The organism is Candidatus Magnetaquicoccus inordinatus, assembly GCF_004217665.1.
Lineage (GTDB): Bacteria > Pseudomonadota > Magnetococcia > Magnetococcales > Magnetaquicoccaceae > Magnetaquicoccus > Magnetaquicoccus inordinatus.
On sequence record NZ_RXIU01000008.1, the window covers coordinates 1 to 44671 of the forward strand.

The following is a 44671-nucleotide window of genomic DNA, read 5'->3' on the forward strand; positions in this document are numbered from 1 at the left end:
TCTCAACCCAACGATTGGCGTTGCAAATGCCATAACGCTGACGGTCTTAGGATAGCTCGAGAGATCCCTCTTTTTGAGGAGATGGTCGTTGATGGCATTGACATTGGCCGCAATTGCCAAGATTCCACCGGTGCTGTGAGTGATGATTAGCACATTTTTATAACCATTAACCTTTAGCTTCCTCAGATGATCCATAAAACGGAAGATATGATCAGGAACTCGAGTGGATGTATCCAGGCTGTTGTACTCAAAGCAACTGAAGTCAAAGAAAGAAACCGGTTCTAGAATTCTCATCAGATGGCCATCACCGTTGCCACCAAACGCCTCACGGCAACTGCTGTGCCAGCCATGCACCGCAACGATGGCAGTTTGGTACACACGATATTTTGGAATAGCACTCAAGCCATCGCTTGCGACGCACCCGGCGGTAACATTCGTAGGCTGCGCAATGATGAAGAGGATGGCAGCAATACCCGCAATCACACGACGTAACACAGAACCCTTCCTCCATTCCGTCTATTGCTTGAGGAACCGTTTACCAAATAAAAAATTGTGATAACTTCGATATGTTTTTTCATAAATCGATGACCAGCGCATCCATTTCCATCCTCTTCACTATCACAGGACTTTATTTCCTCTACCCACTCACCGATCAAGCACAGCAATGAACCGTCCAGCATCTCCAGTCCCGTATCTACCTCAAACGCCACCCGCCCGTCCGACGCGACAGTACACCACGCATGAAAACCTCTCGCTCGCCACCGGTGCGCCAGTTATGTCGCCGATGTACCACTCAAACGCCTCTTGTCCAGTCAACGCGACGAGGAAACAACGACAGCATGTTCAGCCACATCGTTACCCACATCTCAGACGCTCATCTCCTTCTGGCACTGTATGGCCAAGGCGAAGTCATGAACCCTCTGTAACCCTATCCAAAGAGTTTTCGGTCCCGGAAAGCCATCCCCTTTTCGCCCGATGAAACCGCCAAATCCAGCAATGACCCGAATCATTTCGTTCAAGGTGGGTGGTTGATTCTGGACGATCTTGCGCCTTGCCACGACACAAGCTGCTTTCCATTCCTCGTCATCAAAAACTACGCTACACGGCAGCTCCGGACACTCCTTGCCCAGTGTAGTCAGGAACAAAATGCGCCAAGCGATGATCATGTACAGAGCAATGGCTGCCTCTATTCTCTCTATCATGCTCAAGCTGTAACTTTTCGATTTTACATCCGTCTTTCAGAATCCTGAAAAAAATTTCTACTTGCCATCTGACCATGTACCACTGGAGAATCTCCTCGGCCTGTTCTGCCGTTTCAACATGAACGCCGGACAACAACAGCCACTCAATGGGATCCTCTCCGGCGGGTGGCGTTTCCTCAGATGCCAAAAGAGCCGTGATTTCCACAGGGGCAAATTTTTTCCCTGTCCGTCTTGGCGGATTCAAGACAACCCGTGCAACCCGTAACGTTTGCACCACATGACGCTTTTTGCGTCCCCTGGCGGGTGCCAAGTCAAATTCAACGTGACTGATTTCAGGGGCATTTTCCACAACGGTCTTCAGTTTCTGACCATCAATGGTATTTCGATCATCACGGAACCTGATCAACCAATCAGCCGCCAGTTCATCACGCCGAAGAAACTCCTCCCGTTCGAAGAAGATGTCGTAAATATCACCCTCCCGGTCAGCGAGGTAAATCAACCGTGTTTCCGGCATCTTTTTCTGACGTTCACTGGTCCTCTGGTACCCTCCAGCCAACGGATGCTTTCTTTCCCCCCTATTGGAGCATTTGAGGAAACACGACTTTTGCCAAGGCTGCCAGGTTCTCTTGAGTACATCCAGGCATCAAATACACCAAGAGATAACCGGTCTTGAGTCACTGCCAGGGTCGGGTGAAGATAAAGCCCTTTCCGTGCCTCGTAGTTGAGGGGACCGAGACCCTCAATGTCATTCTTGCCTGTGTAGTCCAACTCGGTGGTGTCCTGGATGCAAAGCACGACAGACTGCTGTCGCATCCGTTCCTCCGTACTGGCATAGTGCGGTTCCAGGATTTTTTGCGCATCCACCTTCTCGTTGCTCAACAATCGATAGGCCGCCTTGATTTCTCGATATCCGCCGCAGGCGACAGGAATGCTGGCAGATGGGTTGCTGCCCAATTTTTCCAGCAAACGGCGGGCTCTTCGGTTAAGACGCTGGTCACCCAAATCGATGTCTTGAAGCTCTTCTGTCAAAGAAACCATGGTTAAATCCTCATTTTTGAATGAACTTAACCACGATGCTACACTCGACTACATATTATCGCAACCAAGAACGGGTGTCGTCTCATTCAGCTCATATCAGCAAACTGCTAATGATGGATAGATTTACGTGCTCCCCCGCTTCGCTTGGTTTGCAGAGATGTGGGTAACGATGTGATGTTCAGCCGGGTGTACCACCAGCAAGTAAAATGCCTTTTGTCGGTGTTCCACGCCACTGAAAACAACGATAACGAATACAGCATAACCAGTGCCGGTGATTTTATCAGAAGAAACAAACCGATGTAAAACAAAAAAAAACAGTGATCCAAAAAAACCGGACTCCGTTTCAACTCCCGCCACCCTACCAACATCCAGCCGACGAAAAGCTGTTGACTCCATTCCAACTCCCGTCACCCAAGGAGGCCGAACTGCAAAATTTGCATGTTGTGGATAAGTCAAACAAGATGCCAATTTCATTCAAAATAGTGAAGTCTAAAAACCTGTTGACCTTCAAGGCCGAAGTCAACAGGTTTCGGAGAATATGGCGGCGTGGAGAAGAGAAGGGGCGGTTTCCGGGGAAACAGTCGCAAAAACCAGCCGACCACCCCACAAAGCCACCCGCGCTAACCTTTGGAAACATTGGCGTTTTTTATCACAAAAAAGCCGCCTTTGCGGGCGGCCATTTTGTGAAGAACGACTTTCAAAACTTAAATGGTGGAGCAAGTTTCCGAACGTCGAACTTTTTCTCCACCACTTTGCTGCAGCGCAGCAGGAGAACGTTTCGACGCCATCTTGGTTAGCCAAGTGATGTGCGGTTTTGAATCAACTTAATATTCAATGACTTCCAAGAAGCCGTCGAAATTTCGGCAGATCCTCACGACACACCTTCGGACTCTCTTCCGATAGTCACTTGAGTACCAAGATTGACTTCGGAATTCTCTATTGCAGATTTTGCATATAAAAGAGAGAATGCGGATTCTTCGCCACCTTTACGACGGGTCCGCCAGCACGCTCTCCAACGTCGGTGCGTCCAGGATTCGGAGGCTCCAATTTTCCAAAGTGGCTAGCTCAGCATCGGCAATTTTCTGGCTGGCCCATGGTGGTAGATCGCCGAAGCGATGTTGAAGGAGACGGGTCAGAACGGCTGCCTCACCCTCATGACGGCCTTTGCGCTCACCTGCCAGTTCGCCATCCATCCTCTCTTGCAGAAACAACGGTCGCAACACATCATTTTCCATCACATTGAACGTAAGAGCCATTTTTTCAGCCTCCCTTTTGACTTCTGTTTCCAACCGACGCAACCGAGACAGAATCACCAGCTTTGTCAATGCATCCGCTCTGGCCTTGTCCGGCAACTCACTGATTCGATATAAAATTTCTCGAATGGTTTCATTCTGGTCACTCATCCGGCAGAGAATGGCCAGGATGTTTTCCTCCAAGTGAGGACTGGCCATCAACTCCCGACAGTCAATGTCGCGAATATCGACAAGGTCATATTGAAACGATAGCCGCTCCTCCTCGATCCCCACCTGCTGATTCCATCTTGTATCCCCGACATAAAGCAACTTCTGGCGAAGTATCTTATCTGGATACTGTTGCCGTATGAACGTGTGGTACATCAGCATCCGCCAATCCATCTCCTCGGGTTTGCTGTTCAATTCCACATGGACTATTGAGCCATCCTCCATCAGAAAAACCAAATCAGGCACCCGTTTCTGGGTTGACGCAAACTCAACTGGTAAGATTGCGACAGCCTGCTGCCCAACCAGCACATGCAGCAGTCGCTGCGGTGGCTGTTTGAACAGATCCTTGAAGGTGGTATCGTACTGCGACCTGTTTTTATCTTTATCTTCCACTATGTTCCCAGTCAAATTCAGATATCGCGCAGGCCAGAGATAGCCATCTTGATCAGTCAAACACGCTCGAGCAGGACACTCCCGCCAACACGGTCGTTGCCAAAATCGATGCGCAGGTCAAAATCTGACAACGCCCTCTGGTCATCATGGTAAAAAGCCAGACGTCAGGAGCAGTGTATCCGGTTGATACGCGGAATGCCACTCGAATTCCGCACAGGCTTCACCCACAAGCATCCCATTCCTGAAATTTATGGAAGTGCGACGGAGCAGAACGATGCCACAAATGGGATGGCAAATCTCCCTGACCCGGAACCTATAACGGCGTCATGACAGAGGAGGCACAACACAGCAGGAACCCGGTCAAAACAGCGTCCGATGAACAAAATCACCCTCTGAACATGAAATAGACCGCCCCCATCAAACATAAACCAGCCCAGACAAAATCCAGTTTGACTGCATTTCCCATGTAGAATACAGAGAAGGGCACAAAAACAACCAGAGCAATCACTTCCTGTATTATTTTCAGTTGCGGCAAGGTAAGAGATCCAAACCCGATCCGATTAGCCGGAACTTGCAGCAGGTACTCAAAAAGGGCCACTCCCCAACTGATTACCGCAGCAATCAACCAGTAGCGATCTTCCAAATGCTTCAGATGCGCATACCAAGCAAACGTCATAAAGACGTTGGACAAGGTAAGCAGAATAACTGTTTGCAAAACTGGTGACATTTACACAGACACTCCATTCACCAAGCCAGAATAATCAGGTATCCGGCACTGAGCAGACTCGCGAATTGTATACATATTTCAGAAACCAAAGCACAACATACCAACAACAAAAAAGCAAACAGACAAACACCAGTACACTAAAAAGTTGATGACTATGTTACATCCGTTTCTTTAACAATCAATTTTGCAATTTCTTCATTGAGTTTCTGCCTGAACGCTTGAAATGCCTTGCGAACATCTTCCCAATCATCTGCCTCAATCAGTCCGTATAACCGCAAGGCTTGTGTTGCAACACGCACCGCACTCACCTCGGATAGGCGTGATCTCATCCACAAAGCCTCCTGCAGTGCGGATTCACTGTTCTGTAACTCAACAGCTCGGCTTAGGCTTTCCATGTGTTGTGAAAACTCAAACAAAAATATTGGCAACTGATCCGGCACTGTCTGCTGACTTTCTTCTGTTGTCGGCATCGTGACAATACGGTGTTCATCTGTCTCATGCGCACCATCAGTCAGCAATTCGGCTTCTGCAACAGACCGCATCGCACCCGATTCCCCAGGTACACCCACACAATGTTCCCCAATGGGAACAACAATGGTGACCTCCGTCCATCCGTCATCGGAAGAGTTCATCTGGATTGTGCCGCCCATTGTTTCCACAATAAGCTTGGCGGAATAGGTACCCAGTCCTGTTCCAGATGACTTGCCAGACGTGGCATATTTCTCAAAGAAGCTGCCTCGGATCTCCTTTGGCACAGCACCCTGGTTGCGGATCCTGACCACTCCTCTATCCTCTTGCCCTTCCATATCGATGGTCACGACCCCTCCTTCGGGGGATGCCTCAAGGGCATTCTTGATCAAATTGGCCAGCATGGAGTAACAAAGCACCTCTTCTCCACGGATGAAGAACGAGTTGCTTGCCACAACAGGCTTACCTTGAATCCTTGTCTCCAGAATCAGTCGATTGCCAGCAATCAATGCCGTTGCATCATTCCTGACACTCTGAATAATCGGCAGCAAATCGATCTCCACCACATCCAGTTGGTAGATACCTTGTTCCATACGATACAGGCCCAGCGAAAGGTTGATCATGTGCAAAACAGTTACACCCGACTTGCGTATCGTCTTGACATGCTTTTCCTGTTCGGCAGAGAGGGTGGTACTCAGGAGAAGGTCTGCAAAACCAATGACACCGTTCAATGGGGATTTCATATCGTGACGAGTGATCAGTTCGACATCCTGCTTTAATTTTTCTGCCTCGATGAGTGCCCTGTACTGGCGCTCCAGAGTCTCGTTTGCCTGAAGTAAATTTTCCTTGTATTCATTGAGCTGTCGTTCCGACTCGACCAATTGGCGGACAAGTTCTACCAGCAACTGGTCATTGATTCGTCTCTCTGCCAACTTTGCCCGTTGTTCAACCAACAATAGTAGAACCCGGTCAAGCAGGGGATCCGCCCGATTGGCGCAGTCCATCAACAGGGTGTGCAGTTCAAGCACGCGCCATCTCCAGAAGAACACCATCAATCCCCACATCCTCCAAATTAATCAAAATCTGGATTGTCTTGGCAATATCTTCCCGTTTGCACAGAATGGAACCATGTTGAGAAGCGATGATACGGGGATTGAGTACCTGCACTGCCGCAAGGGCGAAACGCAAAGCGGCATTGGAGGGCATCACCTGCCGATGGAACTGAACAATCCCGAAAAAGGGACACGAAGAACCGACTGTCTGACAAACCATCTTGCAGTCTGACGGAACAGCTTGATTGCATGCATGACAGCGGCGATCCACCTCCATGAAGAGTTGCCAGCCAGAACAGTGTGAGAGACTGCCAAAAAGATCACTGGAAAAAAGAATGCCCGTTTTTTCGTCATAGGTCATAAAACTTCCCGCCGCATGGGCGTAGGGCGTTGGAATAAAACGAACTCTTCGCCCTGATTTCAACACCAATTGCAGAGCCATTTTATCAATGCAATGCAGTTCCGACCGGCAACCGTAGTGACTGATAAATGGATTGTTCTCACCCTTGGAGATCACTTTCAGATCTGCACGACCAATCATCTCTTCCAGATTGGGAAGACTGCCACACAGATCAGGATCATAATGGTGGTAAACAAGATGGGAAATCGATCCAGGCGATACACCTGCCTGTAATATCTTCCGCATGACCGTACTGAAATCCGGGCGACTGCCTCCATCAATGAGAACAGTTTCATCCCCATCAACAATCAAGTACGGATTGCACGAAAACCCACCCCCGGCATCATTATAACCGACCCAATATACCCCATCAGCCAATGGGATTGGACGATCATGAGACACTTTTTCGCCAATCATATCTTTCATAAAATTATTACCAAAGAACGGACAATAACATGTAAACATCACCAATTTCGGACAACGATACCAGAACCTTACTGCATAAAACGACCAGTACCAGCAAGTCTTTCCACCTCAAAGCACCCCTTCATGGAAACCGAATAGCAGGGGTGAGCATCTCACGGGCACCCTCGGCCTCGTGCCGGTTGCCTGCCCGTTGTTCCAACCATTCACTGGCCCGCTGCTGTCCTTTCGCGATCTGGGAACGGGTCATCTCTTTGGCAACTGTCTCACGCCATCGTTTGGCCAACCGATCCCTGTTGGAGGCGGCCAGATTGAGCCACATATAGGCGGTAACATAGTCTTTTGGCACTCCATACCCAAGAAAGTACATGGCTCCCAGGTTTCTTTGCGCTACGGTATGACCTTGTTCTCCGGCCTTGAGCCACCAATGGACAGCCAGTTTATCATCCTTGGCCACTCCCCGGCCCATTTGGTAACGGTCAGCAAGCTCCTCTTGGGCTTCGGCAATACCCTGTTGAGCCGCCTGTCGACACCAGAACAACGCCTGCTTGGGATCCTTGGCGGTACCGATTCCCTTCTCCAGCATGACACAGATAACGGATATTGGGCTGTTTTCTCCCCCTGCGCGGCCGCCTTTTGCCACCACAGCACCGCTTTCTGATCACTTTTCTCACATCCGGTGCCATGATAATGCATATGGCCCAACCTGGTCTGTGCTCCTCCATGACCTTGTTCCGCAGCCTTCAGGTACCAGGAGCAGGCCAACGCACCATTTTTGGCAACCCCGTTGCCTGCAATATGGCGATTGGCCAATTCAAACTGGGCCTTGGCATAACCTTTGTTGGCGGAGCGATCAATCCATAGCAGCGCCAAACGATCATTGTTTGGAATAGTGCGCGTCAATGAATACATCATGCCCAGAATATACTGATAAACGGGATCACCTTCCTCAGCGAGTTTGTGCAAGGGGCCGAAGCTGCTCTCTTCCGCATGGCCAGCCGACGAGGGAACCACCCAAACGACGGACAGAACAAACACTGCCAGGCAACGCTGAAACAAAAAACGCGGCATCTCCCATTCAGTGCCCAAACACATTTACTGATGCGGCGACCGTTTCAGATTGCAGAAAGGCCAACTCGATACGTGTCAATAAATACAAGACCTCCCGTCCCAGATCTACCACATCGTTGTATACCGTCTCGGATGCACGGAAATTTTTCTTCCGCAAAAGACGAACCGTCTCTTCTGCCTTGGCATGGAATTGATGGTGCTTTTCGTCCAACTCTTTAATGATCTTGATGATCGTTTCATCCTGACTCTTGACATCCTTGATCCAAACACCCACAACACAGGATTCTGATGTCGACAATACGGCATCTTTTCCCCAGTGTTGGAACGCCCGCAACAGTTGCCTTGACCAGCGCAAATGCATCAATCTTGCATAACTCACATCCAGGACACCTCTTTTTTCAACATCCCCGTGTTCCGGGATATGTATATTGAACAAACGATGGATGAGACTCTTGACCGGATGTGCCGAAAAATCGCTCAATGGTTTATGTTCCAGATAATCCAGCTCCGCCTCGGTCACAAGATAGACGATATCACGGCTCAAACTGCGCAGTTGATTCATCTCTGCTTCGAGATTCTTCTGTTGGTCCGTAAAGATCAAGGCGACGAGACGATCGGCCGTATGGTGAAACGCCTCGTGAACCCTCACCAACTGTCGCACTGAATCCAGGTGATACAGCTCCCTGATGCCATCACCATGAAGCCAGAGTCCCAGATCACAATCATTGCTGGTGCCCAGGTGAATCGTCTTCCGATGTTGCTGAACCATCTCCTCCAATTCAGCTTCCCAAAGCACATGAGCAACACGAGCGGCACAGAAGTCAACTTGTTTCATGATATATTCCTGACCAATATGTAACCACACATCATCCTGTTTGATTCGACAGCATCCAGCAAGCAAACCCCTGTCCCAGCCAAGCATCAATCCGTTTCCGCCCTGGCCTGTTCCGAGAAAAACATTGAATAATCATGATCGTGCTGATTCACATGGTTCAAAAGCCACTCCAACAACCATCTGCGGATCTGGTGTACCGAGTCAGGATCCATGGCAATGATTGCCCTGTTATACTCATTCAACTCCACAATGATCTCATCATGCCTCTCCTTGTGCTGGTCTGCCCTGGGATAGCCGTGGTGGCGAAGGTATGCCAATTCTGCACTGAAATGAATTTTTGTGTAGGTAACGAGTTCAGCGAAAATTTCAGACATTGCCAGCCACTCGCTTTGATCAGGGGGCAGATCCGCCGCTATGGCAGTTCCAAGAATTTCATCGATGTCTACCACCATATTGAGCAAATTTCTGTGGGCCTCATCGAAGGCCGGCACACCCACATTCACCAGTCTTTCGAACAATTTTTTATGAAATTCTGATCTCATGTTGCCTCTGGTTTCGGGAACTGTATTGACAACGGTTGCCAGGATTGGATGATCACACTCTGCTTCGGCAAGTAAATGATACTCTTTCAGCTTGTCGAGCAAACTCCTGCGTCTGACAGGCTTGGTCAGAAAATCGGTGCAATATCCTTCAAAAAAAGCCTTCACAGCCACTTCCGGCGCATCACATGCAGTCACCATGATAATGACAGACTCTTTGTTGCCAACTCTGCCAAAGGAACGCTCCTCGACACGAATGGCCTGCAAAGCACTCAACCCGTCCATTATGGGCATCATGACATCCAACAGAATCAAGTCGAACGGCGCTCCTTCAGACAGAGCTTCTCTTGCCCAGGTCAATGCCTCTTTGCCATTCGTTGCCACGCTGCACTCGCCATAAGAGCGAAGCAGTTGACTCAAAAGTACTCTGTTCTCCAACACATCGTCCACGATCAAAATTTTCACCTTTATAACTCCTTCGCTTTATTACTAAAGCCGACATCCCTGCCAAATCGATGAGCAACTCAGTCAGTCGATTTATCCTTACCGGCATGCCTACTGATCAGTTCTGCGGATATAGCCATAATATCACGTATTTGCAAACCTTTTGATCCTGTTTTCACCACTCGGCTCAAGGTAACGGCCCGACGACTGTAGCGGTAGAAATTGTTCCAGAAATCAGCCGGAAGATACAATTGTCCGCTTGCATCAAAGGAAAACAGGTAGGCTTCTCCCAGATCAATCTGAAAAACCATGCGCAGATCCTTGATGGTGTCAGGCTGAAGCACAAATTCCTCACCGGGCCGTTTGGCTGTGTGTCCCAACAACGAAGCCACTGAAAAAACAATTCCTCCTTCCGCATGGCGATCAAAAAGAATGGTATTTTGTGATTTGCCTTTTGGAGGCACCAGTTTCAGGTACGGTGCATGACGCAGGCGATCGATGGCGACCAGCTCTTGAGCATAGGGCTCCAATCCTGGTTTCGTGCGTGGCCGAGAGGAAACAGACGGCGATACCTTCTCCGCAGTGTGAGCCGCCACGCCTTCTGCAGGCAAGGCCGCAGAAACAGCTTTGGAAACCAGCTCCTCCGACGCCGGTTTGCTCGCATCCGGAATCGCTTTGCTCGCCTTGCTGTCCAGAGCAGACGATACCTGTTTCTCCATTTTCTGAGCTGGTGGCTCCTGAAGAACAGAATCGGGAGCAATTGTCGGATCGGACTTCGTGGCTGTTTTTTCTGGCAATCTTTCTGCCTGGGGCGAAACGGGCGACAACGGACCGGGTGCCGAAAGAGGTGGGGTGGATTGGGCAACGGGAGCAGCCGGTTCGGGCACTTTTTCTGCGGGAGATTTGGGCCAATTCAGATAAAGCAGGACACAGATACCTGCGGCCATGGCTGCTCCGACCACCAGCCAAGGTCTCCTGCGACGGACGGGTTCTTCATTCGCCTGGGGCTCCTCTTTCCATTCATCAGGCAACAATTCTGCGGACTCTGGAAGAGAGGATGTCTCGGCCAATTGGTCCCATTCCATACTGTCTAACACCAACCGTATGGGTTCTTCTGTCGGAACTTCCAAGTCTTGGGAGGCTTCTGGAATCAACTCTTCCGGCACTCCTGGCTGTTCAGACTGTGCCGACTCGTCGGTTGGAACCATTTCCAGACCAGCAAGGAGGAATGGCTCTTCCTCCTGTTCCTCTCCATCTGCAGGCTGTGTTGCGGAAAGCGGTTCCTCAACGGGTATACCCCGGAGTTCTTCGTCCGATTCCACGGCCCCGCTTTGCAGTTCAAGGATCGCTTCCTGGCGAAATTTTTCTTCCAGTTCACCCAAGCGACCTTCTTCAAAAACATCTTGTTCCGCAGGCACCGACCCGGTCCCAACCATCTCTTCTGGAACAGGCAGATGCTGGACCTGATGGGCTGACAATTGCGTGAGGGCAGCCAAAAGATCTGGCTGCAATACGGTGGCAAGCAACAGGTGCAACGATTTGCCGACAAACTGCTCGCCGATTTCCAAATCCTCGCCCAGTTTTGGCACGATATCGACTATGGTCCCGACAGTCGATACAGTCTCCTTCAGGTGATTAAAAGAGTCCCGTTTGGCACTCCAGGTGCCTGCCAGTGGCACCTCCAGACGATAGAACTGGAGCTGCTGAACCAGGGCTTCTGCCACCTCCCTGGGATAGTGCCGCAGGTCAAAGGAAACGGGAACGGGTTGTGACCAGGCTGTAAGCTTTTCTTCAATATCACCAATTACATCATCAATCCTGACTTCGTTGCTGGCAGAGACATCACCAAACAGACCTTGCAGCCTGCTCATCCCTCTTTCCAGGGAAGCAATCGTCACGGTGTCGAGTAGCGCCTGATCTTCCAGGAGGCCTTCCAGCAGGCGCTCAAGGGCCTGACTTAAACGAACCACACCGTCCAGATCATGAAATCCGGCCGTACCACGGATTCCTCGGCAGGTTCTCAGGAATGCCTCCAGTACGGGCGTCCTCGCGCTCGGCTCCCTGGTCGACAACTTGCGGACATCATCCAGCCCTTGCAAAATCCGGCGCTGCGACTCCTGTACGAACAATTCCAGGATGGTGGGTTCCGACATGAAACGTCTCCTCGATTGGATGCTCGACCGACAACCCCTCAATCCGGCATGTCAGGATCATTCAATGGTAAAATACCGGTCGAATTTCATATCCAACAATTTTTGTCTAACAGATGAGCTACAGTTGATAATTCTTGCAGGTTCCCCATGCTGTCCGCGAATATGCTGATTCAGCAGCAAAAGAGTTCCGAAGGCTGCCTTGCCAACATGATAAGTATCCTGAAAATCAAGCACAAAAATTGACTTCTTGGACCTGCTTCGGTAAATATTGGCAAAATCGTTGCGGCAATTGTAGTCAAACATCCTGGCGATGCGGACTGTGACAACATCCTGCCCTGTGTGGCCCTTTTCGACAGTAACGACAAACTGATGGTCCGTATCGACCACACGATCATGAAAGAAGGAGATGTCAATTCCCGGCACTTGCAACTGGGACAGCTCTTTCATAACTTCTTTTTTACAGTTGCACAATACTATCCCGCCATCATTTTCCGCTTCCAGCAATAGCAACATGGCAATGCCTGACGAGGCGACATGCACGACATTTGTAAAATCTAAACGGTACAGCCGTCCACTGGCCTTTCCTTCTTGCATGCTGTAGAATTCCGTCCAAATATCGGCACTGAATTTACCTCTAAAATGGGCTATTGTTTCTCGTTCTGTGTGATGGATATGTTTCAAACCGCTTCTTGATTGATCAATCAATTGCGGAAAAATGCTTGTTTCCTCAACAGAAACAATGGAAAGGCCAGCATCGGTCACTCTGGCTACTTTCACCTTTTCTTCCACTTTCTGACCATTCAACTCAAGCGTTAAAATACCTTTCTTGCCAACTGGAATTGAATGAGAAGTCAAACTCAGGACAAGAAAAACAGCATGTTCGTTGATATCCAGGGCGTTGCCCGGATGCCCCTCAAACTCCATAGGCAATCCACAAAACACCCTTTCCTTGCTTCTGCGATTGAATGATGCGGTATCTGACATCTCACACTCATCCTTCTTCGTCAGGAATCAATTTTAACTTGCGCATTTTTTCCAACAATAACTGTCGAGTGACCGGCTTGGTCAAATAATCTGAACACCCACCCTTGAAGTAGGCCTCCATGGCTTGCAGGGAGGAGTCCATGCCGGTCACCATGATGATGGGAATCTCCTTGGCTGTCGGCTGGACCCGTTTTTCGGCAGCCCGCATCCGACCCAGTGTCTTCTGACCATCCATGACAGGCATGATAATATCCAGAAAGACGATGTCATAAGGCTCTCCATCCTCCAGATCGGTGACGAACAGTTCAAGGGCGGCCTTGCCGTCACTGGTCATGTCGCACTGACCAAAAGATTTCAAATAATCCCTGAGCAGTTTGCGATTGTGAAGTTCATCGTCTGCAATCAATATTTTCACTGCTATTGCTCCTTGTTGCTCAACAAAAGAATCACCTTATCGACCTGTTGTGCCAGATTCTTGCTTATGTTGGCAGCACTGTCCCATTCACCCATCTCCACCTGTCCGCTCAGACGGACAGCCTGCGCACTGACCCTGGAAGCACCGATATGTCCTGCCAAATCCCTGAACCAATGAATGGCGCGCATGACCCCACCGGCGTCCTCCCTGTCCAATCCTCTTTGCAACTGTTCAAGTCGCCCTCCGGCTTCTTGTACAAATTGATCTTGCAACCGGGCCAACGCCTCCTGGTCCATCTCGTTGGGGGTCAGAGTCACTGCCGCACGAACCGGTTTCGATCTGGCAAACGGAGCAACCGCTGCCACCAATTGTTGTACCCGATAGGGTTTCAGCAAAAAACCGTTCATGCCAACGGAAAAGCAGCGATCCCGCTCGTTCATCATACCCATGGCGGTGACGGCCACGATGGGAATCTGCGGATTGCCGACCTCCTCCGGAGTTCCTTCACGGATGCGCACGGTGGTCTCAAAACCGTCCATCTCCGGCATCTGCAAATCCATTAGAATGAGGTCGAACGCTTCAACCCGCAAGATGGCCAGTGCCTCCAAACCATTGGCAGCCGTACGAACCCGATGCCCCTGTTTCTGCAAAAGGAGACTGGCCAGCCTTTGATTCTCAGTCAAATCATCGACCAGCAAGATGCGCAGCGACTTCTCGCCCCCTTCCTGCACCATCGGCCGAGGGTTGGGTGAATGATCGTCGGCAGGTACCGCCGCGTTGTCCCTCGAAAAAATTCTCAGCAGTTTGGCGGCACTCACCGGCTTTTTGACAATGAGTGGCGCCGGAAAAAAACCTGACGGATCCAGTGTCAAGACCGATGAACGGGCTGACATCATCAATATCGCCGGTACGGAGCCACTCGCACCGGCAGCGATCGGCAGTTCACCCGTTTGCAGGATCACCTCATCTACCATGACCCAATCAAAAGGGTGGTCCCGGGTTTGTGCCAATTCACTCAGCATGGCCTGCATGTCTGCCACCAGGACGATCTGAGCACCATGCCCCGTCAATATCTCCTCCAGGATGGCCCGACCGGTAGTATGGCCATCTGCAACCAGCACTCTTGTTCCTGACAGTACCTTTCGATCAGCGGCTTCCCATTTGCGCCGACGCTTCAAACCTCCCGTTCGTTCCCTGGCTCCGGGTTGATCGTCCACACCCAACTCCAAGGAGAAATAAAAACAACTCCCTTGACCTGACTGGCTGGTCAGGAGCAGTTGTCCACCCATCAAACGCACCAGATGACGGGAAATGGCCAGTCCCAGGCCGGTCCCCCCATGTTTGCGTGCCACCGAGCCATCGGCCTGGATAAAATTCTCAAAAATTTTTTCCTGATCCCCCCTGGATATGCCAACACCCGTATCCGTTACTGAAAATTGCAACTTGACCACCTTGCTGGAACTCTCTTCTGATTGAAATCGCTTTACTGCCAGCACAACCTCACCAGCCTGGGTAAACTTGATGGCATTGTTGATCAGGTTGACCAGAATCTGCTTCAAACGCAGCGCATCTCCCAGCAGATAGGGCGACAGATCCTGGGCAACACGACAGTACAGTTCCAATCCTTTCTGATGCGCTTTCACTGCCATCAGGTTGCACACATCATCCAGCAGACGCACCAGATCAAAGGCTGCACACTCCAAGATGAAATGTCCCGCCTCTATCTTGGAAAGGTCAAGAATACCGTTGATCAGATCCTGCAAGGAGAGGGAGGAGCTGTTGATGATGGCAAGGTTTTCTTTGATCTCACTGCCGGACATCTCCGTATGGCACATCAGATCGGTCAAACCAATAATGGCATTCAGCGGACTTCTGATTTCGTGACTCATGTTGGCCAAAAACTCGCTTTTGGCCCTGCTGGCAGCCTCTGCTTTTTCCTTGGTCTCTCGCAAAGCTGTATCCATGCGGGATCTCCAGATAAGATTGGCCAATGAACCAGATACGCCATCCAGTAACGCCTTGAACTCATCCTCTTGACACTTTTTTCCCATCGGCATCTGCAGATACAGAACACCGACAGACTCCTTCCCCCAAAGCAAAGGCACACACAGGTGCAGAGGTTGTTTCCGGTGATTCTGTCCGCCCCCCTGCTTCTGATCTGCCGGCATGAATACCTCCAGGGAGAAGAGTGGAACCCCTTCCTGGTAACAGTGACAAACATTGACAGACACATAAGGACAGACATGAGTCTTCGTGGACCATGAGTGTGGTACACTGGCAAACAGTTGCAATGGCTGATCCTTGTCAAACGCCAAGAAAACAGCCCCAACAAAACTATCTGCAGCAACGCATTCCATAAGGGCAATTCGATCCATCGCCCGCTGCAACAACTCTTCCAGAGGCCCTGTTTCCAGCGAGATGCGCAACAAGTCAGCGATCAGTTGCTGTGTCTGCAATGCAGAGAAAGCCCTGCGTTCCAATTCCTTGACATGGCTCAACTCCCCTACATTCTTGTCATACAGCAATTCGGCTACCTGCAGGGTGTCCTGCAACACCGATGAAAACTGCTTGCGGGCTGTCATATCCTGAAAACTGGCCATTAAGCCTGGTCTGCGTCTGAACTCGACCAATACCAAATTGATTTCCAGTTCAATGCGTTGACCACTGCTGTGCAACCCACTGGCCTGTAATTTTTTTGCGTAGGGAAAGAGGCGTTCAGCAGGCTGGGAGGCCAAATCGCGCAACCCTACCCGGTGTCTTTCTTGCAATTCCGGTGGGATGATACAGGCATCAATCGCCCTTCCCAATACCGCCTCTCGTTGCAGACCAAACAACTGTTCTGCAGGCGTGTTGAACTCCAGTATCCGTCCTTCGAGATCCGTAATGACAACAGCCCCCATTATATGGTCCAGGAAAAGACGAATCTGGGAGTCCAGATGGCCAGCAGACTGACCTCTCCTCTCTGACAACCGTTCGGGAAAGACTACTGGACGACGCTCCCCATCATCCTCTTTCATGCTCCACCCCCTCCATGCTTTCAACGGCATGGAAAAGACCGAAGGTCACCATGTAGGGGACAGCAAGTTGCTCGTTACCGATACGAATGTCATAGACTCCCTGGCGGGAGTCCTGCCGCCAAACCAGTCGATAGCGCACCAGATGGCCCGGCTCGGCGGAAAAGACGATCTTGACACGTCGGGTGATCTGGCTTCCAAACTCAACACGCAGGTTTTTTTTGAGTTCCTCCTGAACCACCGACTCCAGTACGGGCCAGAGAATGGATTTCATGTTGGCAGTCAGCGTCTGTTCACGGCCCACACTCAAACCCACGGTGGCCGTGCGGGTAAACTCGTGTTCGCTGACCAGCATGGTGGTACCGTACCGGTTATCCAGCGGAATCTCTTCTGTCGCCAACACAACAGGCTGCTCCTGGATAAGCGACTCGGCCAGAATTTGAATCGGCGGCAAAGAGGCGTTGACGAAGGGAATCCAGCCCCCCTGTTTTTGCTGCGCATCAATCAACTGGGGCAGATATTTCTTGCCCAGCAATCCACCAACAACGGCGGCCAATCCATAAGGAATCAGTTGCAGCATGGCGAGATCCTCCCGGCAGGGGTAGCAGATCGAAACAGGTTTTGTTCAAGCCGACGGTTGGCCATCGGTTGCTTTTTTCTCTGTGACCATTGCCTGCATCTCCTCCAAAAAGCGGGGGAGATCCTCATGCAATTGGGCCATCAGATCGTGTGCCTGCACAATGATTTCCAGGTTGTCGCGAAACAGCCGACCCACATGCTGGAAGGGAGTGACAACTATCTGCAGTGCCTGTTGGGTGCGTTCAAAAGAGGCCTGGCATTTCTGGATCTCTTCGCTGACATGGGCCAGCATTTGGGAAATTTCCCGATCCGTGCCGCTCCGCTTGCCCTGCAAGAGGTCGTTGAGCTTTTGCAGGGCAGAGTCCTTCATCCTTTCCGCCTGTCTGCCCTCCTCCTCAAGCATTTCAATCAACGGCTTCAGATAGATCATCAATCGTGGGTCAATCCGTCGCTCCAACGCCTGGAGAATCGTACTCTGCTGATTTTCCACCTTGGTGAACAGTTCGGGAACCTTGTTCAGTAGCTCCAACTGGCCTGCGAAGGGAGAGAGCGTGTCAGCAGAGGCAACCGACTGCTCCGACAATCTTTCCGTCAAAGCGGTCAGCATCGACTGAACGCGGGCCACCTCCTGGCGGACCTCTGCCAACTCCTGTTTCAACTCGGCATTGACCGGACTCTCCTCTGGGGTTGCCTTCGTCTGGCTCAGTGTGTCCATTCGGGTCACAAAGCCGTTGATGCTGGCGGCAATCAGTTCCATCTGTCCCAGCTTGTCATCCAGCCGTTTAACGCGACTTTCCGTGGAAAGATGGACCTCAACCACCCTCTTCAGCAGGTTTTCCAGGATGACGATCCGATTGTGTACCCCATCCTCTTCGGAACCAACTTGGTTTGGCATTGCAATCTCTCCTTGACTCACTGAGTTTGGACATAGACCAGTACATCATGACACTTGATGCAGCGCCCGGAAGGCGGATGCGGCCGGGACGAGTTGGGCAAGATCGGAGGCCCCACCTTGTGATAGACAGAAATCTGCTCCCAGACCTTGGCCACGGGCGTTGCCGGCTGGCTGCCCGCTGGCAACCCACCCTGAATCAGATGACAATTGGTGCAGGGCCCCCAACTGGGATGAGGCATGGCCGCTCCGGGAACGATGGTGGGAATGCGCTTGACCAGCATCTTTTGCAGGCGCGAAGGCTGAGGAGCGACCAACTCCAGCACCGGCGCATTCAACGCCGGCTGGGTTGGCTTCGGCATGCGCCCCAGAACCTCTCCCTGAAGCTGTGGTGAGGGATCCCACAACCGCAACGCTGCCCCCGCCTTGTCCCACGAACCGTCGCCCAACAACCCAACACCGAGGACAACCACCAGGACAAGGGTGCCCGCAATGGCCCATACCGTGGGCGAAAGGAAGTTGAAAACGCGCATCATCATCTTACCGCAACTTGTTGGACCAGAGTGCAAAACCCTCATCGTTGCGCAACTGACAGGTACGCCCATCCATGCGGATCCACTTGGCATAGATCATGGGCACCTGACCACCCTTCTCAAAGGTGAAGCCAGTTCCATCCACCGTGGCATCATGGCGCAACGGGCACCCCAGATAGGTCAGAAACCAGCCGGGGCCTACCGAAATGCGGCTCTCCTTCCCCTGGGGATCCTGGAGCCACAGATGCAACTGCCCATCACTTTGCGGCTGCTCGGAAACCTGTTGCACCTGACCGCTGAAGTTCACCCTGGGCGCCTTTTGCAACAGAACCATCCCCCCTGTGGGGTCACGCCCTCCGGCCATCGCGTCTGCCCGCGTGGTGGCCACCACAGGAACCATACGCAAAGACTCCTGTCCAGCCGGGGTCAGCAAGGCATTGCTGGCTGCTTGCGGGCCTGCCCCTGCGGCAAGCGGCTTGCGCTCCTGGGTCGTACCTTCCGGGTTGCTGTCCACAAACAACGTCACCACCGCCCCTGCAAGCAGCAACAGCAAACCTCCGGTAACGATCCAATCTCCTGTTGTCATGGGTCGCTTGTTCATGTCAATCCGAAGCCTCCTCTGGGGTGAGAAAGAATTGCATGCTGCCAATATTCTCAACGCTGTGTTTCAGTTTCTCTTTCAGAGCGGCCAGAATCAGATCCCCCTCGAATACCTTCAATCGGCCATCCACCCGCAGATCGGCTTCCACATAAAGCGTCTCGCCCAGACTCCGAGCCCGCAGATAGTTGATACCCACCACACGGGGAAAGCTGCGGATAATTTTATACAACTCCTCCAACTCCTCCACGTCGGGCGAGGAGTCCATCAAATCGTCAACCGCCTCAATAATCAGCTCCACCCCAATTTTGATCACCAACAGGGAGAGCAGAATGGCCGCCAGAGGATCGGCAATGGGAAAATCCATGATGGTGGCAAAAAAAAGCCCGACCACCATCCCGACCGAGGAGAAAGCATCCGAACGATTGTCCCAGGCGTTGGCCATGATGGCAGGGCTGTTGTTTTCAATGGCCACACACTTCTGGTAGTGAAACATCAACTCGTTGCCCACCGTGGAGACCACGGCAGCAACCAGCGCCATATTTTCCGGGGCGGCATAGGTGCGATTGATGATACTCATCAAGGCATCCACCAGGATGAAAACCGACCCCACCGCCAGAATCAAACCAACAATACCGGAGGAAATATGCTGAATTTTTCCATAGCCATAGGCAAACTTGTCATCCGGGGGACGGTCTGAAATACGCAGACTGATCAAGGTGAAGACACTGGCCAGCAGATCAGCCAGTGAGTGAAAGGCATCGGCCATCAACGCCGCACAGTTGGTTACCAGGGATACAATCACCTTGTAGACCACCATGAAGACATTGAACCAGATGGAGTACCAAGTCACTTCATCACGACATTGGGCACAATGAGGATATTTCATGGCCTGTTCACCTCGACAGAAGGCGGCACCTCGCCAGCAGGCTGGGCCGGAAGAGAGGAGCCGACGGTTGTTTCCATAGGTCCAGGTAACACCTCATCCCTCTTGAGCGGCTCTGGTGGCGCCGCCGCATCGACCTTGGCAGGCGATGCCTCAGGAGCAGCAACCTCTGGCAGTGGGACAACGACCGGCTTGACAACCTCAACCGCAGGCGCCGCTACCGGCAAGAGGGCTTCAGGGACCTTTGGCTGCAGTATGGGCGCCGGTGCGACGCTCTCAGGAACAGCGACCACGGCTGGCTTGGCCTCCTTGGCTGGAGTCACTGGCCCGACAACGGCGTCGGGTACCGCACTTTTGCTCTCCACCCGCTTGTCCGCTTGCGCGTTCCCCGAAACCGGCGCCGGAACGAAGGTCATGGGCGAACGGGAAACCTCCCCTTTCCCATCCTGGGGTGCAGAAGCGCCACTCGCTTCGCCCCCGGAGGTCGTCTGCTCGCGTCGGGCATTGTTGCCCTGATGCGGTTTGCCACTCTGATGGTTGGAGGTGTCAAACTCCATTTCCGGGATCAAGCGAATAAATTTGTTGCCGTTCAAATCCATGTTGGCATTTTCCGGCCCAGGTTCTGCCGTAAAATAGGCATGGCGTTTGAATCCCAACACCTTGGCCATGATCGACCAGGGAAACGAAGTCACGGTCGTGTTGTAGATGCGCACCTGTTCGTTATACTCATCCCGGCGCTTGCTGATCATGTTTTCGATATCCATCAGCTTATCCATCAACTGCTGATAGGTGGTGGAGGTCTTGATATCGGGATACTGCTCCACCAGGGCGAACAGACGCGCCAGGGCCGATGATGGCAACTCCCCGCCCACAGGGGCCACAGGGGTCATGCTGGCCTGCTTGCTTGCCGAGCGACCTGCCATGTCGATGCGTCCATCCGAGACATAGCGAAAAACCTCCTGTTCCAGCATGGCATGGTTCAGGGTCAGATTGACCAGGTTGCCAAACAGATTGGAGCGTCTTTGCAGGGCATCGTGGATGTGGCCTCGCGCGGATAGCACCATCTCTTCGGCGGCGATGAAGCGGTTGAAATTGTAAAAGGTCGTCCCCAACAGAATGAGGGCAGCACCAACCGAAGCCGCCAGCACCAGATTTCTGGTTCTGGTGACTGGCAGCGGCATGGTGCGAGAGGCTTGTTCTTCCTGGTAGAGTTGGCGCATCAGCTTGCGCATGCGTTGCATGCGCTCGCTGCTGGTCATTTCCAAACCAGAGCCGTCAATCTCTTCCAAAGGGTCTGACTTATCCGTCATGGTGTGCTGGTCCCGTCCCAGTTTTCTTGTAGTACTTCTTTCATTTCTCTGGTCTTCTTGAAGAAGACCACTGCCTCCTCATGTTTGCCCTGCTGGTCCAATACAAACCCAATGGACTGATAAATCTTGAGTTCATTGGGCCGAATGGCCAAAGCATTCTGGAATGCCTCAATGGCTGCGTCATACTCACCCAAATGGTCGAGCGCCAGACCAAGACGATAGTTCAAATTAAAATTGGTCGGACTTTTTTCCAAAGCGGCACGGAGTACCTCGACAGCCTTCTGATACTCTTTGGCCTGAATATAGGCCATGCCCAGTATGGAACTGACCCGCGGCGTGGCCGTGGCCGGAGATTGATTGGCCTTCTCCAGTACCAGGATCCCTTCCCGGGTCTGCTCGGTCTTGAGATAGGAATATCCCAGATGAAACAAGGTCTCCTCATCATCCGGCCAGTAGCGGATGACCTGCTCCAGCAGGGGCATGGCCTGCCAATAGCGGCCCTGCTTGGTATGGGCAACACCACGCTCCCGATAATATTGGGCACGTACCCGATCATCGACCGTAAACAGCCGATTGAAACCATCAATGGAGTTGGCGGCTATCTGTTTGACCACTCCCAGAAAGGCGTGGGAAATCAACCTGACTTCATCAACAATACTGACGGGAGAACGCTGCTTGCTCATGGATTCTTCATCCTCTTCCAAATTTTATTGAATAATCTGGTGGCAGGCCTGACAAGGCCCCCGGTCTTTGTGCGGTGCCGGTGTGCCCGCCCGAATGGCCGGAGGTGGCAAAACGATACCGTCCGGATCCGGTACTATGTGGCCAGTTGTACCGATGGCATGGCACTGGGTACAGGGTCCACGATAGGGATGCGGCATGATTTCCCCAGGGAGAATCATCGGCGCGGTCTCCACCTGCGCCTGACCAAGAGAGTTCTTGGCAACCAGGAGAAAATTTTGCACCTTGCCGGCACGATAGACGGTAATGGTGGCACTTTTGGCCAACTGAATTCGCAAGGTGGCGGACTTCAACTCTTCCAATGTACGAATCCGCTGACTGTTGACCGCCAGAATGACATCCCCTGCCAACAGGCCGGCAGCGGCAGCATTCAGGGTAACCTCATCCACCAGCAACCCCTCCAGTTCCATCGGCAGACGCAATTTCTTCTTCAACTCCACGGATAGCGGCAGAGCCTCCAACCCTTTCCAGTGCCCCTCCGCCAAACGCGCCTTGGGATTCATGAACGGCTTGAGGGTATCCGCTTGCGAAGCGGGCATCTCGGTACTGGAAGGGGACAAACCTGGGACAGCAAAGGCTGTGGCTGGTGATGCCCCCCGAACCGGATCGACAACCGGTTGAACTGAAGCCACCAAGCCAGACGAAGCAGACGCGGGCAGACTCCGTGCAGAACCCAGACTCCCAGACGCATCAGGTGTTGCCATGGTTGCCACCATGCGTTGTTCCGGGCTCAACCCTGAAAACAGGGCAACGATCCCCAAGGCCATCAGCAGCAGCAATCCTGCCGCAACCAGCGAAACAGGATCCAGTTTCATGGCAGAAACATCCTCACCGCAATGACAAACATGAGAGCCGCATAAATCCAACGCAGCATGTTCAAGGGGATGACCACTGTCAGCCACGCCCCCACCATGCCCCCCAGAAAGGCGCCAGGGGTCAGAATAAGGGCCATGGTAATCGGTGTTTCCAGATCAAAAGAGCCAGACTTCACGCCGTGCCAGAGGGCCACCACCGAGCCGACCAGGGAGGAAAAAAAGACCAGCGTGGCACTGTTGGCAATCGCATTGCGCAATGGCATGCGGGCAATATAGCGTTGCAGTGGCACCTCAATCACCCCGCCGGTGATCCCCAGAATACCACTGACCAACCCCATGGGCAGCCCCAGCACCCCATGCCGGGTCGCTGGGTAGCGCCACGCGGGCACCGGTACAGACTCGTCCATCTGCGTGCCAAAATAGCGCTGCAACCACACCAGAACGCCCGTCTCCTTCTGTTTGCTCATACGGATTTCCTCGTCCAGTTCCGAGGGCTTGCGACGGGTTTCCGCAATTTCCACCAGCATTTTAATACCCAACAACAGGGCAAATCCACCCAGCAGCCACTGGATCAGCATCTTACTCATGATATTGCCAAGGAAATAGCCGGCCACCATACCGGCCATGGCCCAGGGAATCAACGGCTTGCAAAACTCAAAATGGAGCAACCCGTGGCGATGGTAGCGCAGCACCGCCGCTCCATACATAAAAATATTGGTAATGTAGGCAACTGGACGAACCAGCAACAACCCATAGCCAAAAAACCACAGCAGACCAGTGACCTTGATGATCCCCCCACCCATGGTCATCATGCCGCCGCTGATTCCCGATACAAACCCCAGCAGCAAAAGCCCAAAAAAATTGCCCGCACTGTACCCAAAAATGCGCCAAGAGGGAGAGTGGGCTGGATCATTGAGCACAGGGGCAGCCGTCTTCGTGGGCAGTGTGCCTGCAGTAGGATCCAACGCCACATGCTTGCCCAAGGAACCCAGATTGAGGATACCCTGCGCCCTCTGCCACCATTGATCCGCCGTGCGCGACGGTCTGGGCGAGACGACAGGAACATCGGCGACAGCAGAATCGGCGACAGCAGGCTGAACCAGCGCAGCAGCGCCAGTCGACGGCACCATCTTGTGAGCAAAGGTGACTACCTCCTGAAAATGGGTCACCAGAACATGGGCCGGCACAGCAAACCCCTGAATCGAACCATCCGGGTTTTGCACCGCCAGGTTGATGCCGATCAGATGACCATGCTGGTTGACCAGAGGACCGCCGCTTTGCGCCCAATGAAAAATCGAGTTTGTTTTCATCAGATGGGTCAAGCTCAGATCGGCCACGGCTACAGGGGATGTCAAGTCCATGCTCTCAACCACACCGACCCGTTCAACAGCGTCGGTTCCGTAAGGATCACCCCATGCCTGAACCAATTCGCCCACCTGAGGCAAGGGTGATTGACTCAAGGCCGCATAGGGAAAGGGATCCTGTGATATGATCTTGATCAAAGCCAGATCATGTTGTGGAACCACCTTGACCGTTTTGGCAGGATATTGTCTCGGCCCGAACGGAGTGGAGACACGCACCTGGATCTCGCGCAGATTTTGAATCAGATGCTGGGCGGTGATGACATATCCCTTGGGATTGACCAGTACACCAGAACCTGCCGAAACATAAGGACTCACCCCATTTCCAGATGCCTGACTGATTCCCGAAATGTTGACAACGGTAACCCTCAATGGGTTGGGATCGGGTTGTGCCATTGCCACGGACTGAGCAACCACATCGCCTTGAGAGGCGCTGCCCGCCATGGCCACGGAACCATCCTGGTGCCCCAGACTCAATTGATTGCGATGATCCCGCACCAGATGGATCCCCCAGGCCACCGTGCCAAAAAAGAGCAACAGCAGCAATACGGCAGGCACCCGCCAGGATTGCCGACAGAAAGGAACCAGACGGGATGAAGAATCGCGGTATCTCATGTCAGGTGATCACCAGAATGTACAGGGATGAAATCCCCAAAAAAATGGCCGCCACAGGCACTCCCCACTGCAGATAACTCCGAAAATCGAAACGGCTACCTGTGACCTGCTCTTCCCTGGGCAGGGAACGGAGATGATTGGCCATAAAACTGGCCGCAACCGGGCCCGCCGTGGCACCACTGAGTGCTGCCGAGGAGCCGGCCAGAACCCCCAAAGAGAGAGACCACCAGACAGCACTACCCGGAAAAGTGACATTCATGGCCTGGGCCACCGGCACTAAAAAGGCCGTCGAGGGACCGGCGTTCAGAAGCGGGGTGAGCAGCGCGGCCACCCACATCAACACCAACAGTGACAGGGTCGCATTGCCATTGCCCAACGCCACGATCATCGCATGCACTCCGCCCAGCACACCAGCGGCCTGCAAACCACCAACCATGATGAACAAGCCCAGGAAAAAGAGCAGATCGCCTCCACTGACAGCCGCAAACAACTCCTGTGGCGGAATCCGGCCCAGTACAATGATCGTCAGGCCGGCCACAAAAGAGAGCAGCGCAGGACGCACCCCCAATAGTTGCGCCAGAAAAAAACTGAACAGCGTCACCACAAAAACGCTCAAGCCAAGGCGCAGCAGATAGCGGTCCAAACCATCTGGATGCGTTGGGCCCACCGGAGACTGTGCGCGCACGGTTGTCTGAATGGTGGTGAGATCGTCCGAAGCGATCCTGGCCTGGGCTATGTGTGCATGCCGTTGAAAAACAATCAACACAGCAGCAAGCAATACCAGACAGGGCACCATCATGCCGCCAATGAAGTCATCAAAATGGAGGCGCGCCGCCGCACCGATGATCATGTTGGGAAAATCCCCAACCAAAGTGGAGGCACCGCCCAGATTGGAAGTGATCAACTCGGCCGCCACAATCGGTGCGGGATCCATCGACAGCGCCCGGCAGACAATCAAGGTCAGAGGAACCATGATGATCATCACCGAAAGATTGGTGAAGGCCAGCGAGAGCAGATAGGTACTCAGGGTCAACAAGACCACAATCAGCAACGGGTTGCCACGCGAGTAACCCACAAAACGGCAGGCCAGGTAATGGAACACACCGGAACGAAACAAACAATTTGAAATGAGCGACATGCCGAACAGCAGGGCCAAGGCGTCAAAATAGATGGCTGAGAAGGCCAACTTCAGCGAGTAGAACCCTTCCGAGCTACCAATCAGCAAAAAAAGCAATGCCCCCCCCATCATGGCCAGCCCCCGATTCACCAGGTCTCTCTGAACCAGAACAAACAGGAGTACAAACAGCACCAAGGTCACCACTGCCGGAGTCATCAGGATGAACCTCCAAGAGCATCCGTTGCCTGTTGGGTCATTTCCATCTGCTGCCGCAGTTGCACAATCTCTTTGTGAATATAATCAAATTCAGCAACAGAACCGCTTGCGGACTTGAAATGGACGCTCACGTCACCTAAATGGGGTACCATACGGACCAACAAATCTTCAACCCACAAGCTGATCTCTTTGCCCTGTTCTACGGTCAACTCAGGATCGACACCCACCACCATGGAGACCCAGATTTCCTGCCCCACCCGCCGTGTACGAACATCCTCGACGCTTTTTACCCCGGCTACGGTAGCAGCCAGCTCACGAATTTTATGAACAAACTCCTGAGGAGCCGAGGCATCCATCAAACCTCTCACGGCGTCCCAGGTAATTTTGGTTCCCAAATGGAAGAGATCCACGCACTCGCCAACAGCCACCACCGCATCAAGCCATGGCAAATCGAGATAATGGGAACCGATAATGCCCAATGCCACTGCCAGGGACGAATAGGCATCCGATTTCTGATGGTGGGAAAGCACACTGACCATGGGGCTGTTGATCTGGTGCGCCACACAGCGTGTGTAATACCAGAGAAACAAGTTGGCGGCGACGACAAAGAGGGCAGCCCACAAGGCAATCATGTGGGGAGCCTGGTGTGGTGCACCATTGAGCAGCTTATCGGCCTCAAAATAGACAAACACGCCTGTGATCGTCATCATGGACAAGCCAACGCACAGGGAAAAGAGAAACTCCGCCTTGCCGTGACCGAACTGATGCTGTTCATCCAAGGGTTGCTTGGAAAACTTGAGCCCAAGGATGATCAAGAAAGAGGTCAGCACATCCTTGGCCGAGTACAAGGCATCCACCAGCAGAGCCTGGGAACCGGAGATGATCCCAACAAACACCTTCAGGATGGAGATGGCCAAATTGGCAATCAAACCAATCCAGCCAACCGAGTGATAGCAGACAACGCACTGGGGATAGCTCATGAACGGGGCATCCTCTCCTCACGATCAAAAACCGGATAGACCGGAATCACAGGTCTTCTTTGCGCCGGTTGCGCAGAGCGCGTCGCGCCAGATGGCTGACCGTCGCCACCACAAAACCGCAGATGAAGGCCCCCGATATAATCAGAATCAGGGGAACCTCAATCGGCGGTCCAAAAATGAAACGGATCTGGGCCGGGACCATGTTCTGGGTCGCAAAGATGAGCAGCAACAAGGAAAGAAGCAGGGATACAAAGGGTTTACTCACTGTTCATTCCATCCCCATACCCGGCGCGGCATCCAAGACCATCCCATCTGAACTTCATCGGCCCAATTGTCCATGACGGAAGTCACTCATCCATCCCCCTGACCCAGGTCCGTACCCTGAATTTGCGAACACGCCAACCTCTATCCTGCTGCCATTCAGGAGCGAGCCCGTACACCAACCCAGGTACTGCTCAGATAGACTCCGCCCATTTACCAATCAACGGCAACTTCCAGGCCCTTCCCATAAAAACCGAGACGAGGCCAATAACCGAGAATGCAAAACAGAGCAGACCAGACAGGTTAAAGAAAATCGCCCCAACGCCAGGGACCACCAGGCTGTAGATGGCCAAAACCTCCCACATCCACAACATGACCCCCTGACGGGCGTGGAAACGCACATAGGGATTGTCTTTGTTCACCAAAAAAGGCACCAGGGAGAGGATTCCCAGGTAACTCAAGGCAGCCATCATTTTGGAACCCAGGCCCGCAGGGGCATTCAGCGTCGTTTCCATATCGAATTCTCCGTAATTCTCCAGCAAAAGAGGATGAGAAGCCTGCTCACGACTGCTTCACGGGACGTGAGACCTGACCAACCTGCTCCCAGTATTGCGGCGGCAACTCCATCGCCAGTTTCAATGCCCCAGCCCCACCGCAAAAATCGGGATCCGGCACCGAACGCACAATCACTTCGCCATACTGGTGCATCTGCTGGCAAATCATCGCATCCAGACTACGAATATGGGCACCGCCACCCGTCAAATAGATGTTACGCAACGCCTCTTCCTGATCCTCTGGGTCAAAGACCTTGATCAGGGATTGCAAATGCTCGACTATCTCTGACACCACGGTTTCGCAGGCGGTACGCACTTCGCGTGTCAAATTGCAGGTGCCAGGCTTGCCGGCAATGCGCACGTTGACAATCACCTCCTCCTTGGGCGTGCCAACAAAACCATACTGCTCCTTGATTTTGCGCGCCAAGTTGTTGGTCATCTGCACATCGGGGTAGTTATCCCGGATCAGATTTTCAAGCACCAAGTCGATGTAATTTCCAGCCTTCAACACCGTAACCTGCTCATCCCCGGAGGGAATACTGCCTTTCATGGCACAAATATCGGTCGTGCCAGCACCGATATCGATCATGATGGCATTGTTGAGTTGATCGATCTCGTAGGCAGCCATGAATGGCTCGGAAACCACCATGGAAAGGTCAAGCAGCTCCTGAGTGATCTTCAGTAACTGGTTTTTGTTGAACATGGAGGCCCTGGCCGGCACCCCCAACACGCCATAGATGCGATCTCCAGGTTGGGGATCAGCCAGGTTGATCACATGCTGGATCAACAACTTGGCCGACTCGGCCGCCTGATCGTTGGCCTCCTTCAACACCCCATCTTCCAAGGGATAATGGATATTCAGGTATGACTGGCGCTTGAGGGCCTCTTCACCAATAATGTGGGCCTGGTGCATCAGTTTGACACCGATGATATCTTTCGGATAGCCGACCACGGAACGCACCATCGCCCGGGCCCCCCGGTTCGACAACACCATGGTCCGTGAGGTACCCAGATCGATACCAAGCAGCAGTGGGCTGCGTTCTGCTGTTTTCATTTTGAATCATCTCCTCTCACCAATTTGATGGACAGAAACAATCGAACCAGGAAACTCTCTTATTTTTTGGTAGAGGAGTCTTTTCGAGCTGGTTTGAAAGCCCGGTAGAGTTCTCCCACAGCCCCCACCACCGGCATCACCACGATACCCACGGTCCCAATCACTACATTACCACTTCCCTTGACGATATCCGTCACACCACCAGCCAGCCCTCGCACCCCACCAGCCAAACGATCGGCGGCACGACTGGTACCCGTGGGCCGCGGTGGTGGCAACTCCTCCTCTGGTTCCTGTACAGGTGGAGGAACCACCTTCTTCACCTTGCCGGTTACCCGCTTGGAGGTATGGACCACGGCACCGACCATATCCCCAAGAGCATTATAGATACCTGTACCAAGGGACTCCACCGGAACCACCCCATCGCCGTCCCGTGAGGAACGACGGTGTGACCTCTGTTGTTGGCCAGCCTCTGCAGCAGCCTGCGCTGTCTCTGCCTGCTCCTGCTCCAACTCTTCCACCTCGGGCAACTCTTCCTCATGCGTCTTTGCCGAGACCGGCACAACCGGCTCTTCCGAAGGCTGCGGCTCCCCTTGCAACTGGCGCAAAAAGGCCTCGATCGCTTTGGCCTGATTGGGCGTTGGAACGGACTCCTGTTTCTGACGAAGACTGGGAGTGGCCGTTCGTGGTGAAGGAGGTACCAGACCACCTGGCGAAATCGACTGAACCGTCTCATCCCCTTCGTCCGCAGAGACCGCCTGTTGCGGCTGGCTGACGGCGTTCTCCTCTTCCTCAGGGGCCGGTGCAGTGGACACGGTCTCTTCCACGATCGTCGCTGCCGGAGACTCTTCCTGTGCCGGTTGGTCTGCGATCGCATCGGTTGCCTGACCCTCCTCCGTGACCGCCTCAGGAGCCACGGCAGAAGCTGCAGACTCAACCGCTTCCGCCACAACGACACTCTCCTCCTCGACGACAACCACAGGCTCCTCGACGGCAGCAGACTCCGGCGATTCTGTCACGGGTTCTGTGGGTGCGGGCTCAGGTTTGGCCATCACCTGCACACCCCGCATTTTGTACCCCTCGTCCAATTTTTTGGAGGCGGCATCGCGAATCATTTGCAGCACGCGCTCTTTCTCTGCCGCTGCCACATAGGGAGCCTTGTGCGGGAACGGTTTGGGAGCCTCTTCCACAACGGGCACCTCCAGCGTACCGGCCAACTCAGCCTCCTCGGCAGCTTCCGTCACCTGGATGACCGGATCTGCAACCGCAGCCTCTTCCACCTCTCCCTGGCTGTCCACATCCGCCATTTTGGCCTTATTGCGGGCCATTTCCGAAAAACCATCGGCCAGCTTTGCCATCTCCAATTTTCTCTCTGCAACCACCGATCCAGAGAGAGGCTCCATCACCGCCGGAACAACCGCTTCTGCCCCGGATACAGCCGACTCCTCTGCCAACGAGGTAGATTCCGTCGTCGCAGCTTCGATAACAGGGGGCACATCCTCCGTCACCACGGAGAGTTCGGCCTGAGGCGCCTCCTCCACCACCGCAGACTCAACTACTGGGGCCTCGGCCTCCGTTGGCAACGACTCCAGTGCAGGTGGAAGATCTCCGGCCAAAGCAGCGGCATCAGCCACAGCAACGTCAGGCTCGATCTGCTCAACCGCCTCATGTACCACCTCGGCAACCGCAACTGATTGCTCACCCGCAGACTGTACGGTCTCGCTGCCTTCTGCTTCCACCAAAGCTGCGGCAACAACCACTTCGGAAGAAATCTCTGCCATCTCTGCCTCCACTGATGGCGACTCTCCACCAGCAACTACGGCAACATCCTCGCCAACGACCACCTCACCACCCGACTGTTCGACCTCTTCAGCCATGGAGGCAAGCACACTGAGGCTCGCCAGAAAACCGGCATCCTCTTCCGCGTGGCCTGCAACCTGTTCAACCATGATAACCTCCGTCTGCAGGGATACACCTTCAACCTGTTCGTCATCCTGGTGAGAAGGCTCTGAAACACCAGCCGTATCTGCGTCAACCTGGGCCTCTTGCTCCGCAGAAGCACCGCTCTTCAGCTTATCGTCAAGCTGTTTTTGCAGAACATGGTCCAGCCCCCTTGCCAGCACATCCATGTCCATCTCGGCTGGCGGTTGCTCAGACCCACCGTTTTTTTTGTCCGACGGGGAGCGCTTCGACCCATTTCTGGTTGTCCCGGAACCTTGCTTTTGCTTATCCATCCATTTATCTCCCGATCATTCGCTAACCTGGCAAATTAAAATGGCAAAACCACCTATTTCAGAGTGACAAACATGCGCTTGCCGTCCCGCTCCACATCCAGCAAAATGGTTTTTGCTGGAGCAGACGCCTTGATGGCTTGATCCAATTGCGCATTGGATCCGACAGGCAAACCGTTGATCGCCATCACGACATCATTCATGCGTACACCGGCCACATCAGCCGGCAAACCGGGGTCAGTCTCCTTGACCACCGCCCCTTGCTTGCCCTTGAGAGCGGGATTCTTGGCTTCTATCGCCGCATCAATGGGGTTCAGTTCCATACCGTTCCATTCAAATTCAGTCGGAACAGCGGCAGCGGCTGGCGCCGCTGCCGGTTTGCCAGCAGACGGTACCACAGTTTGATTAACCGGAGGCGTACCAGCGACCGATGAAGGAACTGCAACGACCGGGGCAGAGGTAAGGCGCAAGGAAAAGTTTTTCCGCACTCCTTCACGTAACACAGAAAATCTCACCGTATCCCCGGTGGTATAGCCTCGCAGACGACTGACCATCTCTTCAGGGGTGCGCACCCAGCGGCCATCCATCTTGAAAAGAATATCACCCGTCAGCAAACCCCCAACGGCCGCGATAGAACCATCTTGAACGCTTTGTACAAACACGCCATTGGCAAACGGCGGCTTGAAACGCTGGATCAATACAGGGTCTAACGCCTTGAAAGCAGCTCCCATGACGGTAACCGTGGGCGGCACTATTCCTGTCGTCGCAACCGGGTCGGCTGCAGATGGAGCGGCCAGAGCCACATTCAGCCCACTGGCACCGCTCGGCATCCCCTGAAAGGCGGGCTGACGAACCAAGGTGCCATTCAAAATGACATGGCAACTCTCACAAGCCCCCCGGTCGCCGTGCGGCGCTACCGAATTGGCCGGAATGGGGGGTGGGGTTGTTCGTCTGCCAGCGACCGGTTGACTTTGCCCGGCTGATGCAACCGTCATGGCGGGTGTCACTTCGGGAACGGTTACCACCTCGGCAAGAAATTCACGCACCGCATTGACCGGAACAGCAAAACCAACACCCGAGAATGCCTGGGTGGGCGAATAGATGGCGGTATTGATCCCAACCACATAGCCATAACGCGAAACCAGCGGACCACCTGAATTGCCCTGATTGATGGCTGCATCCGTCTGCAGCAAATCCTTATGGATGACACCTTCGATGGCTACCGCTTTACGGGAGCCAGAGACAATACCCTTGCTCACCGTTTGGTCCAAACCAAAAGGACAGCCCACCGTAATAACGGGATCACCCACCTGAATCAGATCACTGTTGCCCAGAGGAGCAGCCTGAAGCGGCAGAGGGGTATTGATTTTCAGAAGTGCCAAATCGCGCAACGGATCCAGGCGCACAATATCCGCCGGATAACGCTGGGTACCTTGGGGATTGAACACCGTCACGAAAATGCTCTTGGACTTTTCCACCACGTGGAAATTGCTGATGACATAACCATCAGATGACACAATCACTCCGGAACCGATACTCTCCATGGCAACACCGGAATAGGGGCTGGCAAACTTCAGGTTGTTGTCAGGAGGAACCGTCGCCAAAGGGGTAGATCCCGTTACAGGCTGTTGTTGAACAGCCGACACGCCAGCCGTCTGGGCAAGGGAATTGCGATCCTGAGTACTCACGCTCACGACACTGGGCAGAATTGATCTCACCACAACCGCAAAGGACTCCTGATCGGCGGGCAATGCGGCTGTACTGCCTGGGCGGCCTGGCCAGAACGCGGCGGGCTGGGCTGTCCCCATCCCTGGCCGCAGGCTCTGAATGGGGGTACCTGGAATTTCGGAAACGGCCTGCAAACCATTCTGTCCGGCGTTGCGAGTTGTTTTCAGCACCTTCTGTGTTTTCTCTGAGTCAATGCCAATTTCATCGAGAAAGCTGTTCATATACCAGTAGCTGCCAACCAGACCCGCCACGGCCAGACCACCGACAATCAGCAGATACTTGCGGTATGCAAGACCGCATTCAACACCCTTGCTGGAAGCGAACGTAGACATCGGAGTCTACTCGCCAGCACGAGGAGAATTTTCCATCAACTCGGCATCCGGTTGTTCTGGTGATGCGCCACCATCACGCATCTTGGTCAGCCCGGCTCCCAGAGCGACCAATCCGAGAACGAGCAACACCATCGGCACAAGGCCACGAAGCACCTCGACCACCGACCACCACCAGATCGATGCTCCCCACAACCCCAACGCCACCGACAGCAACCCAAACACGATTGTAGGCATGATCAGCCCTTCCTCCCCACAGAAACTAAACGGACGACAAACCTTCCCCCCTAGACGACACACCTTCATCGGCGTCCAACTTCATAACGGCCAACGCATAACCAAACAGCAGCAAATTGACCACACCTGTAAAGATGAAAGGTGCTGTTGGACCGATCCAGTCGAAGAGAATTCCTCCCACCTGCAGGAAAAAAATCACCCCGAAGCAACCAACCGTATTGAACACACCCAACACGGAACCGCGAATTCCATCCGGAGCCAAATCCAGGACCAAGGTCTGAGGAAGCAAAATGCAACCCGCCTGACCGACACCAATCAGAAAAACCGGTACCAGAATCCACCATGAGAACGGATTGAACACCAACCCCATGGCCGCAAAACCGAGTGCCGAAAGAAACAACCCGATGGCCATAGCCGGAACCCGACCGATACGGATTGTCAACCAACCCCACACGGGAATCGAAACCAAAACGACCACACCCAGCAGGCCAATCACCAAACCTGCCCTGGAGGCTGCCTGAGCATGGGTTGTTTCCGTAACCAAGTCGGCAAAATAGATAAACCAAGTCATCAGAAACAGCCCAACGATCACCATATCATTGCGAGAGGTCAGTGCCGAGAGAAAGCTCAACCGGATACCCCGTTTATGCTTGACCAGTTCCCACACGTCCTGGAACGGGAAGCTGATTTGTTCACGGGGCTGTGCTGTTTCGACCAGCATCCGTCGTGAGAGCCATGCACCTGCCAACGCTATCAGGGCGGCCAACCACATGGTGACGGTCAGACCGGCCCGTTCGGCAAACTGCATCAGCACCGCGTAGACCAAGGTCACCCCAAACGCCATCATGAATCCGACATTGGCCAACTGACGCGGGCGATCCTCAACATTGCTGTAGTCACCACTCAGTGTCGCCACCTGGGGCCACACCATCGTGCCCCCCACGGACATCAACACCCGCACCACATAAAAGACGACCAGCGAATTGACCCCCAGAAAAGCGGCGATGGACAAGTCAAAGGGAGCAATCAGCGCCGTGATGCCAGAGAGAAGAAAGCCATAAACGAGCAATGGCACCCGACCGACACGGTCGGAGACATAGCCCAGATATCCGACCAGTACCAGATCAACCAACTCGGTGATCACCTGGATATTGGCATTGACAAACCCGGCGTTGTCACGGGCCAAACCATGCACCACGCTCAAATAGAGCGGCTGTACAGCAACCACCAGCGTCAGGAAAATCATTCCGAGTGCAACCACCAGATACAGGGCATTATGCTGGTGTTTCAGGAGCAGTTCTCCCTCTGCGCTCTGCTCACGGGACTCCGCCGTCTGGAACGGCGAAAACTTGGGAGAGGGCGAGGCCATACCTACTGCCTCCCCTCCCCAAAGAGGGTATCGGCCACCCCGGCAATGAAAGGAATCTTCCAGGATTGATTCAACGCCACGGAAACCAACCCGAAAAGACTCAGGAAGGCAACCAGCACTGTCGAAGTACTGAACAGGTAAGGGCCGAGACCGGGAAAATGCATCACAAACATGGACAACACTCCCCAGACCCACAACACCAATCCCTGGCGTGCATGAAAGTCCACAAAGGAATCGCCTCGGTTGAACAGCAGGGGAACGACACACAAAACCCCCAGGTAACTGAACGCGGCCATCACTTTGGCTTTCATCGCAACCCCACTCATCCCGAACACTCCCTGACTAGCTGATGGCATCTTCCAAGGCTTCTTCCTCCACGGGACGTTTCATGTAGCTGTGGATACCAACACCCACAGCCGCGATGGCCGCCACCAGCAGGATTGGACCCAAGGCACCCAGCCCCAGGCCAAGGCCAAGACTGGTACCCGAACCGGTCCAGATTGTTCCACCCGTTGCAATCCCCTTTGCCCCAACCGCTCCCACGGCCGCTCCGGTGACACCCGTCGCACCCAGGGCCGTTTTTCCTCCCACGGCAGCCGCGCTGCCGGCTGCTCCGGTCACGCCGGTGTTGGCACAAACCATCCCCTTGCCGACCGCCGCACCTTTGCCAGCTGCAACACCTTTCCCAGCCACGGCAGCACCACCCTTCCCTGCTGCCGGGCAGGCACCCAGGGCACCTTTTCCTGCGGCCCCTTTGGAGGCACTGGAAGAGGCCTTGGCTGCTGCCGTTTCCATCTCCTTCTCGGTGACACGCATGCCCATCTGCTGCATGGCCACGCCGGTACCCGCCGCACCCTTGACGGCAGCCCCACCCATACCCTGGTGCAGAATCAGCCATTTTCCGGCCTGAGCGGTACCAATGGGCGCCTTGCCAACTGTCACGGTCTTGCCAACCAAAGCTGAAAGCTGACCGGATTGCCGGGCCCCCTCAAGCTTCAGCGCCACCATGTTTTCTGCTCCACCACCAGCAACCGGCTTCAAGAAAATCCAGTTGGCCATGCCATCTCCGGTGGCCACTGTGCTACCCACCGTGAAGGACTGACCCGCCAGCATGGGCACCTGGGCCGCCTGTGCGGCTCCACTTAACTTGAACATCATTGTCTCTGCTGCCATTGCGCAACTCCCTGGAAAAGGCGGTAACAAAAAACCAAACGCCAAGCCTTGTACCCTGGCGAGATCTTCCGTGACAATTCCCACGGAACACCAAAACTCTATTACGTGTCAAAACCGTAAAGCAAATCAATCCACGTCAGCCAAACTCCAACGGCCAAAAAGGCTGCGTATCACCACGAACAGCCAACTGACCAAACCCCGTGGACCAGACGCTGACCGACCCGATACCTGACATCGTCGGAAAGGTATGCTAGAGAAAAGTCGATTATCCGTCAACTGAAAAAATGATTTATTTCCGGTATAATCGCAAAGAAAGATACCTTTCACAGGTGCAATACAATCGCGATCTGATATTAAGAAATCATTTGAAACTGATTCTCAACACATAATAACTCAACGAAAATCAATTATTACCCCCCCCCCGACAGCACAACCATTATGAAAACAGAAGTTGCTAAAAAATATTTTAAGTGTAGCAATGAAATCATTATTTATTTTTTGGTCTCCCTGGCAATTCATCAATGGACTCTCGAAGAGTGGTCAGCAACATAAGCAGCTTGTCAACCACGGCCACAGAAAAAGGGAGTGCTTTGTCTCGGAGTTGAACCAGCATCCCCATCATACCCTCTCCAGCCTGCACGACCTGGGTCAACTCCAGGAAACCAGCCACACCGAGGATGGCATTCAGGCGATGGAGTGCCTGGTGCACGCGCTGCGGTTGTGCGGCCAGACCATGATCTTTCAGATGGTAAAAGTCGGTCTCCAAACCCGCCATCTGACGATTGGCTTCCTGTATGAAAAGCCAAAGCTTTTCATCTACCCTTTTCGGTTTGCCAACCAACCAGGCGATCAAAACGTCACGAGCCTTCGCCTCCACGCTCTGCCAGGCTGCTGGATGCGTTCGTGGATCTCCCAATGTTTTTACCAAAAAATCACGCAGGAACAGACGCAGTTTCTCTTCAGGATCGCTCTCTGCAAAAGGACGCAACAGCACCTCTGCCAGGCGGGCAGAAAATCCAGTCACTACCTGTTGAAGCCGACCTTGCGCATCCCGAAAGCCATGCAGCACTGCTTGCAGTGTGTTGAGAGGCAAACTGTTTGAATCCGCATGGAGTTCCATCAACTGAAGAAAATGGTCCAGACTGCGACGGACAAAACCTTGCCCGATCAACTCCCCGTGCAACCCAGCCTCCTGGCAAAGAGCGAAGAAAGAGGTTTCCCCTCGAAGGATTTCCTGGGCAAACAGCTCCGGCCCATTTTCCTCCAGCAGATGGAAACGCACGCATCTCCTCCAGGCCATCGCCAGTTGAGGATGTTGACTCTGTTGCAGATGGTGGCGCACCACCGTTCGCCAGTCCATCGCCCGTGCACCTTGGGGATTGTGCAGCAACAGATTGTGCAACAAAGCTCGCACCGTACTGCTGCTTGGATTGTTCGCCAGCCAATCCCGCCAGGCAAGGAAAAAGGCCGGTTGCTCCGCCAGCACCTGATCTGTTTCATCCGCTGCAAAAAGATACCACGGAACCTGCCGCAGATGACGCCTGCCAACACCAGACAGTGAGTGGTGGGCAGCAAAATGCTCGACCAGATGTTTGCGGCTTTCTTCCAAAGTTTCACGAGCAATCGTCTGCACAACCTGATCGGCCAATTGCGTCGTCAAACGGTGATGCGCACGCGCCACCGCGCTGCCCTGGTCCATCCAATCCGCAGGAAAAATAAATGGGAAAGAGACCTTGGCCAGGGCGCGTTGCAGACTCATTTCAGTGCATCAAGTGTGCGCGTCAAACCATCCAACGCGTCAAAGATTTGTGGGATGGCGACAGATGATTTGGGATTGATCAGAAAAAAGCGCAGGTCAATACGCCTGTTGGCTGGATCAGGGGTCGGATTGTCATGGGCGACCACCGGCCGGTAGGCACCATAGCCGCTGATACCAAAAACCGGTTGGCCAGCCTGGTTGCGCAACTCCGCCAGCAGGGATTGATTATCGCCCCCCCCCATCAAGGTTGCAAAAGTCTGGATGGCGCGCATGCCGGAAAGGTGCAAATTGTTGCTGTGTGGATTGGCCTTGCTCAGGGGAATATTGTCGGTATGTCCTTCGATAAACACCGCATCCAGAGTGCCGGGATTCCACCGGCGATCATCGCAAAAACCGGTACGAACCGCACGATCGACGCTTCCCGCATAACACGGCAGATGGCGTTCCAATACTCGTGCCAACCGACGCAGATTCTCCTCCCCCTCCGGAGTGAATTGCGCCTTGCCGGAAGGAAACAAAATTTCGTTGGGCAAGCGCAAAATGCCATGGTTTGGGTCAATAAACACCTTCAGATTTTCCTGATGCTGCAAATCGTCCTGCAGATCGGTCAACAATTGCGTCAGCAGTTGCCGGGTCTTTTCCTGGCGCTGCTCCATCTCCTCCTTGAGTCTGGAAGAGATGGTCCGCAACTCCACAACCCCAGCCTCCAGCCTTTGCAGTTTTTTTTCCTGTTGCTCCCGCTCCCTGATAACCTCCCGTGACTCCTTGTGATAATCCTTTTCGGTGGAGACCATGTTGAAGGCAAAAATGACGAGAATCACGATAAAAACGTACAACAATGCCGACATCACATCGCTGATGGCAATGGAATAGTCATGGGAGGTGTACTGGGGTGCGCGAGACTCTCGGCGACGCTGCTGATACATGAGGAGAATCCGCTACTTCACACTGGAAAGGGTATTGGCGATCACATCCATGGCCTCGTTCAGTTCATCCAGCTTGCTGTTGAAATCGCTAATGGTCACACGCAATTGATTGGAAACGCTTTCCATATGCTCGTCTACACCACCAATAAACTCGAGAATCTTTTCAGAAGAAAACTCTCTCAGGTCACTGTTGAGGTTGGCAATTGTCTGTTGCATGGCTTTGTTTTCACTACCAAACCGGGAAAGTTGCTCGGACCAAACCTTCTCCAATTGCCGCTGCATGAGAGCCACTGTCGATTTCATGCGCTCCTGCGCCTCGCCAATCGCAGTAAGGGTCTCCTTCGCCTCTTCGCTGGTGGTATCCTTTGCAGAAGTGATGGCACCAGCCAACCTGTCCAATTTGCCGAGCGTGCCATGGATCTTATCGCCGGTCATGGCAATTTGTATCGAAGCAGCCTGCATGGGCTGGACCAATGAACCAGACATCTTGTCCAGGAAACCGCCCATGGTGTCATTCATGTCATCCAATTTGCTTCCCAGATCGGTAATATTGTAGCCCAGCTTCTCGGTAATCCCCCCCATATGCTCATCCACACCGGCAATGAACTGCAACGCCCGGTTAGAAAATTCATGCAAACCATCATTCAGTTGCGTGAAGGTATGGCCCAGCACGGTATCCAGATTGGTGAAACGGTTCTCGTAGTTCTGCCAGACAGCCCGCAGTTGTTCATGAGACTTGGCAATGACCATCAGGGTTTGCCGACTGGTCTCCTGGGTGGCATTGAGGGAGAGCGACAGGGCCTCCATTTTTTCCGTACCGGCAGCCAGTTTCTCTCCGGCCACCGCAATCATCAATGCGCCTGACTCCATGGCCTCAGCCAGTTGGGCAAAACGGCCCTGGGTGAGTTCCAGATTTTTGGCAAAGTCGCCCACCCCAACACTCATCATCTGGCGGTTCTCGTCTGCACGCTGGGCAGACAACTGCATAACCTGCGCAAACCCCGGCACCATCTTAACCAGTTCATTGACTGATTGCCGGAACGAGGCAGTGGCGGAATGGAACCCCTCCTCCCAGTCCGAGCGATCCTGCACCAGCGCCTGCTGCGACTGCAGAATGACGGCCTGGGACTCCTGCTGGCCATCGTGCAGAATCTGGATGGCAGCAATCTGATTGGCCTCCAACCGCTCCATCGCCTGGGTCAGCGAGGCGACTGTCCCTTCAAAACGTTGCAAGAACCCCTGCAAGAGACTCATCGAGGCAGAAGCGGGCTCCCGTGCTCCCGCATTGGCCACAAGCAGACGCTGCATCTCCTGCTGGGCCGCCCGTATCCCGGTCGAGGCTTCCATAAGCGCCTCAACCGATTGGGCAAAGTTGGTCGACAACGCATCGTTGGCACGATGGACCCCCGTGACCATATCCGCATTGGTGGTGGTCAAGCGATCCAAAGAGGTGGCAAACAGGCTGGCCATGCCAATAGAGGTCTGCTCCAACTGCTGCCCGGCCTGCAACAGTTTTTCACCCGCCTCCACCAGGGAGGTGCTGATGCCAATCGACTCCTCGCGCAAATTGCCGGAAGCATGCTCGACCAGTTGCGACAAGGAGGAGAGCAGCTCCTGATGATCGACAGCGCCGGGCGCACTCTCCTGTCGCGATTCGCTGATGCTGGCCAGTTTGTCGCCCAGATTGACCTGCAAACTTTCCAAACCGGACAATAAATTCTGGCTGACCGCAATCAGTTGCGGCACAGAACCCAGGACGCGCTGCATCTCGTTCTGGACAGCCAGCATGGCACTGGAGGCTTGGGCAAAATTCTGCAACGTGGCACCCATCTCACCTCGGAAAGTGAGCGAGGAGTCCTGCAACAGGGCGGCCACCTCTTGCTGGGCCTGCTTCATGCCACTGGCCACTGCCGCCAGATCAGCGGCCGTCTGCTCCATGCGACCGGCAAAACCGACCGAAGAACTGCTCAACACACCCGCCAACTCCGTCTGGGCCGCTTTCATCCCGGAAGCCACATCAGCCAGGTCGGCTATGGTGCGCTCCAGACGACCGGCAAGACTATCCGAAGAGTCCCTCATCTGGTTGGCAGAGGCCATCTGCGCCGCATTGATGCCGGAAGCCACATCGGCCAGATTGGCCAGTGTCTGCTCCAAACGCCCGCCCAGACCCGAAGAGAGTTCACGCAACGACCCCACTGTTTCCCGCTGCAAATGCTGCATTTCGTCCGCCATGCGCCCCACATTGGCCACCATCTGACCCAACAGGCTCTGCGTATCCCCGGAAACATGGCGCCAATTCTCCGCCAGAGCCTGATTGGAGTCGGTCAGAGAGTCCCGCAACCCTTGTGAACTGTCGCGGAAGGTCTGTGTCAGATAGTCATTCTGTTTTTCCAGAGTGGCCTGAATGCGCTCCATGGCCTGTTCCAATACTCGGCCAGCCCGCTCCACCGCCTCTCCCAAGAGGGAATGGGTCTCCCCACTGGCTTGACGCCACCCTTCGGCCAGCGTCTGGTTGTTGTTGGCCAGCGCCCCCTGCAACCCTTGCGACCCTTCTGCAAGCAAGCGGGTCAACTGTTCGCTCTGCCGCTCCAGAGAGGTACTGACACGATCCCCCACCTGCTCCAGAACACGCCCAAGCTGCTCTATCGATTGATCCAGCAGGGAGTGGTTCTCACCGGACGCCTGCCGCCAACTCTCCGCCAGAGAGTTGTTGGTGCTGGACAGGGAGCTCTGCAACGCCTGCGAACTCTCCTGCAGAAGGCGGGTCAACTGTTCATTTTGTCTCGCCAGAGTGCTGTCAATGCGGGAAACACCTTCGGCCAGGATACGGCCTATCTGCTCCATCGATTGGCCAAGCGCACCCTGGGCCTCGCCAGAGGCCTGTTGCCAATTCTCAGCCAGCGTCTGGTTGCTGCTGCTCAACGAATCCCGCAAGCCCTGTGAACCCTCCTGAAATGCCCTCCCCAACTGCTCGCTCTGCCTTTCCAACGTGGCATGGATACGGGCCACACCCTGTTCCAGCGCCTTCCCGACCTGCTCCACCGATTGCCCAAGCAGGTTCCGCGTCTCACCCGATGCACGCTGCCAATTTTCGGTCTGCGCCGTGTTGGAGCCAGACAACGCCTCCTGCAACGTGTGAGAACTCTCTTTGAGCAGACGGAACAGTTGCTCGTGTTGCTTCTCCAGCGTGGCATTGACGCGGGCAGCCCCCTGCTCCATGGCACGACCAAGCTGCTCCACCGATTGGTTGAGCAAGCTGTTGGTCTCCCCGGAAGAGTGACGCCAGCTTTCGGCCATGGCACTGTTGGTATCGGCCAGAGATCCGCGCAACTCCTGGGAACTCTCTTTGATGGCCTGGGTCAACTGCTCGTTTTTGGCCTCCACCAACGACCGCGTCTCTGTCAGGGATTGACGAAGAAGTTGGACAATCTCTTCCAGGATCTTCGAAACCTGCGTATTCTGCCTGTCCAGTGTGGCATGCAGGCGACCAACACCCTGTTCGATACTGCCAACACCACGTTGCGCATCGCTGTGTATGGCCAGAATCTGGTCATGAATCAGGCTGGGCAAGCTCTGCAGACCAAGCAACGCCTCGGTGAGGGCGTGCAGACGCTGCTCCAAGCCACCCACTGAACTGTCAGTCACCGTCTTCATTTGGGTTGAGATGGTCTCTCCCATCGCATGCAACGATTGCTGCATCTGCTCAGACGCAACCACGCCTCCGGCCCTCTGACTCTCCTGCCATCGCTCCCAGGCGGCCAACTGGGCCCCGTGAGCGGCCAATTGACTGTCATGCTGCTTGCGAAGATTCTCGTTCAAGGCATGCAAGGCCAACTCGATACCAGACAGCTTGTGAGAAAAGCCGCCCTCCAACTTTTCCATCAAACCCGTCAAAACCTCCTGCAGGCCCGTTTGCTGGGACTGTTTCTGGTTTTCCTGAAATTTGACCAGCAGCTCAAACATTTTGCCCAAGGCTGGCGCCAGACTGCTGCCGATCTTGGATTCGATCTCCCGGGCAGAGGCCCCCGCTGGTTGGGCAGCCATCCCCTGCATGATCTGACTCAGTCGTTGCAGTTCGCCGAGTTGATCCGTCTGGATGCGACGAATTCTGGCCAAATCGGCATTCTCGGCAGGAGCCATCTCCAGACAGGCTTCAAACAACCGACTGAACCGCCGCAGCAACAAGCTGATCCAATGCTGGCGCCGCTTCTCCAGCACGGAAAAGAGAATGGACAGGCCGATACCGAAAATGGAGGTAATAAAGGCCGTTGAAACCCCTCCCATCAGCGACTGCATGGCCAGAACCATCTCCTGGGGACCAGCAGAAAAACCATCCCGCGCCAGGTAGATACCCGATACCAGACCAACAAAAGTGCCGAAGATGCCACCCCCGGTCAAAAAGCCGGGTACCGCATCAAAAAGGCGGGTATTGATATGGGAAAAATAGAGACTGCGCTCGTTGAAATAGAGGTCTGGCTCCGCTGTCGTCCGAATTGGTCTTCCCGAATCGACAGCAGGCAATTCAAGGTGTTTGCTGAACTCACCCCATGCTCCGGCAAACAGGGCCATTTCGGGGCCCTCCATGCCGGCCTTGAACTGCGCCCAGTTGTTGGCAAAACGTTGCTTGCGAGCGGGGTCCGACGTCATGCGTTCCCGCTCGGAAAGCGCAGCAGAGTCATCACTGCATGTCTGCAACAGACGCATGGCGGCCTTGACCTGCCGGCCTATCCGTCCTGTCTGATAAAAAAAGATTGCCAGACTGGCCAGAAAACCGCTGATGACCAAAAACGCCAAAAGAAAGTGCCCGGTGTGGCTGGAAATAAAGACAGCAAATTCTAACAATTCGGCCTCCCTTGTGCGGGATTATACTATGAATGTGCCGTAAAAATGGTCAAACAGCCGGAAAAGCGTGCGCCACAATGCCCAGGTTGGTCGGCATGGTACTCCATACCCGGAGATCGTTGCCGACAGACTCTTCAAAAGCAATCTGCCGTTGTTCATTTTGTACCACCATGGCCGGGTAGCGTTGCAGCAGGGTAATATGTGTCCCCGGCAACAACCCCAGCGCCATCAGTCGGTTGAGTCGTTCTGGATCATCTGTCTCCAGGGAAGCAATACGGGTCGGAACGCCCACATCCATCAGAGAAAGCGGCACCAAAGCCGGTTTGATCATCACCTCTCTCTTCTGGCAACAGATCCCCTGCGGGATGGGCATGCCCCGAGGCGATAGCGCCGGATGTCCCAACAAAGTACAAATGGCATTCACCAATTCGGGTGCCAACAGATGCTCAAATTCACATGCAGCGTTTTCCGTTTCCGCTGGCTGTTTGCCCAGTACATCCACAATCAACCGCTCTGCCAATCTGTGGCGTCGCACGATATCCTCGGCCCGACTTTTCCCTGCTGCAGAAAATGCAAGATTCTCTCCCTCTACAGAGAACATGCCGCTCTCCGCTTGCTCTCTCAGAGTCCCCTCATAGGCATGGTCCTGGTCAGCCTGGCGTAGAGCGGTCAGGGTCAACTCTTGTCGTTCATGGAGCCGCCACAGCATCTCCAGCAGTTCATCCAACGGCACAGAACAGCTATGCATCGTATTCTCTCCTCAGACAAACAGCCGCAACAGATGATTGATGGTTCCCCCAACCAGAATGGCAATGGCAATAATCGCCAGGTTGGTCGATACAGCCCAGCGCACGCCATACTCCTTGAGCATCACCTCCCCTCCCCAAAGAGGGTATCGGCCACCCCGGCAATGAAAGGAATCTTCCAGGATTGATTCAACGCCACGGAAA

At 53.9% G+C, this 44671-nt stretch carries 42 protein-coding genes and 1 pseudogene; 1 reads left to right on the forward strand and 42 read right to left on the reverse strand.

Annotation, left to right across the window (positions count from 1 at the left end; translation table 11 throughout):
* From EJP87_RS01445 to EJP87_RS01455, 5 genes are all read right to left on the reverse strand, one after another.
* The coding region (locus EJP87_RS01445; RefSeq protein ID WP_130470085.1) for a hypothetical protein at positions 1-495 on the reverse strand (495 nt) is incomplete at its 3' end.
* Between the two features lie 371 nt (positions 496-866).
* Complete coding sequence (locus EJP87_RS18270) at positions 867-1202, reverse strand: IS4 family transposase (RefSeq protein WP_320412201.1); 336 nt, start codon at positions 1200-1202, stop codon at positions 867-869.
* A complete protein-coding gene (locus tag EJP87_RS18275; RefSeq protein ID WP_227657398.1) occupies positions 1099-1716 on the reverse strand; it encodes a transposase in 618 nt (205 codons plus the stop codon). The genes EJP87_RS18270 and EJP87_RS18275 overlap by 104 nt, the downstream gene beginning before the upstream one ends.
* Positions 1698-2240 (reverse strand): IS4/Tn5 family transposase DNA-binding protein, encoded by a 543-nt coding sequence (locus EJP87_RS18280; protein ID WP_227657399.1) that lies wholly within the window; start codon positions 2238-2240, stop codon positions 1698-1700. The genes EJP87_RS18275 and EJP87_RS18280 overlap by 19 nt, the downstream gene beginning before the upstream one ends.
* 123 nt (positions 2241-2363) lie before the next feature.
* Positions 2364-2636, reverse strand: coding sequence for a hypothetical protein (locus EJP87_RS01455; RefSeq protein WP_130470086.1), 273 nt, complete (start codon positions 2634-2636; stop codon positions 2364-2366).
* Between the two features lie 65 nt (positions 2637-2701).
* Between EJP87_RS01455 and EJP87_RS01460 the strand changes: the two genes are divergently transcribed.
* Positions 2702-3037, forward strand: coding sequence for a hypothetical protein (locus EJP87_RS01460; protein ID WP_130470087.1), 336 nt, complete (start codon positions 2702-2704; stop codon positions 3035-3037).
* Positions 3038-3226: 189 nt separating this feature from the next.
* Here the strand turns inward: EJP87_RS01460 and EJP87_RS01465 are convergent, their stop codons facing one another.
* The 37 genes and pseudogenes from EJP87_RS01465 to EJP87_RS18295 form a co-directional block, all read right to left on the reverse strand.
* The gene (locus EJP87_RS01465) at positions 3227-4153 is read right to left on the reverse strand and encodes a DUF4351 domain-containing protein (protein ID WP_130470088.1); all 927 of its coding nucleotides are present in this window, start codon (positions 4151-4153) and stop codon (positions 3227-3229) included.
* 325 nt (positions 4154-4478) lie between these two features.
* Entirely contained in the window at positions 4479-4820 is a 342-nt protein-coding gene (locus tag EJP87_RS01470) for a DMT family protein (protein ID WP_130470089.1), read from the reverse strand.
* A 152-nt stretch (positions 4821-4972) separates the two neighbouring features.
* Positions 4973-6316, reverse strand: coding sequence for a sensor histidine kinase (locus EJP87_RS01475; RefSeq protein ID WP_193771049.1), 1344 nt, complete (start codon positions 6314-6316; stop codon positions 4973-4975).
* Positions 6309-7166 (reverse strand): oxygen-binding di-iron domain-containing protein, encoded by an 858-nt coding sequence (locus EJP87_RS01480; protein WP_130470091.1) that lies wholly within the window; start codon positions 7164-7166, stop codon positions 6309-6311. Before EJP87_RS01480 ends, EJP87_RS01475 begins: the two co-directional genes overlap by 8 nt.
* Before the next feature lie 121 nt (positions 7167-7287).
* Complete coding sequence (locus EJP87_RS18775) at positions 7288-7806, reverse strand: tetratricopeptide repeat protein (protein ID WP_265332087.1); 519 nt, start codon at positions 7804-7806, stop codon at positions 7288-7290.
* A gap of 20 nt (positions 7807-7826) precedes the next feature.
* A pseudogene (locus EJP87_RS18945) lies at positions 7827-8258 on the reverse strand (tetratricopeptide repeat protein); the annotation flags it as partial.
* Positions 8242-9069 (reverse strand): CZB domain-containing protein, encoded by an 828-nt coding sequence (locus tag EJP87_RS01495; protein ID WP_193771050.1) that lies wholly within the window; start codon positions 9067-9069, stop codon positions 8242-8244. The gene EJP87_RS01495 and the pseudogene EJP87_RS18945, both read right to left, overlap by 17 nt.
* Positions 9070-9155: 86 nt before the next feature.
* A complete protein-coding gene (locus EJP87_RS01500) occupies positions 9156-10073 on the reverse strand; it encodes a hemerythrin domain-containing protein (protein WP_130470095.1) in 918 nt (305 codons plus the stop codon).
* A 59-nt stretch (positions 10074-10132) separates the two neighbouring features.
* On the reverse strand, positions 10133-12205 hold the full coding sequence (locus EJP87_RS01505; protein ID WP_130470096.1) for a hypothetical protein: 2073 nt from the start codon (positions 12203-12205) through the stop codon (positions 10133-10135).
* 57 nt (positions 12206-12262) lie between these two features.
* On the reverse strand, positions 12263-13189 hold the full coding sequence (locus tag EJP87_RS01510; protein WP_130470097.1) for a hypothetical protein: 927 nt from the start codon (positions 13187-13189) through the stop codon (positions 12263-12265).
* Between the two features lie 7 nt (positions 13190-13196).
* Entirely contained in the window at positions 13197-13604 is a 408-nt protein-coding gene (locus tag EJP87_RS01515) for a response regulator (protein WP_193771051.1), read from the reverse strand.
* Positions 13605-13606: 2 nt separating this feature from the next.
* Positions 13607-16621 (reverse strand): response regulator, encoded by a 3015-nt coding sequence (locus EJP87_RS01520; protein ID WP_193771052.1) that lies wholly within the window; start codon positions 16619-16621, stop codon positions 13607-13609.
* On the reverse strand, positions 16608-17198 hold the full coding sequence (locus EJP87_RS01525) for a hypothetical protein (protein WP_130470100.1): 591 nt from the start codon (positions 17196-17198) through the stop codon (positions 16608-16610). Before EJP87_RS01525 ends, EJP87_RS01520 begins: the two co-directional genes overlap by 14 nt.
* 45 nt (positions 17199-17243) lie before the next feature.
* On the reverse strand, positions 17244-18092 hold the full coding sequence (locus EJP87_RS01530) for a hypothetical protein (protein WP_130470101.1): 849 nt from the start codon (positions 18090-18092) through the stop codon (positions 17244-17246).
* A gap of 17 nt (positions 18093-18109) precedes the next feature.
* Positions 18110-18628: a magnetosome protein MamT gene (mamT, locus tag EJP87_RS01535; RefSeq protein WP_130470102.1), complete on the reverse strand. Its 519-nt coding sequence runs from the start codon at positions 18626-18628 to the stop codon at positions 18110-18112.
* Position 18629: 1 nt separating this feature from the next.
* A complete protein-coding gene (gene mamS, locus EJP87_RS01540) occupies positions 18630-19223 on the reverse strand; it encodes a magnetosome protein MamS (protein WP_130470103.1) in 594 nt (197 codons plus the stop codon).
* A gap of 1 nt (position 19224) precedes the next feature.
* Positions 19225-20109 carry a magnetosome biogenesis CDF transporter MamB gene (gene mamB, locus EJP87_RS01545; protein ID WP_130470104.1) on the reverse strand — a complete coding sequence of 295 codons (885 nt, stop codon included), beginning with the start codon at positions 20107-20109 and terminating at the stop codon, positions 19225-19227.
* Positions 20106-21416: a LemA family protein gene (locus EJP87_RS01550; RefSeq protein ID WP_130470105.1), complete on the reverse strand. Its 1311-nt coding sequence runs from the start codon at positions 21414-21416 to the stop codon at positions 20106-20108. Before EJP87_RS01550 ends, mamB begins: the two co-directional genes overlap by 4 nt.
* Entirely contained in the window at positions 21413-22099 is a 687-nt protein-coding gene (gene mamA / locus EJP87_RS01555) for a magnetosome protein MamA (protein ID WP_130470106.1), read from the reverse strand. The genes EJP87_RS01550 and mamA overlap by 4 nt, the downstream gene beginning before the upstream one ends.
* A gap of 24 nt (positions 22100-22123) precedes the next feature.
* Positions 22124-22972: a magnetosome magnetite formation protein MamP gene (mamP, locus tag EJP87_RS01560; protein WP_130470107.1), complete on the reverse strand. Its 849-nt coding sequence runs from the start codon at positions 22970-22972 to the stop codon at positions 22124-22126.
* Positions 22969-24948 carry a magnetosome protein MamO gene (mamO, locus tag EJP87_RS01565; RefSeq protein WP_130470108.1) on the reverse strand — a complete coding sequence of 660 codons (1980 nt, stop codon included), beginning with the start codon at positions 24946-24948 and terminating at the stop codon, positions 22969-22971. Before mamO ends, mamP begins: the two co-directional genes overlap by 4 nt.
* Position 24949: 1 nt before the next feature.
* Positions 24950-26281 carry a magnetosome biogenesis transporter MamN gene (gene mamN / locus EJP87_RS01570; RefSeq protein ID WP_130470109.1) on the reverse strand — a complete coding sequence of 444 codons (1332 nt, stop codon included), beginning with the start codon at positions 26279-26281 and terminating at the stop codon, positions 24950-24952.
* Entirely contained in the window at positions 26281-27261 is a 981-nt protein-coding gene (gene mamM, locus EJP87_RS01575) for a magnetosome biogenesis CDF transporter MamM (protein WP_130470110.1), read from the reverse strand. Before mamM ends, mamN begins: the two co-directional genes overlap by 1 nt.
* Positions 27262-27307: 46 nt before the next feature.
* Positions 27308-27526 (reverse strand): lipopolysaccharide assembly protein LapA domain-containing protein, encoded by a 219-nt coding sequence (locus tag EJP87_RS01580; protein WP_130470111.1) that lies wholly within the window; start codon positions 27524-27526, stop codon positions 27308-27310.
* 190 nt (positions 27527-27716) lie between these two features.
* Positions 27717-28037 (reverse strand): DUF4870 domain-containing protein, encoded by a 321-nt coding sequence (locus tag EJP87_RS01585; RefSeq protein ID WP_130470112.1) that lies wholly within the window; start codon positions 28035-28037, stop codon positions 27717-27719.
* Between the two features lie 46 nt (positions 28038-28083).
* On the reverse strand, positions 28084-29130 hold the full coding sequence (gene mamK, locus EJP87_RS01590) for a MamK family actin-like protein (protein ID WP_130470113.1): 1047 nt from the start codon (positions 29128-29130) through the stop codon (positions 28084-28086).
* Between the two features lie 59 nt (positions 29131-29189).
* Positions 29190-31361 carry a hypothetical protein gene (locus tag EJP87_RS17580; protein WP_130470114.1) on the reverse strand — a complete coding sequence of 724 codons (2172 nt, stop codon included), beginning with the start codon at positions 31359-31361 and terminating at the stop codon, positions 29190-29192.
* A 53-nt stretch (positions 31362-31414) separates the two neighbouring features.
* Positions 31415-33418: a trypsin-like peptidase domain-containing protein gene (locus EJP87_RS01600; RefSeq protein ID WP_130470115.1), complete on the reverse strand. Its 2004-nt coding sequence runs from the start codon at positions 33416-33418 to the stop codon at positions 31415-31417.
* Positions 33419-33424: 6 nt separating this feature from the next.
* A complete protein-coding gene (gene mamI, locus EJP87_RS01605) occupies positions 33425-33652 on the reverse strand; it encodes a magnetosome protein MamI (protein WP_130470116.1) in 228 nt (75 codons plus the stop codon).
* 25 nt (positions 33653-33677) lie between these two features.
* Positions 33678-35021 carry a magnetosome biogenesis transporter MamH gene (gene mamH / locus EJP87_RS01610; RefSeq protein WP_130470117.1) on the reverse strand — a complete coding sequence of 448 codons (1344 nt, stop codon included), beginning with the start codon at positions 35019-35021 and terminating at the stop codon, positions 33678-33680.
* Positions 35022-35023: 2 nt separating this feature from the next.
* Positions 35024-35347 carry a magnetosome magnetite crystal formation protein family gene (locus EJP87_RS01615; RefSeq protein WP_130470118.1) on the reverse strand — a complete coding sequence of 108 codons (324 nt, stop codon included), beginning with the start codon at positions 35345-35347 and terminating at the stop codon, positions 35024-35026.
* Between the two features lie 16 nt (positions 35348-35363).
* On the reverse strand, positions 35364-36194 hold the full coding sequence (gene mamD, locus EJP87_RS01620) for a magnetosome protein MamD (RefSeq protein ID WP_130470119.1): 831 nt from the start codon (positions 36192-36194) through the stop codon (positions 35364-35366).
* A 487-nt stretch (positions 36195-36681) separates the two neighbouring features.
* A complete protein-coding gene (locus EJP87_RS01625) occupies positions 36682-37953 on the reverse strand; it encodes an EH signature domain-containing protein (RefSeq protein WP_130470120.1) in 1272 nt (423 codons plus the stop codon).
* Positions 37950-38879, reverse strand: coding sequence for an OmpA/MotB family protein (locus tag EJP87_RS01630; protein ID WP_130470121.1), 930 nt, complete (start codon positions 38877-38879; stop codon positions 37950-37952). Before EJP87_RS01630 ends, EJP87_RS01625 begins: the two co-directional genes overlap by 4 nt.
* Before the next feature lie 12 nt (positions 38880-38891).
* A complete protein-coding gene (locus EJP87_RS01635; protein ID WP_130470122.1) occupies positions 38892-43721 on the reverse strand; it encodes a hypothetical protein in 4830 nt (1609 codons plus the stop codon).
* A 49-nt stretch (positions 43722-43770) separates the two neighbouring features.
* Positions 43771-44469 carry a metal-dependent transcriptional regulator gene (locus EJP87_RS01640; RefSeq protein ID WP_130470123.1) on the reverse strand — a complete coding sequence of 233 codons (699 nt, stop codon included), beginning with the start codon at positions 44467-44469 and terminating at the stop codon, positions 43771-43773.
* 12 nt (positions 44470-44481) lie between these two features.
* Positions 44482-44671: hypothetical protein (locus EJP87_RS18295; protein ID WP_227657400.1), on the reverse strand; the 190-nt coding region annotated here is incomplete at its 5' end.

Coding starts and splice junctions, on each gene's coding strand:
- EJP87_RS18270 (WP_320412201.1), bottom strand. CDS start 1,202: ATGATAGAGAGAATAGAGGCAGCCATTGCTCTGTACATGATCATCGCT.
- EJP87_RS18275 (WP_227657398.1), bottom strand. CDS start 1,716: ATGCCGGAAACACGGTTGATTTACCTCGCTGACCGGGAGGGTGATATT.
- EJP87_RS18280 (WP_227657399.1), bottom strand. CDS start 2,240: ATGGTTTCTTTGACAGAAGAGCTTCAAGACATCGATTTGGGTGACCAG.
- EJP87_RS01455 (WP_130470086.1), bottom strand. CDS start 2,636: ATGGAGTCAACAGCTTTTCGTCGGCTGGATGTTGGTAGGGTGGCGGGA.
- EJP87_RS01460 (WP_130470087.1), top strand. CDS start 2,702: ATGCCAATTTCATTCAAAATAGTGAAGTCTAAAAACCTGTTGACCTTC.
- EJP87_RS01470 (WP_130470089.1), bottom strand. CDS start 4,820: ATGTCACCAGTTTTGCAAACAGTTATTCTGCTTACCTTGTCCAACGTC.
- EJP87_RS01480 (WP_130470091.1), bottom strand. CDS start 7,166: ATGAAAGATATGATTGGCGAAAAAGTGTCTCATGATCGTCCAATCCCA.
- EJP87_RS01495 (WP_193771050.1), bottom strand. CDS start 9,069: ATGAAACAAGTTGACTTCTGTGCCGCTCGTGTTGCTCATGTGCTTTGG.
- EJP87_RS01505 (WP_130470096.1), bottom strand. CDS start 12,205: ATGTCGGAACCCACCATCCTGGAATTGTTCGTACAGGAGTCGCAGCGC.
- EJP87_RS01510 (WP_130470097.1), bottom strand. CDS start 13,189: ATGTCAGATACCGCATCATTCAATCGCAGAAGCAAGGAAAGGGTGTTT.
- EJP87_RS01520 (WP_193771052.1), bottom strand. CDS start 16,621: ATGAAAGAGGATGATGGGGAGCGTCGTCCAGTAGTCTTTCCCGAACGG.
- EJP87_RS01525 (WP_130470100.1), bottom strand. CDS start 17,198: ATGCTGCAACTGATTCCTTATGGATTGGCCGCCGTTGTTGGTGGATTG.
- EJP87_RS01530 (WP_130470101.1), bottom strand. CDS start 18,092: ATGCCAAACCAAGTTGGTTCCGAAGAGGATGGGGTACACAATCGGATC.
- mamT (WP_130470102.1), bottom strand. CDS start 18,628: ATGATGATGCGCGTTTTCAACTTCCTTTCGCCCACGGTATGGGCCATT.
- mamS (WP_130470103.1), bottom strand. CDS start 19,223: ATGAACAAGCGACCCATGACAACAGGAGATTGGATCGTTACCGGAGGT.
- mamB (WP_130470104.1), bottom strand. CDS start 20,109: ATGAAATATCCTCATTGTGCCCAATGTCGTGATGAAGTGACTTGGTAC.
- EJP87_RS01550 (WP_130470105.1), bottom strand. CDS start 21,416: ATGACGGATAAGTCAGACCCTTTGGAAGAGATTGACGGCTCTGGTTTG.
- mamA (WP_130470106.1), bottom strand. CDS start 22,099: ATGAGCAAGCAGCGTTCTCCCGTCAGTATTGTTGATGAAGTCAGGTTG.
- mamP (WP_130470107.1), bottom strand. CDS start 22,972: ATGAAACTGGATCCTGTTTCGCTGGTTGCGGCAGGATTGCTGCTGCTG.
- mamO (WP_130470108.1), bottom strand. CDS start 24,948: ATGAGATACCGCGATTCTTCATCCCGTCTGGTTCCTTTCTGTCGGCAA.
- mamN (WP_130470109.1), bottom strand. CDS start 26,281: ATGACTCCGGCAGTGGTGACCTTGGTGCTGTTTGTACTCCTGTTTGTT.
- mamM (WP_130470110.1), bottom strand. CDS start 27,261: ATGAGCTATCCCCAGTGCGTTGTCTGCTATCACTCGGTTGGCTGGATT.
- EJP87_RS01585 (WP_130470112.1), bottom strand. CDS start 28,037: ATGGAAACGACGCTGAATGCCCCTGCGGGCCTGGGTTCCAAAATGATG.
- mamK (WP_130470113.1), bottom strand. CDS start 29,130: ATGAAAACAGCAGAACGCAGCCCACTGCTGCTTGGTATCGATCTGGGT.
- EJP87_RS17580 (WP_130470114.1), bottom strand. CDS start 31,361: ATGGATAAGCAAAAGCAAGGTTCCGGGACAACCAGAAATGGGTCGAAG.
- EJP87_RS01600 (WP_130470115.1), bottom strand. CDS start 33,418: ATGTCTACGTTCGCTTCCAGCAAGGGTGTTGAATGCGGTCTTGCATAC.
- mamI (WP_130470116.1), bottom strand. CDS start 33,652: ATGCCTACAATCGTGTTTGGGTTGCTGTCGGTGGCGTTGGGGTTGTGG.
- mamH (WP_130470117.1), bottom strand. CDS start 35,021: ATGGCCTCGCCCTCTCCCAAGTTTTCGCCGTTCCAGACGGCGGAGTCC.
- EJP87_RS01615 (WP_130470118.1), bottom strand. CDS start 35,347: ATGAGTGGGGTTGCGATGAAAGCCAAAGTGATGGCCGCGTTCAGTTAC.
- mamD (WP_130470119.1), bottom strand. CDS start 36,194: ATGGCAGCAGAGACAATGATGTTCAAGTTAAGTGGAGCCGCACAGGCG.
- EJP87_RS01625 (WP_130470120.1), bottom strand. CDS start 37,953: ATGAGTCTGCAACGCGCCCTGGCCAAGGTCTCTTTCCCATTTATTTTT.
- EJP87_RS01630 (WP_130470121.1), bottom strand. CDS start 38,879: ATGTATCAGCAGCGTCGCCGAGAGTCTCGCGCACCCCAGTACACCTCC.
- EJP87_RS01640 (WP_130470123.1), bottom strand. CDS start 44,469: ATGCATAGCTGTTCTGTGCCGTTGGATGAACTGCTGGAGATGCTGTGG.